56 protein-coding genes (1 of these 56 running past the window's edge) are annotated in these 54,972 nt (G+C 73.3%); 15 read left to right on the forward strand and 41 right to left on the reverse strand.

Annotation, left to right across the window (positions count from 1 at the left end; all coding sequences use genetic code 11):
- Positions 1–128: 128 nt before the first annotated feature.
- The 7 genes from pheT to infC all read right to left on the reverse strand — a co-directional run bounded on the left by pheT (position 129) and on the right by infC (position 7,783).
- Complete coding sequence (gene pheT / locus ACZ4W5_RS20000; protein WP_465655897.1) at positions 129–2,630, reverse strand: phenylalanine--tRNA ligase subunit beta; 2,502 nt, start codon at positions 2,628–2,630, stop codon at positions 129–131.
- The gene (gene pheS / locus ACZ4W5_RS20005) at positions 2,630–3,751 is read right to left on the reverse strand and encodes a phenylalanine--tRNA ligase subunit alpha (protein ID WP_360230217.1); all 1,122 of its coding nucleotides are present in this window, start codon (positions 3,749–3,751) and stop codon (positions 2,630–2,632) included. Before pheS ends, pheT begins: the two co-directional genes overlap by 1 nt.
- A 244-nt stretch (positions 3,752–3,995) precedes the next feature.
- Entirely contained in the window at positions 3,996–5,099 is a 1,104-nt protein-coding gene (locus ACZ4W5_RS20010) for a sensor histidine kinase (RefSeq protein WP_360230219.1), read from the reverse strand.
- Positions 5,100–5,215: 116 nt separating this feature from the next.
- Positions 5,216–6,082 carry a TrmH family RNA methyltransferase gene (locus tag ACZ4W5_RS20015; RefSeq protein WP_360230221.1) on the reverse strand — a complete coding sequence of 289 codons (867 nt, stop codon included), beginning with the start codon at positions 6,080–6,082 and terminating at the stop codon, positions 5,216–5,218.
- A gap of 115 nt (positions 6,083–6,197) precedes the next feature.
- Positions 6,198–6,593: a 50S ribosomal protein L20 gene (rplT, locus tag ACZ4W5_RS20020; RefSeq protein WP_030055649.1), complete on the reverse strand. Its 396-nt coding sequence runs from the start codon at positions 6,591–6,593 to the stop codon at positions 6,198–6,200.
- Between the two features lie 107 nt (positions 6,594–6,700).
- Positions 6,701–6,895, reverse strand: coding sequence for a 50S ribosomal protein L35 (gene rpmI / locus ACZ4W5_RS20025; protein WP_030055648.1), 195 nt, complete (start codon positions 6,893–6,895; stop codon positions 6,701–6,703).
- A 141-nt stretch (positions 6,896–7,036) separates the two neighbouring features.
- Positions 7,037–7,783 carry a translation initiation factor IF-3 gene (infC, locus tag ACZ4W5_RS20030; protein ID WP_360230381.1) on the reverse strand — a complete coding sequence of 249 codons (747 nt, stop codon included), beginning with the start codon at positions 7,781–7,783 and terminating at the stop codon, positions 7,037–7,039.
- A gap of 520 nt (positions 7,784–8,303) precedes the next feature.
- On the opposite strand from infC, the gene ACZ4W5_RS20035 reads away from it, so the two are divergent.
- Positions 8,304–8,681, forward strand: a complete 378-nt coding sequence (locus tag ACZ4W5_RS20035; protein ID WP_360230223.1) for a DUF1844 domain-containing protein — start codon at positions 8,304–8,306, stop codon at positions 8,679–8,681.
- 60 nt (positions 8,682–8,741) lie between these two features.
- Here the strand turns inward: ACZ4W5_RS20035 and ACZ4W5_RS20040 are convergent, their stop codons facing one another.
- Positions 8,742–9,515: an SseB family protein gene (locus ACZ4W5_RS20040; RefSeq protein ID WP_465655899.1), complete on the reverse strand. Its 774-nt coding sequence runs from the start codon at positions 9,513–9,515 to the stop codon at positions 8,742–8,744.
- A 114-nt stretch (positions 9,516–9,629) separates the two neighbouring features.
- Between ACZ4W5_RS20040 and ACZ4W5_RS20045 the strand changes: the two genes are divergently transcribed.
- The 3 genes from ACZ4W5_RS20045 to ACZ4W5_RS20055 all read left to right on the forward strand — a co-directional run bounded on the left by ACZ4W5_RS20045 (position 9,630) and on the right by ACZ4W5_RS20055 (position 12,466).
- Positions 9,630–10,841 carry an alanine racemase gene (locus tag ACZ4W5_RS20045; protein WP_465655901.1) on the forward strand — a complete coding sequence of 404 codons (1,212 nt, stop codon included), beginning with the start codon at positions 9,630–9,632 and terminating at the stop codon, positions 10,839–10,841.
- 58 nt (positions 10,842–10,899) lie between these two features.
- Positions 10,900–11,301, forward strand: a complete 402-nt coding sequence (locus ACZ4W5_RS20050; protein ID WP_360230228.1) for a hypothetical protein — start codon at positions 10,900–10,902, stop codon at positions 11,299–11,301.
- A gap of 241 nt (positions 11,302–11,542) precedes the next feature.
- Complete coding sequence (locus ACZ4W5_RS20055; RefSeq protein WP_465655903.1) at positions 11,543–12,466, forward strand: lytic polysaccharide monooxygenase auxiliary activity family 9 protein; 924 nt, start codon at positions 11,543–11,545, stop codon at positions 12,464–12,466.
- 148 nt (positions 12,467–12,614) lie between these two features.
- Here ACZ4W5_RS20055 and ACZ4W5_RS20060 read toward each other — a convergent pair whose 3' ends face one another.
- The 3 genes from ACZ4W5_RS20060 to ACZ4W5_RS20070 all read right to left on the reverse strand — a co-directional run bounded on the left by ACZ4W5_RS20060 (position 12,615) and on the right by ACZ4W5_RS20070 (position 16,275).
- On the reverse strand, positions 12,615–13,793 hold the full coding sequence (locus ACZ4W5_RS20060; RefSeq protein ID WP_465655904.1) for a DUF2510 domain-containing protein: 1,179 nt from the start codon (positions 13,791–13,793) through the stop codon (positions 12,615–12,617).
- A gap of 110 nt (positions 13,794–13,903) precedes the next feature.
- On the reverse strand, positions 13,904–14,692 hold the full coding sequence (locus ACZ4W5_RS20065) for a 3-oxoacyl-ACP reductase (RefSeq protein WP_465655906.1): 789 nt from the start codon (positions 14,690–14,692) through the stop codon (positions 13,904–13,906).
- A 182-nt stretch (positions 14,693–14,874) separates the two neighbouring features.
- Positions 14,875–16,275 carry a glutamine synthetase family protein gene (locus tag ACZ4W5_RS20070; RefSeq protein WP_360230238.1) on the reverse strand — a complete coding sequence of 467 codons (1,401 nt, stop codon included), beginning with the start codon at positions 16,273–16,275 and terminating at the stop codon, positions 14,875–14,877.
- 158 nt (positions 16,276–16,433) lie between these two features.
- Between ACZ4W5_RS20070 and ACZ4W5_RS20075 the strand changes: the two genes are divergently transcribed.
- From ACZ4W5_RS20075 to ACZ4W5_RS20090, 4 genes are all read left to right on the forward strand, one after another.
- Complete coding sequence (locus ACZ4W5_RS20075) at positions 16,434–17,162, forward strand: gamma-glutamyl-gamma-aminobutyrate hydrolase family protein (RefSeq protein ID WP_360230240.1); 729 nt, start codon at positions 16,434–16,436, stop codon at positions 17,160–17,162.
- Positions 17,163–17,419: 257 nt separating this feature from the next.
- Complete coding sequence (locus ACZ4W5_RS20080) at positions 17,420–18,514, forward strand: cation diffusion facilitator family transporter (RefSeq protein WP_465655909.1); 1,095 nt, start codon at positions 17,420–17,422, stop codon at positions 18,512–18,514.
- A gap of 57 nt (positions 18,515–18,571) precedes the next feature.
- Entirely contained in the window at positions 18,572–19,474 is a 903-nt protein-coding gene (locus ACZ4W5_RS20085; protein ID WP_465655944.1) for a 5'-3' exonuclease, read from the forward strand.
- Between the two features lie 53 nt (positions 19,475–19,527).
- Positions 19,528–19,902 carry a peptidoglycan-binding domain-containing protein gene (locus ACZ4W5_RS20090; RefSeq protein WP_360230244.1) on the forward strand — a complete coding sequence of 125 codons (375 nt, stop codon included), beginning with the start codon at positions 19,528–19,530 and terminating at the stop codon, positions 19,900–19,902.
- Between the two features lie 102 nt (positions 19,903–20,004).
- On the opposite strand, the gene ACZ4W5_RS20095 is transcribed toward ACZ4W5_RS20090, so the two are convergent.
- Complete coding sequence (locus ACZ4W5_RS20095) at positions 20,005–22,860, reverse strand: DEAD/DEAH box helicase (protein WP_360230385.1); 2,856 nt, start codon at positions 22,858–22,860, stop codon at positions 20,005–20,007.
- A 256-nt stretch (positions 22,861–23,116) separates the two neighbouring features.
- Between ACZ4W5_RS20095 and ACZ4W5_RS20100 the strand changes: the two genes are divergently transcribed.
- Both ACZ4W5_RS20100 and ACZ4W5_RS20105 read left to right on the forward strand, forming a co-directional pair.
- Positions 23,117–23,491 (forward strand): hypothetical protein, encoded by a 375-nt coding sequence (locus ACZ4W5_RS20100; protein ID WP_360230245.1) that lies wholly within the window; start codon positions 23,117–23,119, stop codon positions 23,489–23,491.
- Between the two features lie 35 nt (positions 23,492–23,526).
- Entirely contained in the window at positions 23,527–23,910 is a 384-nt protein-coding gene (locus ACZ4W5_RS20105) for an ArsR/SmtB family transcription factor (protein WP_465655946.1), read from the forward strand.
- A 24-nt stretch (positions 23,911–23,934) separates the two neighbouring features.
- Here the strand turns inward: ACZ4W5_RS20105 and ACZ4W5_RS20110 are convergent, their stop codons facing one another.
- The gene (locus tag ACZ4W5_RS20110) at positions 23,935–25,107 is read right to left on the reverse strand and encodes an aminotransferase class V-fold PLP-dependent enzyme (RefSeq protein ID WP_465655911.1); all 1,173 of its coding nucleotides are present in this window, start codon (positions 25,105–25,107) and stop codon (positions 23,935–23,937) included.
- Between the two features lie 187 nt (positions 25,108–25,294).
- Between ACZ4W5_RS20110 and ACZ4W5_RS20115 the strand changes: the two genes are divergently transcribed.
- Positions 25,295–25,672, forward strand: coding sequence for a YrdB family protein (locus ACZ4W5_RS20115; protein ID WP_465655913.1), 378 nt, complete (start codon positions 25,295–25,297; stop codon positions 25,670–25,672).
- A 162-nt stretch (positions 25,673–25,834) separates the two neighbouring features.
- Positions 25,835–26,296: a redox-sensitive transcriptional activator SoxR gene (gene soxR, locus ACZ4W5_RS20120; protein WP_360230251.1), complete on the forward strand. Its 462-nt coding sequence runs from the start codon at positions 25,835–25,837 to the stop codon at positions 26,294–26,296.
- A gap of 93 nt (positions 26,297–26,389) precedes the next feature.
- Here soxR and ACZ4W5_RS20125 read toward each other — a convergent pair whose 3' ends face one another.
- The 5 genes from ACZ4W5_RS20125 to ACZ4W5_RS20145 are packed head-to-tail and all read right to left on the reverse strand — an operon-like array spanning position 26,390 to position 32,159.
- Positions 26,390–27,415, reverse strand: coding sequence for an ABC transporter ATP-binding protein (locus ACZ4W5_RS20125; protein WP_465655915.1), 1,026 nt, complete (start codon positions 27,413–27,415; stop codon positions 26,390–26,392).
- A complete protein-coding gene (locus ACZ4W5_RS20130) occupies positions 27,415–28,422 on the reverse strand; it encodes an ABC transporter ATP-binding protein (RefSeq protein ID WP_465655917.1) in 1,008 nt (335 codons plus the stop codon). Before ACZ4W5_RS20130 ends, ACZ4W5_RS20125 begins: the two co-directional genes overlap by 1 nt.
- The gene (locus ACZ4W5_RS20135; protein WP_360230257.1) at positions 28,422–29,408 is read right to left on the reverse strand and encodes an ABC transporter permease; all 987 of its coding nucleotides are present in this window, start codon (positions 29,406–29,408) and stop codon (positions 28,422–28,424) included. The genes ACZ4W5_RS20130 and ACZ4W5_RS20135 overlap by 1 nt, the downstream gene beginning before the upstream one ends.
- Before the next feature lie 31 nt (positions 29,409–29,439).
- On the reverse strand, positions 29,440–30,402 hold the full coding sequence (locus ACZ4W5_RS20140) for an ABC transporter permease (RefSeq protein WP_465655919.1): 963 nt from the start codon (positions 30,400–30,402) through the stop codon (positions 29,440–29,442).
- 8 nt (positions 30,403–30,410) lie between these two features.
- Positions 30,411–32,159 (reverse strand): ABC transporter substrate-binding protein, encoded by a 1,749-nt coding sequence (locus ACZ4W5_RS20145; protein WP_360230261.1) that lies wholly within the window; start codon positions 32,157–32,159, stop codon positions 30,411–30,413.
- A gap of 246 nt (positions 32,160–32,405) precedes the next feature.
- Here ACZ4W5_RS20145 and ACZ4W5_RS20150 point away from each other — a divergent pair, with 246 nt between their 5' ends.
- Positions 32,406–33,794 (forward strand): aminopeptidase P family protein, encoded by a 1,389-nt coding sequence (locus ACZ4W5_RS20150; RefSeq protein ID WP_465655947.1) that lies wholly within the window; start codon positions 32,406–32,408, stop codon positions 33,792–33,794.
- 21 nt (positions 33,795–33,815) lie between these two features.
- Here ACZ4W5_RS20150 and ACZ4W5_RS20155 read toward each other — a convergent pair whose 3' ends face one another.
- The 5 genes from ACZ4W5_RS20155 to ACZ4W5_RS20175 form a co-directional block, all read right to left on the reverse strand.
- Entirely contained in the window at positions 33,816–34,145 is a 330-nt protein-coding gene (locus ACZ4W5_RS20155) for a helix-turn-helix domain-containing protein (RefSeq protein WP_465655920.1), read from the reverse strand.
- The gene (locus ACZ4W5_RS20160; protein ID WP_465655922.1) at positions 34,142–34,513 is read right to left on the reverse strand and encodes a type II toxin-antitoxin system RelE/ParE family toxin; all 372 of its coding nucleotides are present in this window, start codon (positions 34,511–34,513) and stop codon (positions 34,142–34,144) included. Before ACZ4W5_RS20160 ends, ACZ4W5_RS20155 begins: the two co-directional genes overlap by 4 nt.
- Positions 34,514–34,613: 100 nt before the next feature.
- The gene (locus ACZ4W5_RS20165) at positions 34,614–35,636 is read right to left on the reverse strand and encodes a nitronate monooxygenase (protein WP_360230269.1); all 1,023 of its coding nucleotides are present in this window, start codon (positions 35,634–35,636) and stop codon (positions 34,614–34,616) included.
- Positions 35,637–35,695: 59 nt separating this feature from the next.
- Positions 35,696–36,322: a response regulator transcription factor gene (locus ACZ4W5_RS20170; protein WP_375890835.1), complete on the reverse strand. Its 627-nt coding sequence runs from the start codon at positions 36,320–36,322 to the stop codon at positions 35,696–35,698.
- Positions 36,319–37,530, reverse strand: a complete 1,212-nt coding sequence (locus ACZ4W5_RS20175; RefSeq protein WP_465655924.1) for a sensor histidine kinase — start codon at positions 37,528–37,530, stop codon at positions 36,319–36,321. The genes ACZ4W5_RS20170 and ACZ4W5_RS20175 overlap by 4 nt, the downstream gene beginning before the upstream one ends.
- A 162-nt stretch (positions 37,531–37,692) precedes the next feature.
- On the opposite strand from ACZ4W5_RS20175, the gene ACZ4W5_RS20180 reads away from it, so the two are divergent.
- Positions 37,693–38,769: an ABC transporter permease gene (locus ACZ4W5_RS20180; RefSeq protein WP_360230275.1), complete on the forward strand. Its 1,077-nt coding sequence runs from the start codon at positions 37,693–37,695 to the stop codon at positions 38,767–38,769.
- Positions 38,766–39,446, forward strand: coding sequence for an ABC transporter ATP-binding protein (locus tag ACZ4W5_RS20185; protein WP_402485584.1), 681 nt, complete (start codon positions 38,766–38,768; stop codon positions 39,444–39,446). The genes ACZ4W5_RS20180 and ACZ4W5_RS20185 overlap by 4 nt, the downstream gene beginning before the upstream one ends.
- Position 39,447: 1 nt before the next feature.
- Here ACZ4W5_RS20185 and ACZ4W5_RS20190 read toward each other — a convergent pair whose 3' ends face one another.
- The 18 genes from ACZ4W5_RS20190 to ACZ4W5_RS20275 all read right to left on the reverse strand — a co-directional run.
- On the reverse strand, positions 39,448–40,044 hold the full coding sequence (locus ACZ4W5_RS20190; RefSeq protein WP_402485587.1) for a Uma2 family endonuclease: 597 nt from the start codon (positions 40,042–40,044) through the stop codon (positions 39,448–39,450).
- 100 nt (positions 40,045–40,144) lie between these two features.
- Positions 40,145–40,855, reverse strand: a complete 711-nt coding sequence (locus ACZ4W5_RS20195; protein WP_465655926.1) for a GntR family transcriptional regulator — start codon at positions 40,853–40,855, stop codon at positions 40,145–40,147.
- Between the two features lie 174 nt (positions 40,856–41,029).
- The gene (locus ACZ4W5_RS20200; RefSeq protein WP_465655949.1) at positions 41,030–41,938 is read right to left on the reverse strand and encodes an ornithine cyclodeaminase family protein; all 909 of its coding nucleotides are present in this window, start codon (positions 41,936–41,938) and stop codon (positions 41,030–41,032) included.
- Between the two features lie 47 nt (positions 41,939–41,985).
- Complete coding sequence (locus ACZ4W5_RS20205) at positions 41,986–43,017, reverse strand: proline racemase family protein (protein WP_465655928.1); 1,032 nt, start codon at positions 43,015–43,017, stop codon at positions 41,986–41,988.
- Between the two features lie 83 nt (positions 43,018–43,100).
- Positions 43,101–44,462 carry an aldehyde dehydrogenase family protein gene (locus ACZ4W5_RS20210; protein WP_465655929.1) on the reverse strand — a complete coding sequence of 454 codons (1,362 nt, stop codon included), beginning with the start codon at positions 44,460–44,462 and terminating at the stop codon, positions 43,101–43,103.
- Positions 44,463–44,499: 37 nt separating this feature from the next.
- Entirely contained in the window at positions 44,500–45,504 is a 1,005-nt protein-coding gene (locus ACZ4W5_RS20215) for a proline racemase family protein (protein ID WP_375890815.1), read from the reverse strand.
- Positions 45,505–45,598: 94 nt separating this feature from the next.
- Positions 45,599–46,462 carry a dihydrodipicolinate synthase family protein gene (locus ACZ4W5_RS20220; protein ID WP_465655951.1) on the reverse strand — a complete coding sequence of 288 codons (864 nt, stop codon included), beginning with the start codon at positions 46,460–46,462 and terminating at the stop codon, positions 45,599–45,601.
- 169 nt (positions 46,463–46,631) lie between these two features.
- The gene (locus ACZ4W5_RS20225; protein ID WP_465655930.1) at positions 46,632–48,065 is read right to left on the reverse strand and encodes an FAD-dependent oxidoreductase; all 1,434 of its coding nucleotides are present in this window, start codon (positions 48,063–48,065) and stop codon (positions 46,632–46,634) included.
- Positions 48,046–48,366, reverse strand: coding sequence for a (2Fe-2S)-binding protein (locus ACZ4W5_RS20230; RefSeq protein ID WP_465655932.1), 321 nt, complete (start codon positions 48,364–48,366; stop codon positions 48,046–48,048). Before ACZ4W5_RS20230 ends, ACZ4W5_RS20225 begins: the two co-directional genes overlap by 20 nt.
- A 70-nt stretch (positions 48,367–48,436) precedes the next feature.
- Positions 48,437–49,597: an NAD(P)/FAD-dependent oxidoreductase gene (locus ACZ4W5_RS20235; protein ID WP_465655933.1), complete on the reverse strand. Its 1,161-nt coding sequence runs from the start codon at positions 49,595–49,597 to the stop codon at positions 48,437–48,439.
- Between the two features lie 135 nt (positions 49,598–49,732).
- Complete coding sequence (tatC, locus tag ACZ4W5_RS20240) at positions 49,733–50,629, reverse strand: twin-arginine translocase subunit TatC (RefSeq protein WP_465655953.1); 897 nt, start codon at positions 50,627–50,629, stop codon at positions 49,733–49,735.
- 157 nt (positions 50,630–50,786) lie between these two features.
- Positions 50,787–51,065 (reverse strand): Sec-independent protein translocase subunit TatA, encoded by a 279-nt coding sequence (tatA, locus tag ACZ4W5_RS20245; RefSeq protein WP_465655935.1) that lies wholly within the window; start codon positions 51,063–51,065, stop codon positions 50,787–50,789.
- A 191-nt stretch (positions 51,066–51,256) separates the two neighbouring features.
- Entirely contained in the window at positions 51,257–51,433 is a 177-nt protein-coding gene (locus ACZ4W5_RS20250; protein WP_360230298.1) for a hypothetical protein, read from the reverse strand.
- A 21-nt stretch (positions 51,434–51,454) separates the two neighbouring features.
- Positions 51,455–51,685, reverse strand: coding sequence for a hypothetical protein (locus ACZ4W5_RS20255; protein ID WP_360230300.1), 231 nt, complete (start codon positions 51,683–51,685; stop codon positions 51,455–51,457).
- Between the two features lie 3 nt (positions 51,686–51,688).
- Positions 51,689–52,645, reverse strand: coding sequence for a helix-turn-helix transcriptional regulator (locus tag ACZ4W5_RS20260; protein WP_360230302.1), 957 nt, complete (start codon positions 52,643–52,645; stop codon positions 51,689–51,691).
- Positions 52,642–53,622, reverse strand: a complete 981-nt coding sequence (locus tag ACZ4W5_RS20265) for a helix-turn-helix transcriptional regulator (protein ID WP_360230304.1) — start codon at positions 53,620–53,622, stop codon at positions 52,642–52,644. Before ACZ4W5_RS20265 ends, ACZ4W5_RS20260 begins: the two co-directional genes overlap by 4 nt.
- A 199-nt stretch (positions 53,623–53,821) precedes the next feature.
- Complete coding sequence (locus ACZ4W5_RS20270; protein WP_360230306.1) at positions 53,822–54,205, reverse strand: FKBP-type peptidyl-prolyl cis-trans isomerase; 384 nt, start codon at positions 54,203–54,205, stop codon at positions 53,822–53,824.
- 161 nt (positions 54,206–54,366) lie between these two features.
- On the reverse strand, positions 54,367–54,972 hold the end of the coding sequence (locus ACZ4W5_RS20275) for an FKBP-type peptidyl-prolyl cis-trans isomerase (protein WP_360230308.1). 717 nt of this gene lie beyond the right edge of the window; only the last 606 of its 1,323 coding nucleotides appear in the window; its start codon lies off the right edge, out of view; the stop codon is at positions 54,367–54,369.

A 54,972-nucleotide genomic window follows, 5' to 3' on the forward strand; every position in this document is an offset into this window, starting at 1 on the left:
CTCTTTCTGTGGTCGAGGGGAAAAAAGAAAAAAGGAAGAAAAAAAAACACACCAAAAAAAAAAAACCCCCCCCCCCCCCCCCACCCCCCCCCCCCCCCCCCGGGGCCCTTCGACAGGCCCTGACGGGATCAGGCGCCGCGCAGCACCGCACCGGTGCGGCTGACGGCCTCGGCGACGGCCGCCTCGCGGGCGGCGGTGGCCTCGTCGGCGGTCAGGGTGCGGTCGGCCGCACGGAAGCGCAGCGCGTAGGCCAGCGACTTCTTGCCCTCGCCGACCTGCTCGCCGGTGAACACGTCGAACAGCCGGATGGCCTCCAGCAGTTCGCCCGCGCCCGAGCGCAGCGCGGCCTCGACCTCGGCGGCCGGGACGGCGGTGTCGACGATCAGCGCGACGTCCTGGGTGGCCACCGGGAAGCCGGAGACCGCCGGGCCGTCGACCTTCACCGGGCCGTCGGCCGTCAGCAGGTCGATGTCGAGCTCCATCGCCGCCGTCCGGGCCGGCAGGCCGAGCGCCTTGACCACGCGCGGGTGCAGCTCACCGGCGTGGCCGACCAGCCGGTCGGTCCCGGCGACGACCAGTGCCGCGCAGCGACCGGGGTGCCAGGGCGCGTGCTGGTCCTGGACGACGTTCAGCTCGACGCCGGCCGCGCGGGCCACCGTACGGGCCGCCTCGATCGCGTCCGCCCAGGAGGCCTGCTCGCCCTTGCCCCACCAGCCGGACGGCAGCCGCTCGCCCGCGAGGGCGACGGCGACCCGGCGCGGCTGGTCCGGCAGCGCGGCGTCCAGCGCGGCCAGCTCCTCGTCGCTCGGCCGGTGGTCGACGGCCGGGCGCGGGGCCACGCTCAGCTCGTCCTTGGGCCGGAACACCGTGCCGGTCTCGAAGATCGCCAGGTCGGTGTTGCCCCGGCCGATGTTGCGGCGCAGCGCGCCGAGCAGGCCCGGCAGCAGCGTGGTGCGCAGCGCCGGCTCCTCGTCGTTGAGCGGGTTGACCAGCTTGACCGTACGGCGGCGGCGGTCGTCCGGCTCCAGGCCGAGCGCCTCGAAGGCGGCCTCGCCGAGGAACGGGTAGTTGTTGACCTCGACGTAGCCGGCCCCGGCCAGCGCCACGCCGATCCGGCGGTGGACGCGCTGCGCCTCGGTCAGGCCCTTGCCCGGCGGGACGTTCGGCATCCGGGCGGGGACGTTGTCGTAGCCCTCCAGCCGGATGACCTCCTCCGCGAGGTCGTACGGGTCGGTGAGGTCGGGCCGCCAGGTCGGCGGGGTGACCTCCAGGACGTCGGCGCCCGCGACCGAGCAGCCGATCTCCTGGAGGCGCCGGGTGACGGTCTCGCGGCCGTACACCGTCCCGGCGACCCGGTCCGGCAGGTCGGCGGCGATGGTGATGGTGCGCACCGGGTGCGGGGCCGCGATGTCGGTGACCCCGGCCTCGGCGGTGCCGCCGGCGATCAGCACCAGCAGGTCGACGGCGCGCTGCGCGGCGGCGCGGGCGGCTTCCGGGTCGACGCCGCGCTCGAAGCGCTTGGACGCCTCGGAGGGCAGCTTGTGCCGCTTGGCGGTGCGGGCGATGGAGACCGGGTCGAAGTGCGCGGCCTCGATGATCACCTCGGTGGTGCCCGGGCCGGCGGCCGGGTCGAGGATCTCGGTGGAGGCGCCGCCCATGACCCCGGCCAGGCCGATCGGGCCGCTGGTGTCGCAGATCAGCAGGTCCTCGGCGGCGAGCTTGCGCTCGACCCCGTCGAGGGTGGTGAGGGTCTCGCCCTCCTCCGCCCGGCGGACCGTGATCGGGCCGCTCACCCGCTGCTTGTCGTAGGCGTGCAGCGGCTGGCCGACCTCCAGCATCACGTAGTTGGTGATGTCGACGGTCAGCGAGATCGGGCGGATGCCCGCCTTCTGGAGGCGGCGCTGCAGCCAGATCGGGGACTTGGCGGTCGGGTCGACGCCGACGACCGTACGGGCCACGAAGCGGTCGCAGCCGGCCGGGTCGCTGACCTTGACCAGGTAGCCGAAGGAGTTGGCCGGCGGCACGTCGAGCAGCGCCGGGTCGGCCAGCGGCAGCCCGTACGCGGCGGCGGCCTCCCGGGCCACGCCGCGCATCGACAGGCAGTAGCCGCGGTCCGGGGTGACGGCGATGTCCAGCACCTCGTCGACCAGCTGGAGCAGCTCGATGGCGTCCGTGCCGGGCTCGTACTCCGGCGGGAGCACGATGATGCCGTTGTGGTCGTCGCCCATGCCCAGCTCGCGGGCGGAGCAGATCATTCCGGCCGAGGTGTGGCCGTAGGTCTTGCGGGCCGCGATCGGGAACGGGCCGGGCAGCACGGCGCCCGGGAGCACCACGACGACCTTGTCGCCGACGGCGAAGTTGGTCGCGCCGCAGACGATCTCCTGCGGCGCTCCGGTGCCGTTGGCGTCGCCGACGTTGACGAAGCAGTGCCGGATCGGCTTCTTGAAGCCGGACAGCTCCTCGATGGAGAGCACCTCGCCGACCACCAGCGGGCCCTTGAGGTCGGCGCCGAGCTGCTCGACGGTCTCGACCTCCAGGCCGGCCCGGACCAGGCGCTCGGCCACGTCACGGCCGGTCTCGCCGGCCGGAAGGTCGACGTACTCGCGCAGCCAGGAAAGCGGGACGCGCATCAGATCTCCATCCCGAACGGGAGGGTGAAGCGCACGTCACCCTCGACCATGTCGCGCATGTCGGCGACGTTGTGACGATTCATCAGGATCCGCTCCAGGCCCAGGCCGAAGGCGAACCCGCTGTAGCGGTTCGGGTCCACGCCGCAGGCGACCAGCACCCGCGGGTTGACCACGCCGCAGCCGCCGAGCTCGATCCAGCCCTCGGAGGAGCAGGTGCGGCACGGGCGGTCCGGGTTGCCGACGCTCGCGCCGCGGCACACGAAGCACTGCAGGTCGATCTCGGCGCTCGGCTCGGTGAACGGGAAGTACGAGGGGCGCCAGCGCAGCTCCAGGCCGCCGCCGATCAGCTTCTCGACCAGCACCTCGATGGTGCCCTTGAGGTCGGCGAAGGTGATGCCCTCGTCGACGGCGAGGCCCTCGACCTGGCGGAACACCGGGGTGTGGGTGGCGTCCAGCTCGTCCGTCCGGTAGACCCGGCCGGGGCAGACCACGTAGACCGGGGGCTCGCGGTGGAGCAGGGTGCGGGCCTGGACCGGGGAGGTCTGGGTGCGCAGCACCACGCCGGAGTCGGCGGAGCCGTCCGGGGCCTGCACGAAGAAGGTGTCCTGCATCGAGCGGGCCGGGTGGTCCGGGCCCAGGTTGAGGGCGTCGAAGTTCAGCCACTCGGCCTCGACCTCGGGGCCCTCGGCGACCTGGTAGCCCATCGCGACGAAGGTGTCCTCGATGCGCTCGGCCAGCGTGGTCAGCGGGTGCCGGGCGCCGCGCGGTGCGCGGTCGTAGGGCAGCGTGACGTCCACCGCCTCCTCGACCAGCACGCGGGCGTCCCGCTCCGCCTCCAGCTCGGCCTGGCGCTTGGCCAGGGCCTGGTTGACGGCGCCGCGGGCCTGGCCGATCAGCTTGCCTGCGGCGGCCTTGGCGTGCGGCGGGAGGGCGCCGATCTCGCGGTTGGCGAGCGAGAGCGCGGAACGGTCGCCGGTGTGGGCGACCTTCGCCTGCTTCAGCTCGTCCAGGGAGCCGGCGGCGGCGAAGGCGGCGATCGCCTCGTCCCGCGCCTGCTCCACCACCTCGGGCTTGAGGGCCTCGACCTCGACCGGGTCGTACGACTTGTTGGGTGCCGACATCTCTATCTTCCCGTGCTCCTGCTCGTCCGTGCTCAGGTGTGTGGGCTCGCCTTCGCGTCACGCCCGGCGGGGCCGGGGCGCGGGCGTCCGTTCTCCGTGCTCACGGGGAGTGGCGTCCGCGGCACAGCCGCACAGGGCGTTGCGCAACGCCAAAGGTCGAGTGTAGTCGCAGCGCGTAGCGCGGCTGCCGTCAAGCCCGCCCGGCCACCGATCACAGCTTGCTGTGTCTGTCGTCCACGCTCTCTCAGAGCATGAAGTCGGGTACGCCGGCGGGCAGGATGAATCGGAACCTGGCCCCGCCGCCGGGGGCGCGGTCGACCCGGATCGAGCCGCCGTGGGCCTCCACGATGCCCTTGACGATGTAGAGCCCCAGGCCGGTGCCGCCGCGCTTGGAGCCCCGCCAGAAACGGGTGAAGACGCGCGGCATCGACTCCTCGGGGATGCCGCTTCCTTCGTCGCTCACGGTGACCGCGGTGCCTTCCACGATGCGGGGAGGGGTGCCGGGGCGCTCCCAGACGGGCGCCTCGACGACCTCCTTGGCCGGTGCCACCTCGATGGTGACAGTTCCCTCGCCGTGCCGCACCGCGTTTTCCAGCAGGTTCGCCAGCACCTGGTCGACCTTGTCCGGGTCCGCCCACAGCACAGTCAGCGGCTCGCCGATCCGGATGTCGAAGCGCTCCTCCGGGATCCCGGTGGCGACCTTGCGCTCGACGTGCCGACGCACCGCGGCCGCCAGGTCGACCACCTGCTTGCGCAGCTCCAGCCGCCCGGCGTCGATCCGGGAGATGTCCAGCAGCTCGGCGATCAGCCGGGTGACCCGGTCGGCGTCGGCGTCCACCGTCTCCAGCATCAGCCGCTTCTGCCCGTCGGTGAACCGCTCCCACTTGGCCAGCAGCGTCGCCGTGAAGCCCTTGACGCTGGTCAGCGGGGAGCGCAGCTCGTGCGCGACGGTGGCGATCAGCTCGGCGTGGCTGCGCTCGGTGCGGCGCCGGGCCTCCGTCCCGCGCAGGGCGATCACCAGGCGCTCCAGCGGCCCCTGGGGCACCGCCCGGACGTACCGGGCGGAGACCAGCACCTCGCGGCCGCCGGGCAGCAGCAGGTTGCGCTCGGGCTGGCGGGTGCGGATCGCCAGGCCGCCGTACGGGTCGGTCAGCTGCCACCAGCGGCGGCCGTCCAGGTCCTCCAGCGGCAGGACGTCCTCCAGCGCGCTGCCCAGCGCGGCCTCCGGGAGCACGCCGGTGAGCCGGGCCGCGGCCCGGTTGAATCGGACCACCCGGCCCAGCGCGTCGGCGACCACCAGGCCGTCCGGAAGGTCGTCCGGGTCGAGCTCGGGTCCGCTGCCGACCATGGGTTGCCTCCCCGATTACCCACCGTGCCGTTCCCCCCACCGAGGCAGACCCTAGCGCCTCCCAGGCCCCCGCAGTAGGGCTTGCAACGTGAGAACGCCGCGCGCCCGGGCGTGTGTCAGCCGTTGGAGCGGCAGCCGCCGGGCGACCGCTGGGCCCGGGCCGAGGCGTACAGGCAGACGGCCGCGGCGGTGGCCAGGTTGAGGCTCTCGGCGTGCCCGTGGATCGGGACGCGCACGACCTCGTCGGCGAGCGCGCGGGTCTCCTCCGGGAGCCCCCACGCCTCGTTGCCGAACACCCACGCGCCGGGCGCGCCCAGGGTGCCCTCGTCCAGCTCCCGGTCCAGGTCGCGCTCCCCCGCGCCGTCCGCGGCGAGCACCCGCACCCCGGCCGCGCGCAGCTGCCCGACCGCCTCCTCGACCGGCACGCCGACCGCCACCGGCAGGTGGAACAGGCTGCCGACGGAGGCCCGGACGGCCTTGGGGTTGTACAGGTCCACCGAGGCGTCGGTGAGCACCACGGCGTCCGCACCGGCCGCGTCGGCGGTGCGCAGCACCGTCCCGGCGTTCCCGGGGTCGCGCACATGGGCGAGGATCGCCACCAGCTTCGGCCGGGCCGCCAGGACCTCGGCGAACGGGGTGTCGATGAAGCGGCAGAGCGCCACGATCCCCTGCGGGGTCACCGTGTCGCAGATGTCGGCGATCACCTCGTCGGTGGCGGTCAGCACCGGCACCCCCTCGGCCAGCGCCGCCTCGACGATGTCCGCGTGCCGCTCGGCGGCCTCCAGGCCCACGTACACCTCGACCACGGCGCGCTCGTCCGTCCCCGGCAGCCGGCCGAACGCGACGGCCTCCCGGACGGCCTGCGGGCCCTCGGCCAGGAAGCGGCGCTCCTTGGTGCGCTGGTTCCGCTTGGCGAGCCGGCGGGCGGCGACGACCCGCGGCGAGCGCAGGGAGGTGAGCAGGGGGGTCTCGGTGCTCGACATGGTCTCGTTCTCTGGAGGCGCTGGCGGCTGACGGAGGCTTGTTGAGGGGGGAACGCAGAACCGGACCCGCAGGAGAGCCTGCGGGTCCGGTCAGAGCTCAACCGATCTCGGAAGATCAGGCGGCGTCGGCGGCGGCCTTCGGGGCGTTCACGTCGGCCGGCAGCGCCTTCTGGGCGACCTCGACCAGGGAGGCGAACGCACCCGGGTCGTTGACGGCCAGGTCGGCCAGCATCTTGCGGTCGATCTCGACGCTGGCGGCCTTCAGGCCCTGCACGAAGCGGTTGTAGGTGATGCCGTTGGCACGGGCCGCAGCGTTGATGCGCTGGATCCACAGCTGACGGAAGTCGCCCTTGCGCTTCTTGCGGTCGTTGAAGTTGTAGACCAGCGAGTGGGTGACCTGCTCCTTGGCCTTGCGGTACAGGCGCGAGCGCTGGCCACGGTAGCCGCTGGCGCGCTCCAGGATGACCCGGCGCTTCTTGTGGGCGTTGACTGCCCGCTTGACGCGTGCCACTTGATTACTCCTTGGGTTGGACCACGGACTACTTCACGTGGTCCGTCATTCGAATGGGTCGGGAAGGATCAGCTGCCCCGCACGGCTCGCACCGGGCGGGAGGGCGATCACTTGCCGAGAAGCTTCTTGATCTTCTTGGCGTCAGCGGGGGCCAGCTCGACGGTCCCGGCCAGCTTGCGGGTCAGCGTCGAGGGCTTGTGCTCCAGGAGGTGGCGGCGGCCGGCGCGCTCGCGCAGCACCTTGCCAGAGCCACTGATCTTGAAGCGCTTGCTGGCGCCACTGTGCGTCTTCTGCTTCGGCATTTCGCCGTATCTCCTCGTCAGTCCCGTCCACGCCCGCGCGACCTGCGCCGCGCGGGCGTGAACTGGATGGATCTGTGGTGACCGGGCGGGACGCCCTGTCACCCTGGGGGCCGACCCCCGGACCTCCGTGAGCCTTGCGGCTCAGGCGCCCTGGGAAGCGGCCGGCTGCTCGACCGGGGCCTCGGCCTCGGCGGCCGGCGCCTCGGCCGGGGCGTCCTGCGCCTCGGTCACGGCGTCGTCGGCCACCTGGTCCTCGGCGGCCAGGTCCTCGGCCACCGCGTCGTCGTCCGCGGCGGCGTCGGAGCCGGGGGTCCGGCCCAGTCGCTCGGCCTTGCGGGCGTCCGCGAGGGCGCGGGCCTCGGCCATCGCCTCGGTCTTCTTCTTGTGCGGGCCAAGAACCATGATCATGTTCCGGCCGTCCTGCTTCGGCGAGGACTCGACGAAGCCCAGGTCCTGGACGTCGTCGGCGAGCCGCTGCAGCAGACGGAAGCCCAGCTCGGGGCGGGACTGCTCACGACCACGGAACATGATCGTGATCTTGACCTTGTCGCCCTGCTTGAGGAACCGGACGACGTGACCCTTCTTGGTGTCATAGTCGTGCGGGTCGATCTTCGGCCGGAGCTTCATCTCCTTGATGACCGTGTGCGCCTGGTTCTTGCGCGCCTCACGGGCCTTCATGGCCGACTCGTACTTGAACTTGCCGTAGTCCATGAGCTTGCACACCGGCGGCCGGGCGGTCGCCGCGACCTCGACCAGGTCGAGGTCGTACTCCTGCGCAAGCTCCAGCGCCTTGGCAAGCGGCACGATGCCGACCTGCTCGCCGCTGGGACCGACGAGTCGCACCTCCGGAACGCGAATCCGGTCGTTGATGCGGGGCTCGGTGCTGATGGGGCCTCCTCGGTTGCACCTTCTGCGATGCGGCCGTCGGACGGCGGTCGCACGTAGTGGACTCGACCACTGGGCGGGGCTTCATTCGTGCTGCGCTGCCCGATGCCTCTCGGCACCGCGTGCACCGCGACACGAAAAAAGCCCCGCTCGGTACAAGCGGGGCTCCACACAACCGGGGGCTGCGTCCGGTGAGGGACGCTGCGGGCGACTCGGCGCCTCGGCGCCCGTCGCGGACCGGGACCCGTCGACCGCGAGGTCGACCAGGTGGGAGACTTTCGCGGTTGCCCTCTCGGGCCTCCTGAGTGGAGCCTCCACTTGCTGGCCAGGCGCCCATGCGGGATCCCGGCCGGTCAGTCTCGAAGCTTACAGCGTCGCGCTGTCGAACGCTATTCCGCCCCGGTTCCGCCGGACTCCGGCGCGGCGCACTGCCCACCCGGGGCCTCCCGGGCCCTCCCCGCGCGTTCCGGCCCCCCTTGTACGCTCCACCTGTACCCACACCGCACGACGGAACGAGCCCCCCTTGAGCAGCGAGCCCACCCAGACCCCCGGCACGGACGACGACGCGATCGGCTTCGACGACCTCACCCGCGACATCGCCGAGGTCCCGGCGGTCGAGGTGATCACCACCGTCGCGGTGCACCTGATGAGCGCGGCCGCGGTCAAGTGCGGTCTGGCCGAGGGCGGCGAGAAGGACAAGGACCTGGACGAGGCCCGCAAGCTGATCACCGCGCTCGCCGGGCTGGTCACCGCCGGCGCCCCGGAGATCAGCAACTTCCACGCGGCCCCGCTGCGCGACGGGCTGCGCTCGCTCCAGCTGGCCTTCCGCGAGGCCTCGCTGGTGCCGGACGCGCCGGGCACCGGGCCGGGCGAGAAGTTCACCGGGCCGGTCTACAGCTGAGACGGATCCGGCCGGGGCCGTCACGTACGAAATTTCGTACGTGGCGGCCCTTCGTCGTGTCTACCGCCGGTACAGCGGCTCCCCCGGCAGCTGGGCACTCGCCGGCAGCACCGCGAGGTCCAGCCCCCGGTCCAGCCGCACCCGCAGGACCGGGTCCCCGGCCACCGCCCGGCCGACCCGCTGCGCGGCCTCCTGCAGCCCCGCCTGGTCCAGCGCCGGGTCGAACACCACCGCGAGCACCCCGTCCGAGTCCTCCGAAGGCGCCAGCAGCCCGCTGACCACCTGCGGCTCGGCCGCCAGCAGCGCCCGGACCGCCTCCCGCACGTCCGGGTCCCGGACCGGCGGCAGGTACGGCCGGTTCTCCGCCAGCGCCCGCAGCCGGGCGCCGGACAGCAGGAACGGCACCGGCCCGGCCGGGTCGACCAGCAGGGTGTCGGCGCGCTCGGAGAAGGCGACCATCGCCGCCTGCGGGGCCGCGGTCGGCGCCGGGCGGGCGTCGGCCCGCCAGCGGGTGAGCGCCTCCAGCGAGGTGAAGGCGGGCAGCGCGCGGCGCCCGTCCGGGGCCTCCAGCACCGGGACGGCCATGTCGCTGGACTTGTCGTGCTTGTGCCCGTGCTCGTCCACCTCGACCTCACCCAGGACGGCCACGATCGGGACCATCAGCCGGGTCGGGGTCAGCGCCGCCAGCACCTCGGGCTCGGCCGTACGGTCCTGCGACCAGCGGGCCAGGGCCGCGGTCAGGGCCGCGTCCGCCGTGCCGTCGTCGTCGGAGAAGCCGGGATTCGGGATGCTCTTGCCGACGAACGCCGGGTTGGAGAAGTCTTTGCGGTCCACCCGGCCGACCCTATGCCACCGGCCCGCACCGCCCGCATTTCCGTGCCCAGGCCCTCTACATTTCCGTGCACACAGCCTCTACCCACCGGTAGCGCACTGTGGCACCCTGCGCCCATGCCCATCCTCGTTGCGCGTACCCCTGTCACGGACCGGCACCGCTACGACCGGGCCACCGCCCATCTGGACGGGCCGGTGGCCGTCGTGGACCTCGCCGCCTTCGACGCCAACGCCGCCGACCTGGTGCGCCGGGCGGGCGGCAAGCCGATCCGGCTCGCCAGCAAGTCCCTGCGCTGCCGGGCCCTGCTGGACCGGGCCTTGGCCGTGGACGGCTTCGCCGGGGTGATGACCTTCACCCTGGACGAGTCGCTCTGGCTGGCCCGCACCGGCGTGCGCGACGTCCTGCTCGCCTACCCCTCCACCGACCGCGCCGGCTACGCCGAACTGACCGGCGACCAGGACCTGGCCGAACGGGTCACCGTCGTCCTGGACGACCCGGCCCAGCTGGACCTCGTCGACAAGGCCCGCACCGGCGACGCCGAGGTCCGGGTCTGCCTGGAACTGGACACCGCGCTGCACCTGTTCGGCGGCCGGGTCCGGGTCGGCGCCCGGCGCTCACCGCTGCGCACCCCGGAGGAGCTCGGCACCTTCGCCGAACTCGTCCAGCGCCGGCCCGGGTTCCGGGTGGTCGGCCTGATGGCGTACGAGGGGCACGTGGCCGGGGTGGGGGACCGGGTGCCCGGGCGGCCGGTGCGCTCGCAGGTGGTCCGGCTGATGCAGAGCCGGGCCCGGACCGAACTGGCCGAGCGGCGCGCGGCCGTGGTGCGGCGGCTGCGACAGGTCACCGAGCTGGAGTTCGTCAACGGCGGCGGCACCGGCAGCGTGGAGTCCACCGCCGCCGAACGGGCTGTCACCGAGGTCGCCGCCGGCTCGGGGCTCTACCAGCCGCAGCTGTTCGACAACTACCGCGCCTTCCGGGGCCGCCCGGCCGCCCTGTTCGGCCAGCCCGTGGTGCGCCGCCCCGGCGTCGGGGTGGTCACGGTGCTCGGGGGCGGCTACCCGGCCTCCGGCCCGATCGGACCGGACCGCGCCCCCGTGCCGTACCTGCCGTTGGGCCTGCAGTACGACCCGATGGAGGGCGCCGGCGAGGTGCAGACCCCGCTGATCGGCCCGGCCGCCGACGACCTGCTGATCGGCGACCGGGTCTGGTTCCGGCACGCCAAGGCGGGCGAGCTGTGCGAGCGCTTCGCCGAACTGCACCTGATCGAGGGGGACCGGATCGTCCGCACCGTCCCCACCTACCGGGGCGAGGGGAAGACGTTCCTCTGACGGTTCGTCCGGCCCTGCCCTACCGTGGTGCCGACACGAAGAACGACGAGGGAGCAGCATGGAAGCCGAGATCGTCCAGCAGATGGTGACGTCGGGCGCCTCTTCACTGGCCGGGCTGATGGCCACCGCGGCCTGGCAGCAGGTCAGTTCGCGGGTCTCCCGGATGTTCGGGCGCGGCGAGGAGGACGAGGCGACGAGCGCCGAGCTGGAAGTGATCCGGGCCGAGGTGGTGGAGGCCGGCGACGACGAGGACGCCCTGGCGGACCAGACGGCCGTACTGCGCACCCGGCTGCGCCGGCTGTTCCGCGAGCACCCGGAGGCGGCGGAGGAACTCCGGGAGATCCTGGCGGAGTTCACCCCCCGGCAGGAGCCCGGATCGACGTACATCTACAACACAGTCAGCGGCGGCAGCAACGGAAACGTGATCCAGGCCGGCAAGATCAACAAGGTGCAGAACTGACCTTTCCCCAGCCTTAAGCGGGCCCGATGGAACACCTAACCCCGGTGTCCCATCGGGCCTTTGCGCTGCTCGGGAGCCTACGGTCAGTCAACAACCGCATCACGCCTGGCTATTGCCTTATGGTCCAGACCAATCCTACGCTCTGGCCGAGGGCCGCGATCCGGGCCGGCGGCCCCCGGACGGGCAGGCGTGTCCGCTCCCCCACACCCGCCCGGAACGACGGCCAAGGAGTCCCCACCCCATGTCCATCAAGCGAAGTGCCCTGTCCGTCGGCGTGGTCGGCGCCGCGGTCCTCGCGGTGGCCGCGACCACCGCCGGCACCGCCGGTGCCCACGGCACCATGACCGGGCCGGTCAGCCGGATCGCCGCCTGCTACGCCGAGGGGCCCGAGCACCCGGTGTCCCAGGTCTGCAAGGACCTCGTCGCCGCGAGCGGCACCCAGCCGCTGTACGACTGGAACGAGGTCAACATCGCCAACGCCAACGGCAACCACCAGGCGCTGATCCCGGACGGCAAGCTCTGCTCGGCCAACCGCGACAAGTACGCGGCCCTGGACTGGCCCCGCACCGACTGGCCGGCCACCCCGGTCAGCGCCGGCAGCTTCACCTTCCAGTTCCGCACCACCGCGCCGCACCTCGGCACCCAGACCGTCTACATCACCAAGCCGGGCTACGACCCGACCAAGCCGCTCAAGTGGTCGGACCTCGACCCGACCCCGGTGGCCCAGGTGCAGGTCGACCGGACCGCCACCAACGGGTACTACACCTACCCGGGCACCCTGCCGCAGCGCACCGGCCGCCAGCTGCTCTACATGATCTGGCAGCGCAGCGACAGCCCGGAGGCGTTTTACAGCTGCTCGGACGTCGACTTCGGCAAGTCCGGCACCGCCGCCGGGGCCCCGGCCGTCTCCTCGTTCGCCGCCCCGGCCGCGCCCAGCGACGCCCAGATCGCGGCCGACGCCCCCAAGTCCACGGTCGCCCACCACGGGCACGGCGGGGACCCGAACGCCCCGGCCGGCCAGCCCCTCCCGACCACCTCGGCGGCCGTGGGCGGCACTTCCGCCACCGGTCCGCTGCTGCTCGCCGGTGCCGCCGCGCTCGGGGTCGGCTGGGCGGGCATGGTACTCCGGCGCCGTCGCGTCGAGGCTGTTCGACGCGACTCCTGACGCCGGACGACGCGGGGCCGGGCCGGCCCACCCCCGTCCGGTCCGGTTCCGTGGCTCCCCCTGCGCCTGCACCCCGAGGTGCACGGCGACGGCCCGCCGGGGAGGACTTCCTCCCGGGCGGGCCGTCGCGGTGTGAGGAGCGGGGGACTCAGGTGGTGGCCGTACCGGAGCCGTCGGGGCTGCCGTCCGGGCTGCTGCCGGAGCCGCTGCCGGAACCGCCGCCCGTGCCGGAACCGCCGCCCGGCAGGCCGGGCAGACCGGGGACACCCGGGATCTTGCCCTTGAAGTCGGTGATGCCCTTCACGATGGTGTCCATCACGCCGACGTCCGGTGCCTTGTCGGCGATGTCGAAGCCGAAGTGCACCGAGACCAGCGCCTTGCCGTCCGCGGTCGGGAAGACCACCGTCTGGACGTAGCCGCTGTTGCCCTTGGCCGCGTCCACCTTCCAGCGGACCAGGTAGCCGTCCTTCCCGTTGACCTTCACGGCCTCGGACTTGAGCTCCTGGTGGCCGGTGACGTCGCCGTAGGACTCCTTGACGGCCTTGTCGATGTCGGCCTTCGCCGCCGCCTGGGCGTCGGTGCCGCCGCCACTGATCCGGCCGGTGTTCACCCCGCCGAGGGTGCAGTTGTCGGTGCCGTCCGGGCACTTGTAGGCACCGACGGTGAGCGCGGCGTAGCCGTCGTTGGTGGTGCCCGCCTGCCAGCCGGAGGGGGTGGGCAGGGTGAGTCCGTTCACCAGGTCGATCGCCTTGTTGGCGCCCGGCTTGGACTTCCCGCTGCCGTTGCCGCCGCCGGGGTTGCCCTTCCCGCCGTTGCCCCCGCTCCCGCCGCTCCCGCCACTCCCGCCGCCGAAGCCGGGGAAGCCGGGGAAGCCGAACGACCCGTCGCCGTTCGGGGCCGGCTGGTTGCGGGCGGCGCTGCGCTGCGGCCGGCCGTTGTCGTGGCCGTCCATCGCCAGGTAGGTGATCCCCGAGCCGGCGCCCAGGCCGAGCACGGCGGCCACGACGGTGGCCACCACCAGCTTGGACGGCTTGCGGCGCGGCTTGCGCGGCACCTCACCGGGCACCCCGTAGCCGGTGCCGAAGGGCGGCGGCTCCGGGTAGCGGACCGCCGGGCCGCTGTCCAGGACCTCGCCCTCCAGCACCCTGGGCTGTTCGGCCGTCTCCGGCCCCGGGGCCGCGGCGGCCGGGGACTCCGGCTGCGGGGCGTCCGAGGGTGCGGGCCGGGTGTCGGCCGTCCAGCCCTTGCCGTCCCACCAGCGCTGCGGTCTCGGGTCGCCGGTGTTCTTCGGGTCCGGGTACCACCCGGCGGGAATCTGCTCGCTCACAGCAAAGAATCTAAAGGTAGCCGGATAAACGCGAAATCAGCGCAACCGGGAATTCCGGAGGTTTTCGATGAGATTACGGTGAGAAGCCCCGGCGGGCCGGGGGCGCGGGCCTACAGCGGGGTGACGTACGCCCCGGAGATGCCGCCGTCCACCAGGAACTCGCTCGCGGTGATGAACGAGGAGTCGTCGCTGGCCAGGAAGGCCACCGCGGCAGCGATCTCCTCGGCCCGGGCGAACCGGCCGAGCGGGATGTGCACCAGTCGGCGGGCCGCCCGCTCCGGGTCCGCGGCGAACAGCTCGCGCAGCAGCGGGGTGTCCACCGGCCCGGGCGACAGCGCGTTCACCCGGATGCCCTCCCGGGCGAACTGCACGCCTAGCTCCCGGGACATCGCCAGCACCCCGCCCTTGGAGGCGGTGTACGAGATCTGCGAGGTGGCCGCGCCCATCCGGGCCACGAAGCTGGCGGTGTTGATGATCGAGCCGCGCCCGTGCCGCCGCATGTACGGCAGCGCGGCCTTGCAGCACAGGTAGACCGAGGTCAGGTTGACCTCCTGGACCTTGCGCCAGGCGTCCAGCCCGGTGGTCAGGATCGAGTCGTCCTCCGGCGGGGAGATGCCCGCGTTGTTGAACGCGACGTCCACGCTGCCGTAGGTCTCGTACGCCTCGTCGAACAGCGCCTCCACCATGTACGGGTCGGTGACGTCGGTGTGCACGAACAGCCCGCCGACCGCCTTGGCGGCGGCCCGTCCGCTCTCCTCGTCCAGGTCCGCGCAGACCACCTTGGCGCCCTCCGAGGCGAGCCGGCGGGCCGCGGCCAGGCCGATCCCGCTGCCCGCGCCGGTGACCACGGCGGTGCGGCCGACCAGGCGGCGGCAGACGATGTCGTCCTGCTCGGTCATGGACCGTCACTCCTCGGTGTGGATGAAGACGTTCTCGGTCTCGGTGAAGTGGCGCAGCGCGTCCGGGCCTTCACCGGGCGCTGGACCGCCGCGTCCAGCTGCTCGGCGGTGGTGTCCGCAACGGTGGCGAGCAGCTCGCCGGTGGCGGGGTTGCGGACGTCACTCGTCGAATCGGTCACGGCTCACATCCGTTCGAAGGAGCGGTAGCGCTCCCAGTCGGTGACGGTCCCGTCGTAGGCGGCCTGCTCGACCCGGGCCATGTTCAGGTAGTGCTCGACCACGTCGCCGCCGAAGGCCGTCCGGGCCAGTTCGCTGCCCGCCCACAAGTCGGCGGCCTCGCGCAGCGATCCGGGCACCCGGGCGTACTCCTCCACCCCGTAGGCGTTGCCCAGGCAGGGCGCGGGCAGGTCGAGCTTGCGCTGCAGGCCGTCCAGTCCGGCCGCGATCATCCCGGCCACCGCGAGGTACGGGTTGACGTCGCCGCCGGGCACCCGGTTCTCCATCCGCAGGGCCGGGCCGTGGCCGACCACCCGGTAGGCGCAGGTGCGGTTGTCCCGGCCCCAGGCGACGGCGGTCGGGGCGAAGGAGCCCGGGCGGTAGCGCTTGTAGGAGTTGATGTTCGGCGCGTACAGCAGGCTGAACTCGCGCAGCGCGGCGAGCTGCCCGGCCAGGAAGTGCCGCATGGTGTCGGTCATCCGGCCGTCCCGGTCGGCGAAGGCGGGGGCGCCGACGGCGTCGCGCAGCGACAGGTGGATGTGGCAGCTGTTGCCCTCGCGCTCGTCGTACTTGGCCATGAAGGTGAGCGCGCAGCCCTGTTGGGCGGCGATCTCCTTGGCGCCGGTCTTGTAGACGCTGTGCTGGTCGCAGGTGGTGAGGGCGTCGGAGTAGCGGAACGCGATCTCGTGCTGGCCGAGGTTGCACTCGCCCTTGGCGGACTCGACGGTCAGCCCGGCGCCCGCCATCTCGTTGCGGATCCGGGCGAGCAGCGGCTCGACCCGGGCGGTGCCCAGCATCGAGTAGTCCACGTTGTAGAGGTTCGCCGGGGTGAGGCCGCGGTAACCGCCCAGCCAGGCCTGCTCGTAGGTGTCGCGGAAGACCAGGAACTCCAGCTCGGTGCCGATGTCGGCGGTCAGCCCGTACTCGGCGAGCCGGGCGAGCTGGCGGCGCAGCAGCTGGCGCGGGGCGGCGTCCACCGGGTGGCCGCCGTGCCGGGCCAGGTCGGCGGTGACCTGGGCTGTGCCGGGCTGCCAGGGCGTCAGCCGCAGGGTGCCGAGGTCGGGGCGCATCGCGAAGTCGCCGTAGCCGGTGGCCCAGGAGGAGAAGGCGTAGCCGTCCACCGTGTTCAGGTCGACGTCCACGGCGAGCAGGTAGTCGCAGGCCTCGGCGCCGTGCTCCGCGACCTCGTCGAGGAAGAATCGGGCGGCGAACCGTTTTCCCTGCAGCCGGCCCTGCATGTCGGTGAAGGCAAGCGCGACGGTGTGCACCTCGCCCGCGTCCACCAGGACGCGCAGCTCGTCCAGGGTCAGTGGCGGCCGGGGCCGCGAACCCCCGGGGGCGTTCTCGGGCATGGCGTTCTCGGGCATGCCGAAACCCTCCTCCTCCACGATCACTCTTCGAGATCAAGCGGTCACAGCGAACCGTACGGCCTGCGGCTCACGGGGCGGAAGAGGGCGGACGGGTGTGGCGCGCCGACGTGCGTGATTGACGAAGTACCGGACGGTACGGGGGGAGAATGCGCGCCATGGATCGCAGGCCTTTCATCGGTGTCAGCACCTACCTGGTGGACGCGAGTTGGAGCGACTGGCGCGGCCGTCGCGTCGCCCTGGTGCCGGAGCGGTACACCGCCTACGTGCAGGACTCCGGCGGGATCGCCGTCCTGCTCCCGCCCGACGCCCCCGAGCGCGCCCCCGAGGCGCTGGCCCGGCTCGACGCCCTCGTCATCGCCGGCGGACCGGACATCGACCCGGCGTACTACGGGGAACCCGCCCACCCGTTGACGGACGTCGACTCGCCGGAACGCGACGTCTGGGAGGTCGCCCTGCTGCGCGGCGCCCTGGCGGCGGGCATGCCGGTGCTGGGGATCTGCCGGGGCATGCAGGTGCTGAACGTGGTCTGCGGCGGGACGCTGGTGCAGCACCTGCCGGACGTCCTCGACGTGGACGTCCACGCGGGCACGCCGGGGTGCTACGGCGCCCACCTGGTACGGCCGGTGCCGGGCACGCTGGTCGGCGGACTGCTGCCGGAGACCGAGCTGGAGGTGCCCACCTTCCACCACCAGGCCGTCGACCGCCTCGGCACCGGCCTGCGGGTCAGCGCCCTCGCCCCGGACGGCACGGTGGAGGCCGTCGAGGGCCCCGGCTTCACCGTCGGCGTCCAGTGGCACCCCGAACAGGGCACCGACCTCCGCCTCATGCAGGCCCTCGTCCGCGCCGCCACGGCCGCCTCGCTGGACGCGATCACCCTCGCCTGAAAGTGCGATGAACGCCCTTGCGCCAAGGGGCAGTAGGGCGCGGGCCGGCCCCGTCTCGTAGGCGCCCCCGACCAGGGCCGGTGCCACCGGCGACCCGGGCTCGGGGCGGGCGGCGCAGCGGCGATCGGGTGCCGTCCGAGCGGCAACGACAACGGTCACCAGTACAACCTTTGGATCTTTGTCGATTCTGCGGTTCACTTCGAGTGCGGGGCGATCGCGCCCCGTCGCCTCCACCCGTGCGTCCAGAGAGGACTTCGATGGCCGGGCACGAGCATTCCCACGATGATCATGCACATGACCACCAGAACCCGCAGGACCACGGCAACGGAAACACGGGTCACGGCAGCCACGCGCGCGGCCACGGGGGCCACGGGGGCCACGGGGGCCACACGCACGGCGTCGCCGCCGACGCCGACCGCCGCTGGCTGGTCAGCGCCCTCACCCTGATCCTCGTCTTCATGGCCGGCGAGGTCGTGGTCGGCTTCGCCGCCCAGTCCCTGGCCCTGATCTCCGACGCGGCGCACATGCTCACCGACGCCGCCTCGATCGTGCTCGCCCTGGTCGCCATGCGGCTCTCCGCCCGCCCGGCCCGCGGCGGCTACACCTACGGGCTCAAGCGCGCCGAGATCCTCTCCGCCCAGGCCAACGGCGTCACCCTGCTGATCCTCTCCGCCTGGCTCGGCTACGAGGCGATCACCCGGCTGATCAGCCCGCCCGAGGTCACCGGTTCGCTGGTGCTGGTCACCGCGCTGATCGGGATCGTGGTCAACCTGGCCGCCACCTGGTGCATGTCCAAGGCCAACCGCAGTTCGCTGAACGTCGAGGGCGCCTTCCAGCACGTGCTCACCGACCTGTACGCCTTCATCGCCACCGCCGTGGCCGGTGCGGTCGTGCTGACCACCGGCTTCGCCCGGGCCGACGCGATCGCCTCGCTGATCGTGGTGGCGCTGATGCTCAAGGCGGGCATCGGGCTGGTCCGGGACTCCGGGCGGATCTTCCTGGAGGCCGCCCCGGCCGGGATCGACCCGGACGCGGTGGCCGACCGGCTGGTCACCGAGCCGCTGGTCGAGGAGATCCACGACCTGCACATCTGGGAGATCACCTCCAACCAGCCGGCCCTGTCGGCGCACATCCTGGTGACCCCCGGCGGCGACTGCCACGCCGTGCGGCGCGAACTGCAGCGCCGACTGGCGAAGGAGTACGGCATCACCCACAGCACCCTCCAGGTCGACCACGTCGGCGAGGACGAGGCGGGCGCGCTGCTGCAGATCGCCGGCCCGGGCAACCCGGCCGCCGAGCACTGCGCCGACGCCCACGGCCCGGTGCACCGCGCCGGCCCGCACGAGCACTGAGACCACCGTCCGTCGGCGCGGTGCGGCATGATCTGACTCGTGACCGCACCGCGACTGATGCTGCTCGACTCCGCCAGCCTGTACTTCCGGGCTTACTACGGCGTACCGGACTCCCTGCGCTCACCGCAGGGGGAACCGGTCAACGCCGTCCGCGGCCTGCTGGACTTCATCGCCCGGCTGGTCCACGACCACCGGCCGGACGAACTCGTCGCCTGCATGGACGCCGACTGGCGCCCCCAGTGGCGGGTGGACCTCGTCCCCTCGTACAAGACCCACCGGGTCGCCGAGGCCGCCGTGGACGGCGAGGAGGAGGTCCCGGACACCCTCGCCCCGCAGGTGCCGGTGATCGAGCAGGTGCTGGACGCCCTCGGCATCGCCCGGGTCGGCTCCCCCGGCTACGAGGCGGACGACGTGATCGGCACCCTCACCGCCCGCGCCACGGGCCCGGTGCAGATCGTCACCGGGGACCGCGACCTGTTCCAACTCGTCGACGACGCCCGGCAGATCACCGTGCTGTACCCGGTCAAGGGCATGGGCAACCTCCAGGTCACCGACGACGCGGTGCTGCTGGAGAAGTACGGCGTGCGCGGCGACCGGTACGCCGACATGGCCGCCCTGCGCGGCGACCCGTCCGACGGCCTGCCCGGCGTCAAGGGCATCGGCGAGAAGACCGCCGCCCAGCTGATCAACGAGTACGGCGACCTGGCCGCGATCCGCGCCGCCGCCCTGGACGTCGGCTCCCGCCTCACCCCGGCCCGCCGCCGCAACCTCGTCGAGGGCGCCGCCTACCTGGACGTCGCCCCCACCGTCGTCCGCGTCGCCACCGACGCCCCCCTCCCGGACTTCGACCCCACCCTCCCCCGCGAGCCCGCCGACCCGATGACCCTGGAACACCTCTCCGCCCGCTGGGGCCTCGGCACCTCCCTCACCCGCCTGCTGGAGTCCCTCGCCACCCGCTGAGGTACGGTTCGGGGAAACTGATGATCAGTTGTGTTCCGAATTCGGGGGTCCCTTTGAACACCAGCTCCATCAAGCGGCGCGGCGCGTTCCTGCTCGCGGCCGCCGCCCTGGCCACCGTCGGCGTCGCCGGCACCGCCCAGGCCGTGCCCAACTCCGGCTCGCTGTGGGTCGGTTACGGCAAGAGCAACACCTACGCCAGCGTGAAGTGCGTGCAGCAGATTTCCAACAGCCTGCACTACCAGACCGGTTACCACACCATCACGGTGGACGGCTCGTTCGGCCAGGACACCTACGGGGCGGTCGTCGCGATCCAGAAGTGGGCGGGTCTGGACCCGGACGGCGTCGTCGGCCCGCGGACCGGCGACGTCATGGTCGAGACGACCAAGGACTACTACGGCTGCTACTCCGCCCTGCCCACCCTCAAGTAGCACCGGGCAAGTAGGGCCGGCGCACGTAGCGCCGGGACGCGGCACGACAGGGGCCCGCGCGTTCGGTGGCGAACGTGCGGGCCCCTTCGCGTCGCCGGGGGCTCAGCCCACGGAGGAGTAGGCGATGATGCCGCGGCGCAGGCCGTCGACGGCCTTGCGGGCGGTCCTGCGGAGTTCGGCGTCCTCGCCGGCCGCGTCCTGGATCTGGCCGAGGACGTCGATCAGCTGCTTGGTCCAGCGGACGAAGTCGCCGGCCGGCATGTCGGCGTCGCGCAGGACCTGGTCCAGGCTGTGGCCGAGCGCCCAGCGGTAGGCGGCCCAGGCGAAGCCGAGGTCGGGTTCGCGCTGGCCGACGCCTTCGGCGGTGTTGATCCGGTGCTGCTCCTCCAGGGCGTCCAGGTGGCCCCAGATCCGGACCATCTGGCCGAGGGCCTCCTTGGCCGCGCCCTCCGGCACCCGGGGGGCGCCGGCGTCGTCGGCCTGGCGCGCCTCGAAGACCAGTGCCGAGGCGCAGGCGGCGAGTTCGGCGGCGGCGAGGCCGCTCCAGACGCCCTCGCGGATGCACTCGGAGGCGAGCAGGTCGAGCTCGCCGTAGAGCCGGCCGAGCCGCTTGCCGTCGTCGGTGACGGTGTCGCCGCTCAGGTAGCCGAGGTCGGTGAGCAGGCCGCAGACCCGGTCGAAGGTGCGGGCGATGGTGTGGGTGCGGGAGCGCATCCGGCGTTCCAGCAGTTCGGTGTCGCGGTGCAGCCGGTGGTAGCGCTCGGCCCAGCGGGCGTGGTCCTCGCGGTCGGTGCAGCCGTGGCAGGGGTGCTGGCGCAGTTCGGTGCGCAGCCGGGTGATCTCCGGGTCGTCGGCGGCGGCCGCGCGGCCGCGCCGGAACCGCTCGGGCTCCAGGTGGCCGGCCTTGGTGCGCAGCGCGGAGGCGAGGTCGCGCCGGGACTGCGGGCTGCGCGGGTTGAAGGACTTGGGGATGCGGACCCGTTCGAGGGCGACCACCGGGTGCGGGAAGTCGATCATCGCGAGCCGCTTGACCTGCCGCTCGGCGGTGAGCACCACCGGGCGCGGGCCGTCCTGGTAGTCGGGGTGGCGCGGGCCGCCGCGGCCGGAGCGGCTGACCGGCGGCAGGCCCGGGTCGAGGACCAGGGCGAGGCCGGCGAACTTGCCGGTGGGGACGTGGATGACGTCACCCGGCTTGAGCTGCTCGATCGATTCGATGGCGGCGGCGCGGCGCTGGCTGCTGCCCTCGCGGGCCAGCTCGTTCTCGCGGTCCTTGAGCCGGCGGCGCAGCTCCATGTACTCGTCGAAGTCGCCGAGGTGGCAGGTCATCGACTCGCGGTAGCCGTCCAGCCCCTCCTCGTTGCGCTGCACCTGGCGGGCGATGCCGACGACCGAGCGGTCCGCCTGGAACTGGGCGAAGGAGGTCTCCAGCAGTTCGCGGGAGCGGTGCCGGCCGAACTGGGAGACCAGGTTGACGGCCATGTTGTAGGAGGGCCGGAACGAGGACTTGAGCGGGTAGGTGCGGGTGCCGGCCAGGCCGGCCAGCGCCTCCGGGTCGAGGCCGCGCTGCCAGAGCACCACGGCGTGGCCCTCGACGTCGATGCCGCGCCGCCCGGCCCGGCCGGTGAGCTGGGTGTACTCACCGGGGGTGATGTCGGCGTGGGTCTCGCCGTTCCACTTGACCAGCTTCTCCATGACCACCGAGCGGGCGGGCATGTTGATGCCGAGCGCCAGGGTCTCGGTCGCGAAGACGGCCTTGACCAGGCCCTTCACGAAGAGCTCCTCGACCACTTCCTTGAACCGCGGCAGCATCCCGGCGTGGTGGGCGGCGATGCCGCGCTCCAGCCCGTCCAGCCACTCGAAGTAGCCGAGGACGTGCAGGTCCTCGTCGGGGATGTCGGCGCAGCGCTCCTCGACGATCGACCGGACCAGGGCGCGGTCGGAGTCCTTGTTGAGCCGCAGGCCGGAGCTGAGGCACTGCTGCACGGCGGCCTCGCAGCCGGCCCGGCTGAAGATGAACGTGATCGCGGGCAGCAGGCCCTCGGCGTCGAGCCGGTCGATGACGTCGACCCGGCCCGGCGTCCAGACCTTGCCGGGACGGCCGTTGGGCATGGAGCGGCCCCGGCCGCGGCCGAAGCGGTCGCGCGGGTTGCGGTCGAGCTCGGAGCGGGCGAGCCGGACCAGCTCGGGGTTGACGGCCTTGCCGGGGTTCTTGAGGCTGTGCTTGGGGCGGCCGTCCCGGTCGGGGTCGGCGAACAGGTCGTACATCCGGTTGCCGGCCATCACGTGCTGCCACAGCGGGACGGGGCGGGTCTCGGAGACGATCACCTTGGTGCCGCCGCGGACGGTGTCCAGCCAGTCGCCGAACTCCTCGGCGTTGGAGACGGTCGCGGAGAGCGAGACGAGGGTGACCGACTCGGGGAGGTGGATGATGACCTCCTCCCAGACGGCGCCGCGGAAGCGGTCGGCGAGGTAGTGCACCTCGTCCATCACGACGTAGCCGAGGCCGTCGAGGGTGCTGGAGCCCGCGTAGAGCATGTTGCGGAGCACCTCGGTGGTCATCACCACCACGGGGGCGTCGCCGTTGACGGTGTTGTCACCGGTGAGCAGGCCGACCTTGGCGGCGCCGTAGCGCTTGACCAGGTCCCCGTACTTCTGGTTGGAGAGCGCCTTGATCGGCGTGGTGTAGAAGCACTTGCGGCCGGCCTGGAGGGCCAGGTGCACGGCGAACTCGCCGACGATGGTCTTCCCGGAGCCGGTGGGGGCGGCCACCAGGACGCCGGAGCCGGCCTCCAGCGTCTCGCAGGCCTCCACCTGGAAGTCGTCCAGCGGGAAGTCGTACAGCTGCTGGAAGCCGTACAGGGCGGTGGCCTGCTCCTTGGCCCGTCGACGGCTGGCCGCGTACGCCTCGGCGGGGCTGAGCTCCTGGACTTCCTGGGGCTCTGGATCGGGGGTGTTCATCGCCGTCCGGGTGTGGTTGGTGTGATCTCGCATCTCAGCGAGAGGTTACCCGGGAGGAGTGACATCGATAGCACCGTTTTCCGAGCCAGGAGATCACTCCTCTCTCAGATCCATAGTTGCAAATGTCTTCAAGTGATCAGGGTCGGGCCAGATCCGAGCGACTCCGGTCATTCCCGGTGGAGTCCGGGATCCGCTCCCTACCTTCGTGAGCCAGGGCCGTGAGCCACGGCCACCGACTCACGGGAGGACCGCCACGATGGCGAACCTGGAGACGTCCCTCAAGGAAGCCATGTCGATCGACGGCGCGATCGGCGTCGCCCTGGTCGACTACGGCAGCGGCATGGCCCTCGGCACCCTCGGGGACGGCGGCGAACTGGACCTCAACGTCGCCGCGGCCGGCAACACCGACGTGGTCCGCGCCAAGATGCGGGCGATGGAGGCGCTCAACCTGCTCGACAACGAGATCGAGGACATCCTGATCACGCTGACGCACCAGTACCACATGGTCCGGCCGATCACGACGCCCACCGGGCGCGGGCTGTTCCTCTTCCTGGTGCTCCACCGCAACCGTTCCAACCTCGCGATGGCCCGCCACCGGCTCAAGCAGATCGAGCTCTCGCTGGAGATCTGAGCCCGCCGAGACCAGGAGAGGGGGGCCTCGTGACGATGGGGGCACCTCCCGGCCGAAGGCTGGGGGAGCTGTATCAGGCCAAGGCCGAGTTCTTCCGGATGCTCGGCCATCCCGTCCGGATCCGGGTGCTGGAGCTGCTGCAGGCCGGCCCGACACCCGTCCGCGGCCTGCTCGCCGAACTGCAGGTGGAGCCCTCCAGCCTGTCCCAGCAGCTCGCGGTGCTGCGCCGGTCCGGCATCGTCACCGCCACCCGGGACGGCAGCACCGTGGTCTACGCGCTGGTCGGCGGCGACGTCGCCGACCTGCTGCGAGCAGCCCGGCGGATCCTCACCGGGCTGCTCGTCGACCGCGACCCGCTGCTCGCGGAACTGCGGGCGGCGGGCGACCAGGGGCCGGCCGGCCCCCCGCCCACTCCTTGAACAACCGCTTGAGCAGCCCCGCGCCTACTCCTTGAACAGTTCCACCAGCGCGTCCGCGAGCCGCTCGTAGTCCGCCGCCCGGTTGTACAGCTGGGCACTCACCCGCAGCACCGCGCCCTCGGGCCCGGGCCGGACGGCGACCCGGATCCGGTGCCGCCGCCACAGCTCGGCCAGCAGCGCCAGGTACTGCGGCTCGGTGTCGCCGTACCCCGCCGGCAGCCGTACGGTGCGCATCCACACCCCGGGCGTCGCGGGCAGCGCCCGCAGGCCCGCCCGCTCGACCAGCACCCGCTGGCCGTACGCGGCGAGCGCGGCGTTGTGGGCGGCGACCGCCTCGACGCCCAGCTCGCGCAGCAGCCCGAAGCCGGCCGGGGCGGCCAGCCACGGGGTGTAGTCGCAGGTGCCGCGCCACTCGACGTTGGCCGGGAAGCCCCGGTGGTGCTCCCAGGACAGCGCGAGCGGGCGCACCCGGGCGGTCCACTCGGGGCGGACGGACAGCACCCCGCTGGCGCGCGGGGCGAAGGCCCACTTGTGCAGGTTGCCGAACCAGAAGTCGGCGTTCGGGTCGACCGGCTCGGGCAGCATCCCGGGGGCGTGGGCGCCGTCCACCACCGTGGTCACCCCGCGTCCGCGCAGCTCGGCGACCAGGGCCGGGGAGGCCACCGTACGGGCGGTGAGCGAGGTGATCCGGTCCAGGACGGCGACGGTGGTGCGGTCGTCCACGGCGGCGAGCACCGCGGCCCGGACGGCGGCCTCGTCCGGGGCGTCCAGCGGCACCCGGGCGACCACCAGCTCGGCGCCGGTCTCGGCGGCCCTGCGGGCGGCGGCCTGGGTGACGGCGCCGTAGCCGTGGTCGGTGACCAGGATCCGGTCCCCGGGGGCGAACGGGATGCTGTCCAGGGCGATCGCGGCCGCCTCGGTGACATTGGCGACCAGGGCCAGCCGGTCCGGGTCGGTGGCCAGTTCGGCGGCGATCCGCACCCGGGCACCGGCGATCCGGGCCGGCAGGTCGGCGAAGAAGCCGTCCGGGTCCAGCTCGTGCTCGGTGCGCAGCTCCTGCTGCACCCGCTGCACCGGGACCGGCACGGCGCCGAAGGAGCCGTGGTTGAGGTGCGCGGCCTGCGGCGAGACGCTGAACAGGCCCTCGGCGGCGGGCAGCGGGGCCGGGGGCTCGGCGGTGCTCAGGTCGTCGACCACGACGGGTACTCCCTCTGGTGATGTGTGACATTGCATGCGCCAGGCTACGGCCCGACCCCTGTTCCGTACACGTCTTCGCGGCGATCCATTGAGTTCACGCCGGGCGGACTGGGAAACTCCGCCTGACCACCGCCCGGCCGGGCCGCCCGGCGAACGGGCAGAGCGGAACGAACGGGGAGGGCACGGGATGAGGATCGAAAGACCGGGACCGGTCGGGCAGCGGCAGTGGACCCCGCTGACCATGGCCAACGCGGGACTCGCCTTCGGGCTGGAGCTCGCCCTGCTGGCCTCGCTCTGCTACTGGGGGTTCCGGACCGGCTCCGGCCTGGCCACCCGGCTGTTGCTGGGCCTCGGCGCACCGGCCCTGGCGGCCGTCTTCTGGGGGCTGTTCCTGGCCGCGGGCGGGCCGAGGTTCCGCCAGCCGCTGGGCGTGGAGATCGTGCTCAAGCTGCTGGCCCTGCTCACCGGGGCACTCGCGCTGCACGCCGCCGGGCGGACCACGCCGGCGGTGGTCTACGCGGTGCTGGTGGTCGTCAGCGTGACCGTGGAGTACACCGTGCACTGACCCCGGACGCGGCGACCGGCCGCGACCGGCGGCGACCGGCGGCGACCGTTGCCGGGCAACTCGGCCGCCCGGCAACGGTCGTGGCGCTCCGGAAAACCGGGTGCCCGGTCACGTCCGATAGGCTGGGACTTCAAGAGAACTTGAAGTCGAGGAGCGGTGGCCATGACCGGAACGGCACCCGTCGACCTGCTCAGCGTGGGCGAGGTGGCCCGCCGGGCCGGGATCGCCACCTCCGCCGTGCGCTTCTACGAGGAGCAGGGGCTGATCTCCTCCGAGCGCTCGGCCGGCAACCAGCGCCGCTACCGGCGGCATGTACTGCGCCGGATCTCGCTGATCCTGGTCGCCAAGCGGCTCGGCATCCCGCTCGCCGAGGTCGCCGAGGTGTTCACCGGGCTGCCCGAGGACCGGATGCCGGGCAAGCACGACTGGGAGCGGATCTCCCGCCGCTGGGCCGAGCAACTGCGCGCCCGCCGCACCGAGTTGGAGCGGCTGGAGGACGAGCTGACCGGCTGCATCGGCTGCGGCTGCGTGTCGCTGCGCCGCTGCCGGGTGCTCAACCCCGGTGACGAACTCGCCACCGAGGGGCCCGGGCCCCGGCTGCTACTACCCTCCGAGGAGCAGTAGCAGCCGTAAGAGAACCATCAGGGCGGGTTGGTACCCGGTCGGACGCGGCCCTCGTGAGGTTCCCCGCCACGCCCGACCGGGGGCTCTTCTGCGTTACGGCTGCTCCGGGAAGTGGCAGGCCGCCTGGCGCCCGCCGGTCCCGACCACCTCCAGCAGCGGCCGCTCCGTCCGGCAGCGCGCCTGCGCCTTGGGGCAGCGCGGGTGGAAGCCGCACCCGGTGGGCGGGTCCGCCGGGCTCGGCGGGTCGCCGAGCAGCACGATCCGCTCCCGCGCCCGCTCCGCCGCCGGGTCCGGCAGCGGGACGGCGGACAGCAGCGCCCGGGTGTACGGGTGCGCCGGGCTGCCGTACACCTCGGCCTTGTCGCCGATCTCCACGATCCGGCCCAGGTACATCACCGCGACCCGGTCGCAGACCCGCTTGACCACCGAGAGGTCGTGCGCGATGAACACGTAGGCCAGGCCCAGCTCCCGCTGCAACTGCTCCATCAGGTTGACCACTTGGGCCTGGACGGAGACGTCCAGCGCGGAGACCGGCTCGTCCGCGATCACCAGCTTCGGCGAGGTGGCGAGCGAGCGGGCGATGCCGATCCGCTGCGCCTGGCCGCCGGAGAACTCGTGCGGGTAACGGTCGAGGTGCTCGGGGATCAGCCCGACCAGCTCCATCAGTTCGGCCGCCCGGCCGCGCGCCTCCACGGCACTCGCGCCCTGGACCAGCAGCGGCTCGGAGATGATCCGGGCCACCGTCTGCCGGGGGTTGAGCGAGGAGTACGGGTCCTGGAAGACCATCTGCAGGTGCCGCCGGTGCGGCCGCAGCCTGGCCTGGGACAGCCCGCCGATCTCGGTGCCGTCGAAGGTGACGGTGCCCGAGGTGGGGTCGAGCAGCCGGACGATCATCCGGCCGGTGGTGGACTTGCCGCAGCCGGACTCGCCGACCAGGCCCAGGGTCTCGCCCGCGGCGAGGTCGAAGCTCACCCCGTCCACGGCCCGGACCGGCGCACCGGCCCGGCCGGTGCGGCTGCGCCGTCCGGCGAAGGTCTTCACCAAGTCCCGTACGGACAGCAGCGGTTCGGACAGTGGCGGCTGGGACAGTCGCGGCTCGGACAGTCGTGGTTCAGCCATCAGAGGACCCCTTCCGGCACCAGTGGCAGATGGCAGGCGGCCCGATGGCCGGCCCCGGGCGGGCCGAACGGGTCGAGCGGCGGGCGCTCGCCCAGGCAGCGGGCGTGCTCCTCGGCGGTCGCCGCGGTGGTGCGGGCGCAGCGCGGGGCGAAGGAGCAGCCGGGGGCGGGGGTGAGCAGCGAGGGCGGGCTGCCGGGGATGGCCCGCAGCGGGGCGTCGTCGGAGTCGTCCAGACGCGGCAGCGAGTCCAGCAGGCCGCGGGTGTACGGGTGCGCGGGTGCGGCGAACAGCCGTTCCGCCGGGGCCTGTTCGGCCGCCCGGCCGCCGTACATGACCAGCACCTCGTGGGCGACCCGGGCGACCACCCCCAGGTCGTGGGTGATCATCACGACGCCGAGCCCGCGGTCCTGCTGGATCCGGGCGATCAGGTCGAGGATCTGCGCCTGGACGGTGACGTCCAGCGCGGTGGTGGGCTCGTCGGCGATCAGCAGGTCCGGTTCGCAGGCCAGCGCCATGGCGATCATGACCCGCTGGCGCATCCCGCCGGAGAACTGGTGCGGGTACTCGTCGACCCGGCGGGCCGGTTCCGGGATGCCGACCTCGGCGAGCATCTCGACGGCCCGGGCCCGGCCGGCCTTGCGGCCCGCCCGGAAGTGCACCCGGTAGTGCTCGGCGATCTGTTCGCCGACCGTGTAGAAGGGGTGCAGGCTGGACAGCGGGTCCTGGAAGACCATGGCGATCCGCCGGCCCCGGACGGCGCCCAGCTCCCGCTCGCCCAGGCCGGTCAGCTCCCGTCCGTCGAGCCGGATCGAGCCGGAGACGGCGGCGCCGCGGTGCAGGCCCATCAGGGCCAGCGAGGTGACGGACTTGCCGCTGCCGGACTCGCCGACCAGGCCGAGGGTGCGCCCGGCCTCGACGGCGAAGGAGATGCCGTCCACGGCCCGGACGGTGCCGCGCGGGGTGTCGAAGGCGACCTTGAGGTCCTCGACCTCCAACAGGCTGGCCATCAGTACCTCACTCTCGGGTCGACGTACGCGTAGAGCAGGTCGACCAGCAGGTTCGCCACGACGATGAAGAAGGCCGCGAGCAGGGTGACGCCGAGGATCACGGGCTGGTCGGAGCGGGCCAGACCGTCGTAGAACAGCCGGCCGACGCCGGGCAGGCCGAAGATCGACTCGGTGATGACGGCCCCGGCCAGCAGCCCGCCGAGGTCCATCCCGAAGATGGTCAGGATCGGTGTCGTCGCGGAGCGCAGCCCGTGCTTGACGGTCACCGTGCGCGGCGGCAGCCCCTTCGCCCGGGCGGTGCGGATGTACGGCTCGGCCATCGCCTCGATCATCGAGGTGCGGCTCTGCCGGGCGTACATGGCCGCGTACAGCAGGGCGAGGGCGGTCCAGGGCAGCAGCAGGTTGGTGGCCCAGTCGAGCGGGCCGTCGGTGAACGCGTGGTACGAGGGGTAGGGCAGCAGCCCGGCCGTGCGGACCACGCCCCAGATCAGCATGATCGAGGTGAAGTAGACCGGCAGGGAGGCCGCCCCGACGGAGAGCACCATCAGGGCCCGGTCGGTGAGGCCGCCCTTGCGCAGCGCCGAGGTGACGCCCGCGCCGAGGCCGAGGAGCAGCCAGAGCACGGCGGCACCGAGGGCCAGCGAGACCGAGACCGGCAGGCGGTCGGCGAGCAGGTCCCGGACCGGCAGCCCGTACTCGTAGGAGTAGCCGAGGCAGGGGAAGCCGCAGTGCACCGCGCTCGGGCCGGTGCCGTAGTCGCGGCCCGCGAAGATGCCGGTCAGGTAGGTGCCGAACTGCTCCCAGACCGGCTTGTCCAGGCCCATCGCCGCCTTGACGTCGGCGAGCCGCTCCGGGCTGCAGGTCTTGCCGCAGGCGGCCGCGGCCGGGTCGTTGGGCAGCAGGTAGAAGATGGTGAAGGTGATGGCGCAGATGGCGAGCAGGATGCCGGCCACGCCGAGCAGGCGGCGGCCGAGATAGAGGATCACGACCGGCCTCCGCGGGGGTCGGGGTAGCGGATCACGAGCGGGCTCCCCGGGGGTCGAGGATGTCGCGCAGCGCGTCCCCGAGCAGGGTGAAGGCGAGCACGGCGAGGAACAGGAAGGCGGTCGGGATGAGGAAGTAGGTGGGGTCGGTCTCGTACTGGGAGATGCTCTCGGCGATCATCTGCCCCCAGGAGGGGGTGGGCGGGCGGACGCCCACCCCGAGGTAGCTGAGCGCGGCCTCGGTGGCGATCATGCCGGGGATCAGCAGCGTGGTGTACGCGATGACCGGGCCGGAGACGTTCGGCAGGATCTCCCGGGTGAGGATCCGCCAGGAGCGGGCGCCGCCGACCCGGGCGGCCTCGACGTACTCGCGGTGCTTGAGCGAGAGGGTCTGGCCGCGCACCACCCGGGCGATGCCGGGCCAGGTGAACAGGCCGATCACGAGGGTGATCAGCAGGATCCGGTTGACGTCCTTGGCCACCGACATCATCGCGATCATGAAGATCAGCGAGGGGAAGGACATCGTGAGGTCCATCAGCCGGGACAGCACGGCGTCCGTCCGGCCGCCGAAGTAGCCCGCCGTGACGCCGGCCAGGGTGCCGGCGACCACGACCACCGCGGTCGCGGTGAACGCGATCAGCAGCGACACCTGGCCGCCGTGCAGCACCCGGGCGAACAGGTCGCGCCCGGTGATCGGCTCCACGCCCAGCCAGTGCCGGGTGCTGATGCCGCCGAAGTCGCCCCTGGGCATGCCGCCCAGGTAGGCGTCCACGGCGCGCTTGTCGAACTCCTCGGGGGACCAGCCGCCGAGCGCGCTCAGCGGGCCGGCCAGGGCGGCCGCCAGGACCAGCACGCCGACCGTGATCAGCCCGAACCGGGCCGAGCCGCGGGCCCACAGCTGGTCCAGGACCAGCCGCCACGGCCCGCGCCCGGCCGCCTTCGCGGGGGCCGTCAGCGCGCCTTCCGCTGCCGAAGGGGGTTCAGTGGTGGTGCTCATCGGGCCGCTCACTTGCCCTTCGCCGGGTCCTTGAGGCCCACCACGGCCAGGTCGATCATCCCGGCGTAGCCCGAACTGCCGAACGCCCCGGCCACGTTGGTGCCGACCATGAGCGGACGGCGCTGCCACATCAGCGGGACGGCCGGGGCCTTGCGCATCAGGTCCTCGTCCAGCTGCTGCCAGGCCTTGTTGGCCTCGTTGACGTCCGGCATGGCCGCGATCGCGTCCATCCGGTCCATCGTGGCCTGGTCCCGGAACTGGCTGAGGTTGCCCTGGTTGCCCTTCTCCTTGATGGTGCGTCCGTCGAACTGGAACGGGAGGAAGGTCGCGGCGGACGGGTAGTCCGGGCACCAGCCACTGATGGCCAGTTCGGGAGCGTTCTTGGTGTCGCCGAGGGTGTCGGTGAAGGCGGACGGGTCCACGGTGTTGACGGTCACCTGGACGCCGGCCTTGGCCAGCGACTGCTGGACCGCCTCGGCGCGGGTCTTGTCGCCGAGCGAGACGGTGAGCCCGACCTTGAGGTCGGTCTTGCCGGCGTCCTTGAGCAGGGCCTTGGCCTTCTCCTGGTCCCCGGTGGCCGGGATCTTCAGCGGGTCGGCCTTGAGCCCGCCGGTCAGCGACGGCGGGAGGAAGGAGGTCGCCACGTCGGCCATCGCCGGGCCGCCGAACGCGGTCACCTGGGCCTCGCGGTCGACGGCCCACATCATCGCCTCGCGCGCCTTCGGGTCGTCGAAGGGCGCCTTGGCGGTGTTCAGGTACAGCATGTCCGTACAGCCGGTCCGCTCGGCGGCCATCCGGGACTTGACGTCCGCCTTGGGCAGCACCTTGGCGACCGACTCGTGCTGCATCCAGGGCATGTTGATGGCGTTGCCGTCGGCGCCCTCACTGGCGATGATCCGGTCGTCCGCCTGGCCGCCCTTGATGCCCTCCGTGACCACGATCCGGTCCGGGTAGGCCTTGCGGACGGTGTCGGTGCCCTGGTCCCAGTTGGTGTTGCGGACCAGCACCAGCTGCTTGCCCCGGTCGTAGCTCTCGATCTTGTACGGGCCGGAGGAGAACGGCCGGGAGTCGTACTGGGTGCCCTTCTCCTGGGACTGCGGCACCGGGGCGAAGGTCGGCAGGGTGACGGTGTCCGAGAACTCGGCGACCGGGCGCTTGAGGTGGAAGACGATGGTCTTCTCGTCGGGGGTCTCGATGCTCGCCAGGTGCTGGCCGGTGAGCGGGCCCTTGTAGTTCTCGCCGCCGGCCAGGTACTGGATCGCGTAGTCCGGTCCGCCGGTGAGGTCCGGGGAGAAGGAGCGCTCGACGTTGTACTTGATGTCGGCGGACCTGATCGGGCTGCCGTCCTCGTACTTGAGGCCGTCCTTGAGGGTGAAGGTCCAGGTCTTGCCGCCGTCCGAGGACTTGCCCAGGTCGGTGGCGAGGTCCGGGACGATCTCGCTGCCGGCGGCCCCCGGCTCGGCCTTGAAGGTGGTCAGGGTGCGGTAGAGCAGCCGGGTGCCGAAGTCCATGTGCGGGACGGTCCAGTTGCGGGCCGGGTCGAGGTGGGCGAAGTCCTGGTTGGTCAGGACGGTGAGGGTGCCGCCCTTGGCCGGGGTGCCGCCGATGACCGAACCGCTCTCCGCGCCCGGGCCCTTGGTGCTGCCGGGGGCCGCGTCGCCGCCGCTGTCGCTCTTGTCGTTCTTGCAGGCCCCGAGGCCGAGGGTGAGGGTCGCCGCGAGGGCGGCGGCGAGGAGGGCATGGCTGCGCCTGGTCATGTGGCAACTCCGCTGTGGGGGGCCTGCATCGGTCAGCGGGGCCGGCTCTGGCCGCGCCGCTGTGTGACCCGTAACATAGTAATGTGAAATTGCACTGCACAAGAGGTGACGCCCGCCGTTACCCAGCTGTGTCCCACCAGCCCCAGCTCCCCACCCCCGCCTAGGAGTTCACCGGTGACCCGACCCCAGCCCCAGCTCGCCACCGGCAGCCACGACCTCCCGGTCTCCCCCGCCCTCGACGCCTTCATGGGCACCGCCTGGGCCGCCACCCCGCTCCCCGCCGACCAACGCGTCCCCGGCTACCCCGAGTTCGCCCGCCGCCGCGCCCGGCTCTCCGCCGCCTTCCCCGGCGAACGGCTGGTCGTCCCCGCCGGACGCCTCAAGGTCCGCTGCAACGACCTCGACCACCGCTTCCGCCCGCACAGCGCCTACGCCTGGCTCACCGGCCTCACCAGCGAGGACCAGGCCGACCACGTCCTCGTCCTCGAACCGGCCGGCCCCGAGGGCCACGAACCCGTCCTCCACGTACGGCCCCGATCCCCGCGCAGCGGCGGCGAGTTCTACCGCGACCGGCGCTACGGCGAGTTCTGGGTCGGCCGCCGCCCCGACCTCGACGAGACCGCCCGGCTCACCGGGCTGCGCACCGAACACCTCGACGACCTCGGCAAGCTGCTCGGCGGACCGCAGCCCCCCACCCGGGTACTGGCCGGCACCGACGCCCTCGTCGACCAGGCCACCGGGCGGCCCCGCGACGACCGGGGCGCCCGGGGCGACGACGAACTCGCCGCCGTGCTCTCCGAGTTGCGCCTGGTCAAGGACACCTGGGAGGTCCAGCAGCTGCAACTCGCCGTCGACCACACCGTCAGCGGCTTCGAGGACGTCGTCCGCGCCCTCCCCGCCGCCCTGCGCCACCACCGCGGCGAGCGCTGGATCGAGGGCGTCTTCGACCTGCGCGCCCGCGCCGAGGGCAACGGCCCCAGCTACACCACCATCGCCGCCTCCGGCGCCCACGCCTGCGTCCTGCACTGGATCCGCAACGACGGCGCCCTCGACCCGGACGCCCTCCTGCTGCTCGACGCCGGCGTCGAGACCGACACCCTCTACGCCGCCGACATCACCCGCACCCTCCCGCTCAGCGGCACCTTCACCCCGGTCCAGCGCCAGGCCTACGAACTCGTCCTCGCCGCCCAGAGCGCCGGCATCGCCGCCCTGCGCCCCGGCGCCCGCTTCCGCGACTTCCACCGCGCCGCCATGCGGGTCATCGCCGAAGGCCTCGCCGACTGGGGCGTCCTGCGCATCCCCGCCGACCAGGCCCTCGCCGAGGACAACGGCCTGTACCGCCGCTACACCCTCTGCGGCAGCGGCCACATGCTCGGCCTCGACTACCACGACTGCGCCAAGGCCCGCGCCGACCGCTACGTCGACGGCACCCTGGAGGCGGGCATGGTCCTCACCGTCGAACCCGGGCTCTACCTCCAGCCCGACGACGAGACCCTCCCCCTCGAACTCCGCGGCCTCGGCATCCGCATCGAGGACGACCTCGTCATCACCGAGGACGGCGCCCACCTGATGTCCAGCGCCCTCCCCCGCACCGTCCCGGCCATCGAATCCTGGATGGCCACCCTGCTCAGCTGAGGCCCCGGTCGAGCCGGACGATCAGGCCACCTTGACCGTCCGCTCCCCCTGCCGTACCGCCACCTCAACCTCGCCACCAATCGCAGCGGCGTATGCCCGCAGGTTGTCCAGGCTGTCCACCTGCCCGTGCTCGATCTGCGACACCCTGGCCTGGCTGACCCCCATCAGCCCCGCAACCTCCTTCTGCGTCAGCCCGGCCGCCTTCCGCAGTTCAGCAAGCTCATGCCCGCGAATCCGCGCCAGCGTCTCCTGTCGCATCCGCGCCCGCTCGGCCTCCGCCTCCGTCGAGGCCAGCCATGGGTTGATTCGCTGCGCTTCTGCCCACACCTCGGTCCAACTACGGCCTTTCATGCGCGTGCTCCCTTGTCCTTCTCGCTGGTGTACTGCTCATAGCGAGCCTCCGCCAACGGAATATTGATGTCGTACCACCGGGACCAGTCACCGTTCTTGTCACCGGCGACCAGGAAAATGGCCTCTCGCTCGGCGTCGAAAACGAACAACATCCGAATCTCCGAGCGCCCAGCCGAGCCCGGCCGGAGCTCCTTCAAGTTGTGCAGTTTGCTCCCGTGGATCCGGTCCACGACCGGGCGCCCGAGCAGCGGGCCCCTCCTCTCAAGCAACACGATCGCGTCCGCGATCTGGTTAGCGGTCCCCGGGTCTTTGACACAAATGTCCAGGAACCAGTCGTTCACTGGACCAACGAGCGTGATCTCCCACATGGAGCCAACTTAAGTCGCCCCTTATACGTTACCGCGCGCTTTCCCGCCCAATCCACCCCTGCGGGCGACAACACGCCGTGCCCGGCGCGTGCCCGGCGCACTACCCCCGCGCGCTCCGCCACAACCGCGCCACGAGCTGGTCCGCCGGGCCGGTGGCGGCCAGGTGGTGGGCGGTGCCGGCCCAGAGGTGCATGGCGGCGGTGTCGGCGCGGCGGGTGGCGGCGGCGCGCAGCGGGGCGGTGAGGTGGTGCACCTCGGGGTAGGCGGGCGGGGCGTACGGGCCGTGGCGGTCGATGAAGGCGTTGCGCAGGCCGCGGGCGGGGCGCCCGGTGAAGGCCCGGGTGACCACGGTCTCCGGGAGTTCGGTGAGCGCGGCCCGGTGGGCCGCCGAGGCGCCGGACTCGTCGGAGCGCAGCAGCGCCGTCCCCAGCTGCACCGCCGCCGCCCCGGCCCGTAGCGCCGCCGCGATCGCCGGGCCGTCGCCCAGCCCGCCCGCGGCGATCAGCGGCAGCGGCGTCACCGCCCGTACGGCGGGCAGCAGTTCCAGCAACGGCAGCTCCCCGGGCCGGTCCGTCACCCGGTGGGTGGCGCGGTGTCCGCCGGCCTCCGGGCCCTGCACGCACAGGGCGTCCATACCGACCGCCTGCGCCGCCCGCGCCTCCTCCGGGGTGGTGACGGTGCCGACCTGCAGCGTCCCCGCCGCGCGCAGCGCCGCCGCCTCCTCGGCCGTGGGCAGCCCGAAGGTGTACGAGACGACCGGCACCGGGTCGGCCACCAGCGCGGCCAGCTTGGCCTCCCAGTCGTCCCGGTCCGGCCCGATCTCCTCCGGCAGCGCGACCCCCCAGCGCTCGGCCTCGGGCCGCAGCCGCTCCCGGTAGGCGGCGACGGCCGCCGGATCCCCGGGCGGGGCCGGCACGAACAGGTTCACCCCGTACGGCCGGTCGCTCGCCTTCCGCACCTCGGCGATCTGCTCGACCATCGCGGCTGCCGACTTGTACCCCGCCGCGAGGAACCCCAGCCCGCCGGCCCGGTTCACCGCGGCCACCAGCTCGGGGGTGGAGGCCCCGCCCGCCATCGGGGCGCCGATCACCGGCACGGCGAGGTCATCGAGGCGGACGGTCATCGGGGCGGCTCCTCACGCGGCTGCGGGCACGGATCGCCCCCACCCTACGCCCGGCCGGCTCAGCGGATCAGCCCCCGCCCGCGCGCCTCCCGCACCGCCGCGGTGCGCGAGTCCACGCCCAACTTCGTGTAGATGTGCACCAGATGGGACTTCACGGTGGCCTGGCTCAGGTGCAGCCGCTGGCTGACCTGCTGGTTCGTCAGGCCGTCCGCGACCAGCCCGAGCACCTCGGTCTCCCGCGCGCTGAGCGCCGCCGCGGGCGTGCGCATCCGTTCCAGCAGCCGGTCCGCCACGCTGGGCGCCAGTGCGCTGCGGCCCGCCGCCGCGGCCCGGACCGCCTGGGCGAGTTCCTCCGGCGGCGCGTCCTTCAACAGGTAGCCGGTGGCGCCGGCCTCCAGGGCCGGCAGGGTGTCGGCGTCGCTGTCGTAGGTGGTGACCACCAGGACCTTCGGCGCGCCCGCCCGGGCGGTGATCGCGGCGGTGGCCTGGGCCCCGTTCATCGCCGAGCCGGGCCCGAACTGGAGGTCCATCAGCACCACGTCCACGCCGGGTCCGGCCGCCAGCTCGACGGCCCGCTCGGCGGTGGCGGCCTCGGCGACGATGGCGAAGTCCGGTTCGCTCTCCAGCACCGCCCGCAGCCCGGCCCGCACCACCGGGTGGTCGTCGGCGATCAGCAGCCGGATCACGGGCCGGCCTCCGGCGCCGGGGCGACGGGCAGCTGCACGGCCAGCGCCGTTCCCTCCCCGGGCGCCGACTCCACGGTGAAGCTGCCGCCGAGCGCCCGGGCCCGGGCCCGCATGGAGGGCAGGCCGAAGCCGCCGTCCCCGCCGGTGCGGCCGGCTACCGCCGCCGGGTCGAACCCGGCCCCGTCGTCGAACACGTCCAACGCCACCTCGCCCTCCATGTAGCTGAGTGTCACCTCGGCCCGCGAGGCCTTCGCGTGCCGCACGGTGTTGCCGAGCGCCGACTGCGCGATCCGCAGCAGCGCCACCTCCTGCGCGGCGGGCAGCCGCACCTGCTCCCCGGAGACGTGCAGGTGGACGGGCAGACCGCTGTGCGCCGTGGTGGTCGCGCACAGCCGCTCCAGCGCGACGGACAGCGGGTCGCCGTCCAGCGCGGGCGGGGTGAGCGCGCGGACGAAGCGCCGGGCCTCGTCCAGGTTGTCCTGGGCGGCCTGCCGCGCCTGCTCGACGTACCCGGCGGCGGCCTCGGTGCGCTCTGGCAGCGCCCGCTGGGCCGCGCGCAGCAGCAGTTGGATAGAGCTGAGGCTCTGCGCGAGGGTGTCGTGGATCTCCCGGGCGAGCCGCTCGCGCTCGGCGAGCACGCCGGCCGCGTGGTGGGCGGCGGCGAGGTCGGCGCGGGCGGCGGTCAGTTCGTCGATCAGCCGGCGCCGTTCCTCGCTCTCCCGGTACAGCGCCTGGTAGCCGAGCACGGTGGCGGTGGCGACGGCCGCGCCGAGCAGCGGCCCGATGGCGGCGGCCGGGTTGAAGCCGTGCTGGTGGAGGGACCAGCCGGCGATCGCCGCCGCGGCCGTCAGCCCGACCGCGACCGGCCCGCTGCGCCGGCCGAGCAGGTGCAGTTCCAGGAAGTACAGCGGGAACGCCAGCCACACCCCGTCCTGGGTGGCGACCAGCACGCCCGCCCAGGTGACGCCGAGCAGGGCCAGCCAGAGCGCCGCGCCCCGGCGGGAGCGGTGCACGGCGGCCAGCCTCGGCCCGACCGCGTACACGGCGGCCATCGCGGAGGCCGCGGCGCCGACGGCGGCCGGGTCCCCGCCCCGGTCGGCGAAGGCGGCCCGGGCGACGGCCAGCGCCAGCAGGCCCGCCACGAGCAGGTGCAGGCAGAGCCGGAGGACGAGGGCGACGGGAGTGGTTCTGGATCGTTCGGTCGCCATCCCTCCAGCCTAGGTTCCGGCCCGGCGCCCGGCATCAATCAAAAGGTTGAACTCCGCTTCTGCCCTTCGATGCCCAGGATGCAATCCCCGGCGCGATGCCCGCGGGCCCCCTGCTCGGCGACCGTGGGGGCATCGCTCGTTCCGTCCGCAGAAAGGCCCACCGTGTTCGTCGCCTGGAGGGATCTGGGGTTCGCCAAGGGGCGGTTCGCCCTGATGGGAACCGTCATCGTACTGATCACCGTACTGGTCGGCATGCTGTCCGGGCTGACCGCCGGACTCGGCCGGCAGAACATCTCCGCGATCAGCGGCCTGCCCGCCGACCACCTGGCCTTCGGCAAGCCCGCCGACGGGCAGGAGCTCAACTTCACCGACTCCCAGGTCACCCCCGACCAGTGGCAGGCCTGGGCGCGCGAGCCCGGCGTGACCTCCGCCCAGCCGCTCGGCATCACCACCACCAAGGCCGCCGCCGGGCAGCGCACCGCCGCGCTCTCCGCCTTCGGCGTCCCCGACGGCTCCGACCTGGCCCCGCAGGGCGGCCTGATCGCCCCGGGCAGGGCGGTGCTCTCCCGGACCGCCGCCGAGAAGCTGGGCGACCTCACCCCCGGTGCCGGCTTCACCCTCGCCGGGCACCCCCTCCAGGTGGCCGCCGTCGACGGCGACGCCGCCTACAGCCACACCCCGGTGATCTGGACCAGCCTCACCGACTGGCAGCAGTTCGCCCCCGGCGGCGCCGGCCACGCCACCGTCATCGCCCTCCACACCGCCGCGGGCGCCGACCCGGCCGCCGCCGACGCCCGCCACGACACCGTGACCCGCACCCGGGACGACGCCCTCGCCGCGATCGGCTCGTACACCTCCGAGAACGGCTCCCTCCAGCTGATGCGCGGCTTCCTGTTCGCCATCTCCGCGCTGGTCATCGGCGCCTTCTTCACCGTCTGGACGATCCAGCGCAGCGGCGACATCGCCGTGCTCAAGGCCCTCGGCGCCTCCACCCGCTACCTGCTGCGCGACGCCCTCGGCCAGGCGGTGCTGCTGCTGGTGCTCGGTACGGCTGTCGGCACCGCGATCGCCCTCGGCGCCGGCTCGCTGATCGGCTCCGCCGTGCCCTTCGTCCTGGACGCCCCGACCCTGCTGCTGCCCGCCGTCGTCATGATCGCCCTCGGCGCGGTCGGCGCGGCCCTGTCCATCCGGCGGATCACCTCCGTCGACCCGCTGACCGCCCTGGGGAGCGCCCGATGAGTCTGGACCTCGACCGCATCACCTTGACCTACCCGGACGGCGACGGCCGGCTCACCGCCCTGGACGACGTCTCGCTGACCGTCCCCAAGGGCACCCTCACGGCCGTCGTCGGCCCGTCCGGCTCCGGCAAGTCCAGCCTGCTGGCCGTGGCCGCCACCCTGATCGCCCCGGACTCCGGCCGGGTCGTGGTGGACGGCACGGACACGGCGGGCCTCGGCCGGGCCGAACTCACCGCCCTGCGCCGTACCCGGATCGGCATCGTCTTCCAACAGGCCAACCTGCTGCCCTCGTTGACGGCCGCCGAACAGCTCCAGGTGATGGCCCACCTCGACGGCCGCTCCCCGCGCAGCGCCCTCCCCCGCGCGCTGGAGCTCCTGGACGCCGTCGGCCTGCGCGACCAGGCCGCCCGCCGCCCGCACCAGCTCTCCGGCGGCCAGCGCCAGCGGGTCAACATCGCCCGCGCCCTGATGAACGACCCCACCGTGCTGCTGGTCGACGAGCCCACCAGCGCCCTCGACCACGAACGCGGCGCCGCCGTCCTGGAGTTGATCACCGAACTCACCCACCGCCGGGCGACCGCCACCGTCCTGGTCACCCACGACCGCACCCACCTGACCGCCGTCGACCAGATCGCCGAGGTCCACGACGGCCGCCTGACGGTCCCGGTCGTCGGCTGAGCTACTTCTTGGCGCCGAGTACGTCGTCCACCGAGAGCGTCACCGACGCCCCGATCGACTCCGGCAGGGTGAACGACTGCCCGGGGTGGTGGACGGCGTGCACCCGGTACTCGCCGTCCTTGGGGTCGGTCAACACCATCACCCGCTGGTTCGTCCGGTCCACGATGACGTAGACCGGCACCCCGGCCTCGGCGTACAGCGGCGGCTTGACCTTCAGATCAGTCGTGAAGTTCGACGACGTCACTTCCAGGACGAGACGGAAGACTGCTGGGTCATAGCAATTGCGTTCGATCAGGTGTTCTTGGTAGTCGGCATCAACGACGCACAGATCCGGAATCGCGTAGTCGGACGGTCCGCCCGGCAACCACAGGCCCATCCCTTGAACGACTCGGGATGTATCACCATGGAGCCCCGCCGCCCACAACGGGATCATCAGGTCCGTGAGCGTCTCTCCATGTGGCCCATCCGGAGGCGGCGTCACCGTGATCTGACCTCCAAGAATCTCGACCCGATGCCCCACGAGTCGATCAGAGATCAGCTCGGCGGCTTCGAGCAGCGTCATCTGCTCGAAGGGCTCTTCCACTGCTGCGGCGGACATGGAGTTCCTCCTGACTGCCGATGTCGAGAGCATCATCGTAGGACGCGAGCGTCTCCCGGCACCCGCTTCCCATCTTTCACCCGAACGGGTGGTTTGGCCCCTATCGAGCCTGGAGCCGCAGGCCCGGGCGCTCCGTCTCGGCCTCCTCGCCCTGGCCCGCCCAGAGCGAGCGGACGTGGCTGAGGTGGCGCGTCATGCAGGCCTCGGCCGCCTCCGCGTCGCCGCTCAGCATCAGGTCCAGCAGCTCGACGTGCTCCTCCGCCGAGGAGACCAGCTGCCCCTGCTCGTCCAGCCGGGTCAGCCCGTACAGCCGGGAGCGCTTGCGCAGGTCACCGACCACCTCGACCAGCCGGGCGTTGCCGGCCAGTCCGAGCAGGTCGAGGTGGAACTGCCGGTCCGCCTCCAGGTAGCCGATCAGGTCGTGCTTGCGCGCCGCCGCGACGATCGCCTCGGCCTCGGGGCGCAGCCGCTCCAGCTGCTCCTTGGTGGCGGTGCGGGTGACCAGGCCGACGGTGGGGACCTCGATCAGGGCGCGGATGCCGGTGTAGTCGTCGAGGTCGCGCTCGGTGAGTTCGGTGACCCGGAAGCCCTTGTTACGGACGGCCTCGACCAGGCCCTCCCGGGCGAGGTCGAGCATGGCCTCGCGGACGGGGGTCGCGGAGACGCCGAAGTCGGCGGCGAGGGCGGGGGCGGAGTAGACGACGCCGGGGCGCAGTTCACCGGAGATCAGGGCCGCCCGGAGCGCGTGGGCGACCTGGTCGCGGAGCCGCTCCTGCACGGAGATCAGGGTGCGGGACTTGAGCTCGGCCATGGTGTTCCTCCGGTGGGTGCAGAACACCAGCGTACAATGTCACGTTACGTTGAGCGTGCAACAAACCGGGAATCCGAACAGCCTGTCACGGTCAACGCCGCCGATGTTCATGGTGGCAGCGACCACCGGGCCAGCACAACGGTCGACGACACACCGGCAAGGAGGCCGCAGCCTCTACGGGGACTGAGACAGCGACGACGCCCCGGCCCGGTACACCTCCGCCGCCACCGCCAGGTCCTCCCAGGCCATCCCGACGCTCTTGAAGAACCGCGGCCGCCCCTCCGGCAGCAGTGCGTCGCCGCGCACCAGCTCGGCCAGGTTCCACACCTGCCGCCGCCCGAGCGCGCCCGCCAGCAGCAGGTCCCCGGCCTCCCGGGCCGCGACGGCCCGCGCCTCCACGTACAGTTCGGCCCGCCCGACCAGCACCTCGTCCACCTCCCGGGCGTCCGGCTCGTGCGAGCCGACCGCCGCGACGGCCGCGTGGGCGGGCACCAGCGCACCGTCGAACAGCGGTGTGCGCGCGGTCGTGCAGCAGACCACCACGTCCGCCCGACCGACCGCCTCCGGCCCACCCACCGCGGCGGTCAGGCCGAGCGCCCGCCCGTACTCGGCCAGCGCGGCCGCCCGCCCGGCGTGCCGCGCCACCACGGTGAGCCGCCGCAACGGCCGCACGGTCAGCAGCGCGTCCAGGTGCCCGTAGGCCTGCGGCCCGGAGCCGAACAGCACCACGTGTTCGGCCTCCGGGACCGCGAGCCGCGCCAGCGCCGCCGCCGTCACGCCGGGCGTGCGCAGGGCGGTGAGGGCCGCGCCGTCCAGCAGCGCCAGCGGCTGGAGCGTCGGCCCGTCCAGCAGCAGGTAGCTGCCGGTGATCCGGGGCAGGCCGCGCGCGGGGTTGGCCGGCGCCACCCCGGCGATCTTCACCCCGGCGTACGGCCCGGCGGCGGCGGGCATCAGCAGCAGCTCGCCGGCCGGCACCGGTACGGCCGACCGGGCGGGCGCCGCCTCCGGGTCCAGCCCGTCCAGCAGCGCCCGCTCGATCGCCCGCACCGCCCCGGCGGGCCCGACTCCGCCGGTGCCCGGCACGGCGTACTGGAGCGGCTCAGCCCCCGCGCCGGGCAGTACCTCGGGGGTCACAGCGTGAACCCCGTTCCGAGCGTGTCCCCGGGCTCCAGCACGAACAGGTGCTCCCCGGTGCGGTACGCCGTGCCGCCGACCTCGGTGACCACGCCCGCCCCCAACGGGTCCCCGCCGTCCAGCACCCGCCCGGTGAACACCGTGCCGATGACGGACTCGTGCCGCAGTTCCTCGCCCGGTGCGATCCGCCCTTCGGCGGCGAGCACCGCGAGGCGCGCGGAGGTGCCGGAGCCGCACGGCGAGCGGTCGATCTGCCCGTCCGCGAACACCACCACGTTCCGCTGACTCAACACCCCGTCGTCCGAGGGAAGTTCGTCGTACAGCACGACCCCGTACACCCCGGACAGCCGCGGGTCACTCGGGTGCGCGACCGCTTCCGAGCCGGCCAGCAGTGCCCTGATCTCCCGCCCCACGGCGACGAGTTCGGGCAGCAGCCCGGGCTCGACGGCGAGCCCGAGCGCGGCCGCCGGCACCGAGGCGTAGCACGCCCCGGAGTGCGCCACCGCGACCTCGACCGTTCCCCGCGAGGTCTCGACCGGCAGTTTCAGGGCGCTGACCCGGCTCGGCACGTTGCGGAAGGTGACCCCGGTGGTGCGCCCGCCGCTGCGCCGCACCAGGGCGGTGACCCGCCCGGAGGGGACGTCGATCCGCACCTGGGCCACGCCGTCCGCGGGGGCCGGGACCAGCCCGGAGTCCACGGCCCAGGCGCCGAGCGCGATGGTGCCGTGCCCGCAGGCGGTCGAGTAGCCGTCCTTGTGCCAGAACAGCACGCCCAGGTGGGCCTCGTCGTCGTCCGGCGGCACCAGGAACCCGCCGTACATCCCGGCGTGCCCGCGCGGCTCGCGGACCAGCAGCTGCCGGACCTCCTCCAGCGCGCCCGGCCGGGGCGCGGTCGCGCTGCCGCCCGCGCCGATCGCGATGGCCCGCCGCTCGGCGACGCTGTCGCCGGGGATCGGGGGCACGCCGTCCAGCACGATCCGGAACGGCTCACCGGCCGTGTGGTAGTCGACCGTACGGACGCACTGCACCGGCCCCGCACCGGACCCAGCACCCGGCCCCGCAACGGACCCCGCGCCCGCAGCAGCCCCCGAGCCCCGTGCCACCCCCGGCATCACAGCCCCCCGCCCGGCAGCACACTGATCGTCCGACCGACGGTGTAGAACTCCAGCGCCGCCCGGCCCTGTTCGCGCTCCCCGTGGGCCGCGCCCTTGGTCCCCCCGAACGGCAGATGGAAGTCGACACCGCTGGACGGGGCGTTGACCCGGATCATGCCCGCGTCCAGCCGGTCGGCGACGGCCAGCGCCACGTCCAGGCCCCGGGTGTGCACCGAGGTGGCCAGGCTGTGCGGGGTGTCGTTGGCGAGCGCGACGGCCGCGTCCAGGTCGGCGGCCGCGTGCAGCACCGCGACCGGTCCGAAGAACTCCTCGCGCGCCAGCGGGTGTTGCGGGGGGACGTCGGCGAGCAGGGTCGGCTCGACGTACCAGCCGGCCCGGTCGGACGCCCGCCCGCCGACCAGCACGCTCGCCCCGGCCGCCACGGCCGACTCGACCGCCGCCACCAGCCGCTCCCGCGCGTCGGCGCCGATCACCGGCCCGCAGACCGCGTCGTCCACCGCCGCCAGCGCCTTGACCAGGGCCTCGCGCAGCGGCTCGTACGCCGCCCCGACCGCGATCACCCGGCTGGTGGCCGTGCACTTCTGCCCGGCGTACCCGGCGATCGCGGCCGCGATGTGCCCGGCGGCCAGCTCCACGTCCGCGTCCGGCAGCACCAACGCCGCGTTCAGGCCGCCGAGTTCGGCCTGCACCGGCACCCCGCGCCCGGTAGCGGCCTGGACCACGGCCCGGCCGACCCCGGTGGAGCCGGTGAAGGAGACCACGTCCGCCGCCCCGACCAGCGCCGCCCCCTCCTCCGCGCCGCCGGGCAGCACCGCGAGCACGTCCGGGGGCAGCACGGCCGCGGCCAGCTCGGCCAGCCGCAGCGCGCACGCCGTCGCCTCCGGCGCGGGCTTGAGCACCGCGGTGTTGCCCACCGCCAGCGCCGGTGCGGCCTTCCAACTCGGGATCGCCAGCGGGAAGTTCCACGGCGTGATCAGCCCGGCCACCCCGTGCGGACGGCGCCGGGTGAGCAGCAGCCCCGGCCCGGCGGCGGTCTCGTGCACCGCGCCGGACGGCTCGTACGGCGCCTGGGCGTAGTAGCGCCAGATCGCCGCCGTCCGGGCGACCTCCCCCCGCGCCTCGGCGAGCGGCTTGCCGACCTCGCGCACGATCAGCGCGGCGAGTTCCTCGGCGTGTGCCTCGACCGCCTCGGCGATCCGGCCCAGCGCGGCCGAGCGGGCGCCGGCGCCGGCCGCCAGCCAGCCGGCCTGTGCGGCCCGGGCCCGCCCCACGGCGGCCCGCACGGCCTCGGCGCCGGGTGCCTCGACGGCGACCACCAGATCGGTCGGGTCGGCGGGGTTGTACGAGGTGATGGTCACAACTAGCAGCCCTTCGGAGCGCGTTCGGGAGAGAGCGTCAGAGCAGGAAGCCCGCCGGGAACGGGTCGTCCGGGTCGAGGAAGTACTGGGCGGTGCCGGTGATCCAGGCCCGCCCGGTCACGGTGGGCACCACGGCCGGCCGCCCGGCCACCTCGGTCTCCTCGACCAGCCGCCCGGTGAAGGTGGTCCCGATGAAGGAGTCGTTGCGGAAGTCCCGCCCCAGCGGGAGTTCGCCGCGCGCGTGCAGCTGCGCCATCCGGGCCGAGGTGCCGGTGCCGCAGGGCGAACGGTCGAACCAGCCGGGGTGGATGGCCATCGCGTGCCGGGAGTGCTCGGCGGTGGAGCCGGGGGCGAGCAGCTGGACGTGGTGGCAGCTGTGGATGGAGGGGTCCTCCGGGTGCACCGGCCGGTCGGGGCTCGCGTTGATCGCGTCCATCAGGGCCAGGCCGGCGTCCAGGATGTCCTGCTTGCGCTCGCGCTCGAACGGCAGCCCGAACTCGGCGAGCGGCAGGATGGCGTAGAAGTTGCCCCCGTAGGCGAGGTCGTAGCCGATGGTGCCGTGGCCGGGCACCTCGATCTTGCGGTCCAGCGCGACGGAGTACGAGGCGACGTTGCGGATGGTGACGGCCTTGGCGGCGCCGCCCTCCACCCGCACCTCGGCGACCACCAGCCCGGCGGGGGTGTCCAGCCGGACCGTGGTGACCGGCTCGACCACCGGTACCATCCCGGTCTCGACCAGCACGGTGGCGACCCCGATGGTGCCGTGCCCGCACATCGGCAGCAGCCCGGAGACCTCGATGTAGAGCACCCCGAAGTCGGCGTCCGGCCGGGTCGGCGGCTGGAGGATCGCGCCGCTCATCGCGGCGTGCCCGCGCGGCTCGTACATCAGCAGGGTGCGGAAGTGGTCCAGGTGCTGCTGGAAGTGCACCCGGCGTTCGGCCATGGTGGCGCCGGGGATGACGCCGAAGCCCCCGGTGATCACCCGGGTCGGCATGCCCTCGGTGTGCGAGTCGACGGCGTGGAACACGTGACGGCTGCGCATTCCGCACAACTCCTCTGACGAAGCGGTTGGTTGAGGCCGGCTGCCCGCACAGCCGGCCGAACGACGGGTGCTGCCGGGGGTTTGAGGACGGGCCCTACCCGAGGCCCTCCGCGAGGGCCTTCTCGGTGGCCGCGCGCACGGCCGTCTCGATCTCCGGCTCCAGCGGCCGGCGCGGCGCCCGGACCGGCCCGCCGGGGCGTCCGGCGATGTCCATGGACAGCTTGATGGCCTGGACGAACTCGGTCTTGGAGTCCCAACGCAGCAGCGAGTGCAGCGACTTGTAGAGCGGCAGCGCGGTCTCCAGGTCGTGCCCGACGGCCGCGCGGTACAGCGCCACGGACGCCTCGGGCAGCGCGTTCGGGTAGCCGGCGATCCAGCCGACGGCCCCGGCCAGGGCCAGTTCCAGCAGCACGTCGTCGGCACCGATCAGCAGGTCCAGCCCGGGCGCCAGCTCGGCGATCTCGTAGGCCCGGCGGACGTCCCCGCTGAACTCCTTGACCGCCACGATCGAGCCCTCGCCGTGCAGTTGGGCGAGCAGCGCGGGCACCAGGTCGACCTTGGTGTCGATCGGGTTGTTGTACGCGACGACGGGCAGCCCGGCCCGGGCGACCTCCGCGTAGTGGGCCCGCACCGAGGCGTGGTCGGCCCGGTAGGCGTTGGGCGGCAGCAGCAGTACGGACCCGGCGCCGGCCTCGGCGGCCTGCTCGGCCCAGCGGCGGGACTCGGCACTGCCGTAGGCGGCGACCCCGGGCATGACCCGGGCGCCGTCGCCGGCCGCCTCGACCGCGATCTCGACGATCCGGGTGCGCTCCTCGGCGGTGAGCGTCTGGTACTCGCCCAGCGAGCCGTTGGGGACGACGCCGTCGCAGCCGGATTCGATCAGCCAGCGGACGTGCTCGGCGTAGGCGTCGTAGTCGACGGAGAGGTCCGGGCGCAGCGGGATCGTGGTGGCGACCATGATGCCGCGCCAGGGGCGGGTGGTGTCGTGCGGGGTGATGGACACGTTGGGCTCCTTGGTGAGGTGTGACATTTTATAAACAGCGACAGGCCGGAGACAAGGGTCCCCGCCCGAGACGTTCCGACGGATCGGGCCCGGCCGGGAGGCGCCCCAGGCCGTGAGACACGGCCTACTCCCCCGGGCCGGCCGCCAGCTCCCCCGGGCCGGCTGCCAGCTGCGAGAGCGGCACCGGGCAGGCCAACGGCCGCCGGTCCGCCCCCGGCTCCGCCGCGCCGGACAGGCAGGCCACGGCCGGCCCGCACATCCGCCCCTGGCACCAGCCCATCCCCGCCCGGGTGAGCAGCTTGACGGTCCGGGGATCGCCCGCGCCCAGCTCCTCCACCGCTTCCTCGATCCGCGCGACCGGCACCTCCTCGCACCGGCACACGTCGGTGTCCGGCCGCAGCCACCCGGTCCAGCCGGGCCCGGGCCGGTGGGCCGCCGCCATCAGCGCGGCGAACTCCCGCAACCGGGCCCGGCGGCCCAGCAGCGCCCGCCCGGGCCGCACCCCGGCGACCGCGTGCGCGGCCAGCTCCCCCTCGGCGAGCGCGAGGTCCGCGCCGCCGACGCCGTTGGTCTCCCCCGCGGACCAGAGACCCGGGACGGAGGTGCGCAGCCGGGCGTCGACCCGCAGCGCGACCGCGCCGTCCGGCCCGGTGGCGGTGTCCGCGCCGAGTTCGGTGGCCAGGTCGATCTGCGGCAGCAGCCCGTGCCCGACGGCGAGCGCGTCGCAGGCGATCCGCCGCTCGGTGCCGGGCAGCGGCCGCCAGTCGGCGTCCAGCCGGGCCACGGTGACGGCGGTGACCCGGTCCGTCCCGTGCGCCTCCACCACCGCGCTGCGCGGCCGCAGCCGTACCCGGTGCCGCAGCAGCGCGCCGCCGTGCCCGGCGCCCTCGACGAGCTTGGCGGGGACGGCCGCCAGCACGCCGGGGCGCCGGGCGTACCCGAGGTAGTCGCTCGCCTCGACCACCGCCGGGACCTCCGCCCCGGCGGCGACCAGTGAGGAGGCCGCGGCGAGCAGCAGCGGTCCGCTGCCGGCCACCACGATCCGCCGGCCGGGCAGCACCAGCCCGGCCTTGAGCATGGCCTGGGCGCCGCCCGCGGTGACCACCCCGGGCAGCGTCCAGCCGGGGAAGGGCAGTTGGCGCTCGTACGCGCCGGTGGCGAGCAGCACCGCCCCGGCCCTGAGGGTGGTCCGGTCGGCGGCCTGCGGGCCGCGGGTGATGTGCAGGGCGAAGCCGTCGGCGGTCCGCTCCAGCGCCCACACCTGGTGCCCGCCGCGGAACTCGGCCCGCGGGTGGGCTTCGAGCCGCGCGGCCAGCCCGGCGTACACCGACCAGTGGTGGTGCAGGCGGTCCGGGCGGCGCGCGCCCAGCCCGGGCGCCGGGTGCCGGTAGTACTGCCCGCCGGGCCGGTCCGCGCCGTCCAGCAGGACGCAGCGCAGCCCGAGGTCGGCGGCGGTGACGGCGGCGGCCAGCCCGGCCGGCCCGGCCCCCACCACGGCGAGGTCGAAGGTTCCGACGGCCTCCGGGGGCCGGGTCGGCTCAGACGGCGAGATCGGCACGGCCGTGGCCCTCCTGGCTGGTGACGACGGTGCCGGGCTCGGCGGGCAGCAGGCAGAGCCGCTGGTTGGCCCGGCCGTCCACGGTGGCCAGGCAGTCGAAGCAGGCGCCGATCCCGCAGAACGCCCCGCGCGGGCGGCCGCCGTTCCGGGTGGTGCGCCAGGCGAGCACGCCGTCGGCCCAGAGCGCGGCGGCGATCGACTGCCCGGGCAGGGCGCGGACGGCCCGCCCGTCGAACTCGATCTCGTACCCGGGCCCGGGGTCGGCCCCGACCAGCCCGGCAGGGGTTCGGCGACGCGTCACCGGCTTCTCCATTCCGTCGTCCAGCTCATCCGATCCGTTCCCGCCACCGCCCCGCCCGCACCCACGCCCGTCACCGCGCCGGGAACCGGTCGGCCCGGAACGGCCCGAGGTCCAGTTCCGGCCGCTTGCCGGTCAGCTGCTCGGCGATCAGCAGCCCGGTGGCGGGCGCCAGCCCGATCCCGGCCCCCTCGTGCCCGCAGGCGTGGTAGAGCCCCGGCACCCGGGGGTCCTCGCCGATCGCCGGCAGGTGGTCCGGCAGGTACGGGCGGAAGCCCCGGTAGGTGCGCATCACGCTGACGTCCGCGAGCACCGGGAACAGCTCCGCGGCCTGGACGGCGAGCCGGCGCAGCACCTCCTGGGAGAGGGTCCGGTCGAAGCCGACCCGCTCCCGGCTGGCGCCGATCAGCACCGGTCCGCCCGGGGTCCCCTCGACCACGGCGGAGGTCTGCAGCCCGGCCGAGCCGCTGGCCACGTCCGCGACGTAGTCGGCGGCGTAGACCTTGTGCCGGACGATCCTCGGCAGCGGCTCGGTGACCAGGACGAACCCGCGCCGGGGCAGTACCGGCAGGTGCACCCCCGCCAGCGCGGCCAGTTCGCCGCCCCAGGTGCCGGCCGCGTTGACCACCGCGGGGGCGGCCAGTCGGCGCCGGGCGGTCCGTACGCCGCGCACCGCGCCGTCCGGCCCGCGCTCCACGGCCGTCACGTCCTCCCCGGTGATCAGTTCGGCGCCCGCCCGCCGGGCCTCGCGCAGCAGGTGGGCGGCGGCGAGCGCGGGCTGGACCTGGGCGTCCTGGGGGTAGTGGTAGCCGCCCGCGAGCCCGGGGGCGAGGTGCGGCTCCAGCTCGTGCAGCCGCTCGGCCGGGACCTCCTCGGCGCTCACCCCGGCCGCGGCCTGCCCGGCGGCGAAGGCCCGCAGCGCCTGCTGTCCGGCCTCGGTCGAGGCGACCACGACGCCACCCTTGGGCTCGTACTCCACGGCCGGGCCGAGCTGTTCGGCGAGTTCGCACCAGAGCCGGGTGCTGAGCAGGGCGAGGTCGAGTTCGGGCCCGGGTTCCTTGTCGGAGACCAGCAGGTTGCCCTCGCCCGCCCCGGTGGTGCCGCCGGCGACCGGCCCGCGGTCGACGACGGCGACGGCGAGCCCGGCCCGGGCGGCGTAGTAGGCACAGGCGGCGCCGACGACTCCGGCGCCGACCACGACGACGTCCAGTGGAGGTCTCCAGGTCTTCAACACGTCAGTAATATGTCACATGCCATCTGCTCTGCCAAGAGTCCCTTTACCTTCCCGAGCGAGTCCCCCGGAACAGCAGACGGCCCCGGCCCCCGCACGAAGCGGGAACCGGGGCCGCCGGCCCGATCACTCACCGGCTCAGGTGATGTCGTCCATCTGCTCCCGCCGCGCGCTCGGCACCGGAGCGACACCCGCCGCCGGCGTCGCCGAGGCCTCGACGGTCTCCGCGCCCGCCACCGGCTGCACCGAGAGGTCCACCTGCGAGGCCTCCTCGTCGTCCAGCTCGGCGTCCGGGTTGTTCCGGCGCCTGCGCCGGTCGTTCATCAGCGCGATGCCCACCGCGAGGAAGTACAGCGCCCAGATCGGCGCGGCCAGCGCCAGCATGCTCAGCGGGTCGGCACTCGGCGTCGCGAAGGCCGCGAACACGGTGATCGCCATGATCATCCCGCGCCACCAGCCCAGCAGCCGCTTGCCGGTGACCATGCCGATCATGTTCAGCATCACGAGCAGCAGCGGGAACTCGAAGGCCAGGCCGAAGACCAGAACCATCCGCGTCGCGATGTCGAAGTAGTCGTTCGGCGGCAGGATCGGCGTGGTCTTGTCCGGGGTGAAGCTGACCAGGACCTCGATGGTCGTCGGCAGCACCAGGAAGGCCACGGCCACACCCGCCAGGAACAGCGGCGCCCCGAAGGCCATGAAGATGACGGTGTACTTCTTCTCGTGCTTGTGCAGACCGGGCGCCACGAACGCCCACACCTGCCACAGCCACACCGGCACCGCACCCACCACGCCGGCCGTCAGCGCCACCTGGAGCATCCAGGTGAAACCGGAGGTCAGACCGATGTTCGAGACCTGCGCGCACTTGCCGTGGTAGTGCAGTTGCTCCTCGGGCGTGTTGCACTGCGGCAGCGGCTTGAGCAGGAACGTCTCGATCTGCTTGTGGTAGATCAGGGCGACGATCGTGATCAGCACGATCGCCAGGACCGACTTGACCACGCGGTTGCGCAGTTCCCGCAGGTGATCGGCGAGGGCCATCCGCCCCTCAGGATCCTTGGGCGCCTTCTGCGGCGCCTTGGAGAGCTTGCTCAACCCCGGTCCTCAACTCGTGCGTCGAGGCCCGCCGGTCGACGGGCCTCCGTGGTCGCTCGCGGCACCCGTGCCGCGTCCCTCGCGTACGTCACGCGCGCCGCGCTCAGTGCGGGCGCTCGCCGCCGGGCGCACCCGGCCCGTCGCCGGGCGCCGACTCGACGCTCCGGGCCTCCGGCCGCGCCGAGACCTGCGGCGGGGCGGACGGCCGGACGGCCGGTGCGCTCCCCGCCGGCTCGTCCTCCGAGCGCATCGCCCTGGCCTCGCTCCTGAGGATCCGCAGCGACTGCCCCAGCGAGCGCGCCAGGTCGGGCAGCCGCTTGGCCCCGAACAGCACGACGGCAACCACCACGACCAGCACGATCGCGGTCATCGAGAAGCGCATGCGCCGACCACCTTCAGCATCCGCGGCCCGACAGACCGCCCGCCGCGGATGGTAACCGCTGCGGATGACGCCCCGACGACGGCCGCCCGAACAGGACAGCGGCCCCGACCGGCAGGACTGGAGCCACTGGAGAGCGTAACCCGCCCTCACCTCCGGACAGCAGCCCCCGTACCGCCGATGCCCCGACCGCGCTAGCGGGCCGGAACGGCCTCGGCCAGCTCCCCCGCCGCCTCGGCCAGCGCCCGGGACGCCGCGTCCACACCCTTGGCCAGCGCCCGCACGTCCAGCCAGAGCCGGATCGCGAGGACCCCGAGGACCAGCAGGCCCGCGGTGGCGAGCAGGACGGCGGCGACGAGCATCCAGGACATGCGCCCCACCCTATACGGGGGTCACCCCTCCACCGGGACGAGCCGCATGGTGCGCACCCCCGCCGCGGTGAGCGCCTCGACGATCTTCTCCCCGGCAGGCTTGCGCACCGCCGCCCCGCAGAGCGGGCAGCCGAAGCTGTAGTGCGCCTGCGCGGGAGTCCGGCCGAGGGTCAGCCGGAACTCCTCGGCCGGGAGCTCGACCTTCTCCCGGCACTGCGAGCAGTACACCTTGAATCTCGTCCCGGGCTCCACCGCTCAGTTCCGCCCCTCCCCGTAGGCGGCCAGCGCCTCCCGCGCGGCCGAGCGCGCCTGCTCGGCCAGTTCGGGCGGCGAGACGATCCGGCCGTCCCGGCCCAGCCGCAGCGCCAGCGGGCGCAGCTGGGAGGGGTCGGCGCTGCGCAGGGTGATCCGCAGCCCGCCGTCGGGCAGTTCCTCGGCCCGGTCGTGGGTGTAGTACTCGGCGACCCAGCGGCCGCCGGAGGAGACCTCGACCACCACCTCCGGGTCGTCGGCGGCCGGGTTGACCAGCCCGCCGCTGAGGTCACGCGGCTCGCGCCGGGGCGGGTCGGCCGGGACGTCCAGGACGCGGATCTCGGCGACCCGGTCCAGCCGGAACATCCGGTGGTCCTCCGAGGTGCGGCACCAGGCTTCCAGGTAGGTGTGGCCCTCGGTGAGCAGCCGGATCGGGTCGACCTCGCGCTCGGTCATCCCGCCGCGCCCGTGCGAGTAGTAGCGCAGCCAGAGCCGGCGGCCCTCGCTGAGCGCGCGGTCGATGTCGGCGAAGACGTGGCTCTCGGCCTCGAAGGTCACACCGACCCGGGCACTGCCCTCGGCGCTCTCCCCCGCGGCGTTCTCGATCTTGGCGACGGCCCGGGTGAGGGCCTCCCGGTCCCCGGCCCGCAGACCGGGCAGCCCGGCCACCGCCCGGGCGGCCACCAGCAGCGCGGTGGCCTCGTCGGCGGCCAGCCGCAGCGGCTGGGCCACGTCGTCGACGTTGTGCCACCAGATCCGCTCGCCGTCGGTGTCGATGTCGAGCAGGTCGCCGCCGCGGAAGCTGGTGCCGCACATCGGCAGCACGTTGAGGTCCGCGATCAGCTCGCGCTCGCTGATCCCGAACGCGCGCGCCACCTCGGCGACCTCGGCCCCGGGCCGCTCGCGCAGGTAGGTGACCAGCGACAGCATCCGTCGCGTCTGGTCGATCGCATTGCTCATGCCCGAACGTCCTCCGTGTCCAGCCCCGCGACCGCCCGCAGCCGGTCGATGACATCCGCCCGCAGCTCCTCCGGGCCGAGCACCAGCACGTCGGGCCCGAACTCCGCGAGGTCGGCGCCCAGCCCGTTGCCGTACGGGATCTCCAGCTCGTCCCAGACCTCGTCGACCCGGGTGCTGCCGAGCGCCTTGGTGCGCAGCGGGAAGCCCGCGCCCCGGCGGACCCGGACGGTCGCGGTGGCGGTGGCCCCCTCGCCGGCGAACTTGGCCACGGTGGCCCGGACGTCCACGTGCTCGGGCACGGTGCCCAGGAAGGCCCCGCTCTTGGCCTTCACCCTGCCGGTGATCCGGCTGAGCCGGAACACCCGGGCATCGCCGCGGTCCCGGTCGTACCCGGCCAGGTACCAGTGCCCGCGCCAGCACTCCAGCGCCCAGGGCTCGACGCTGCGCTGCTCGACGGCCGCGGCACCGGCCTTGCGGTACTCGAAGGTGACCGGACGGCGGTCCCGGGCGGCGGTGAGCAGCGGCTCGAACGCGGCCTCCCGGGCGGGGATGCGCGGCTCCAGGGCGGTCCGGCCCTCGGCCTCGGTGAACGGCACCCCGGCCGCGCGCAGCTTCTGCAACGCGCCGCTGGCCGCGCCGGACATCTTGGCCTGCTGCCAGACCCGGGCGGCCAGGGTCAGCGCGGCGGCCTCCTCGGCGTCCAGCGCGATCTCCGGCAGCCGGTTGCGGTCGGCGCGGGCGAGGTAGCCCAGCTCGCCGTCCAGCGCGCTCTCGTCGACGTCGATCACCAGGCCGAGCTCGCGCAGGTCGTCCTTGTCCCGCTCGAACATCCGGTTGAAGGCGTCCTCGCTGCTGTTCTGCCAGGCTTCGCGGTAGGCCTCGATGGATTCCCGCAGCTCCTTCTTGGAGAGCGGACGTCTGGTGTTCATCAGGCACAGGGCGAGATTCATCAGCCGCTCTGCCTTGGCGATCGCCATCGCTGACCCTTCCGGTGTGCCGCGCCGCGCGCGGGGTGCGCCAACCGGGCGATCCCCACCCGGCGGGACCGACCGTACCGGTAGCGGTACGCAGTGCAAAAGCCGCGTCCCGCGGCCGGTCCCCGGGAGCCGCCGTCCGGGCCCGGAAACGGCCTCGGGCCGGGCCCCCGAAGGGGTCCGGCCCGAGGTCACGGCAGGCTCAGACGGCCAGCAGGTCGACCACGAAGATCAGGGTCGAGTGCGGCGGGATGAGCGGCGACGGCGACTGGGCGCCGTACGCCAGGTGCGACGGAATGGTCAGCTCGCGACGGCCGCCGACCTTCATGCCCTTGACGCCCTGGTCCCAGCCCTTGATGACCCGGCCGCCGCCCAGCGGGAAGCGGAACTCGTTGGGGCTCCGGTTCCAGCTCGCGTCGAACTCCTCGCCGGTCTCGAAGGTCACGCCGACGTAGCGGACGGTGACATTCTGGCCCGACTTGGCCTCCTCGCCGTCACCGACGACGATGTCGCGGATCTGCAGCTCGGTCGGCGCGTCGCCGATCGGGAAGTCGATCTCGGGCTTCTCGTTCAGGTTCACAGCCATGGTCCCTCTTCTCACGTTCCCAGATTCCCTGCACGACCAAGCGGCGGACACCCGTACCGCGGCCCGTCCGGACCACGCTACGGGCGCCCGCCGCCCGCCGGGACCCGGCCACGCGGCCGGACCCGAAGGTCACACGCGCACCATTGTCCCCGAAAAGTCGATCAGCCCTGACCGGCATCCAGGATGTCCACCACGAAGACCAGGGTCGCGCCGGGCGGAATGTCGCCCTGCCCCTTGTCGCCGTAGCCCAGCGAGGCCGGGATCACCAGCTCGACCCGGCTGCCGACGGTCTGGCCCGTCAGCCCCTGGTCCCAGCCCTGGATGACCTGGCCGCCGCCGACCGCGAAGGAGAACGCCTGGCCCTTGCTGAGCGAGGAGTCGAAGACCTTGCCGTCCTTGGCCAGCGCGCCGGTGTACTGGACGACGACCTTCTCGCCCTTCTCCACCACCGGCCCGGTGCCCTTGATCAGGACGTGGGTCTTGAGCTCGGTCGGGTCCTTGGCCCCGGCGACCGGGGTGATGTCGGCCGGCTTCTTGCCGTTGTCCTTGACCTGCGGGAAGTCCGCGGGCGGCGGGGTGACGGTGCCGCTGACCACCGCGTCGGGCGCGTTGGCGTTGCGGATGTCGATCACGAAGATCAGGTTGTCCTTCGGGCCGATCGACATGTCCGGCTTGCCCTGCGAACCGAAGCCGGCCGCCGGCGGGGCCACCACCAGCAGTCGGCTGCCGGCCTTCTTCCCCATCACGGCCTGGTCCAGCGCGGGGAT

It is taken from the genome of Kitasatospora sp. NPDC029367, assembly GCF_055569135.1.

What these genes read in the sequence shown, in the direction of transcription:
- ACZ4W5_RS20265 (WP_360230304.1), bottom strand. Translation starts at nt 53,622, where the DNA reads ATGGCGATCGCCAAGGCAGAGCGGCTGATGAATCTCGCCCTGTGCCTG.
- ACZ4W5_RS20215 (WP_375890815.1), bottom strand. Translation starts at nt 45,504, where the DNA reads ATGCGCAGCCGTCACGTGTTCCACGCCGTCGACTCGCACACCGAGGGC.
- ACZ4W5_RS20155 (WP_465655920.1), bottom strand. Translation starts at nt 34,145, where the DNA reads ATGAAAGGCCGTAGTTGGACCGAGGTGTGGGCAGAAGCGCAGCGAATC.
- ACZ4W5_RS20220 (WP_465655951.1), bottom strand. Translation starts at nt 46,462, where the DNA reads ATGGTCGCCACCACGATCCCGCTGCGCCCGGACCTCTCCGTCGACTAC.
- ACZ4W5_RS20130 (WP_465655917.1), bottom strand. Translation starts at nt 28,422, where the DNA reads ATGGCCAGCCTGTTGGAGGTCGAGGACCTCAAGGTCGCCTTCGACACC.
- ACZ4W5_RS20145 (WP_360230261.1), bottom strand. Translation starts at nt 32,159, where the DNA reads ATGACCAGGCGCAGCCATGCCCTCCTCGCCGCCGCCCTCGCGGCGACC.
- pheS (WP_360230217.1), bottom strand. Translation starts at nt 3,751, where the DNA reads ATGTCGGCACCCAACAAGTCGTACGACCCGGTCGAGGTCGAGGCCCTC.
- ACZ4W5_RS20075 (WP_360230240.1), top strand. Translation starts at nt 16,434, where the DNA reads ATGGATCGCAGGCCTTTCATCGGTGTCAGCACCTACCTGGTGGACGCG.
- ACZ4W5_RS20140 (WP_465655919.1), bottom strand. Translation starts at nt 30,402, where the DNA reads ATGAGCACCACCACTGAACCCCCTTCGGCAGCGGAAGGCGCGCTGACG.
- ACZ4W5_RS20065 (WP_465655906.1), bottom strand. Translation starts at nt 14,692, where the DNA reads ATGACCGAGCAGGACGACATCGTCTGCCGCCGCCTGGTCGGCCGCACC.
- ACZ4W5_RS20015 (WP_360230221.1), bottom strand. Translation starts at nt 6,082, where the DNA reads ATGTCGAGCACCGAGACCCCCCTGCTCACCTCCCTGCGCTCGCCGCGG.
- ACZ4W5_RS20085 (WP_465655944.1), top strand. Translation starts at nt 18,572, where the DNA reads ATGCTGCTCGACTCCGCCAGCCTGTACTTCCGGGCTTACTACGGCGTA.
- ACZ4W5_RS20045 (WP_465655901.1), top strand. Translation starts at nt 9,630, where the DNA reads ATGCCCATCCTCGTTGCGCGTACCCCTGTCACGGACCGGCACCGCTAC.
- ACZ4W5_RS20105 (WP_465655946.1), top strand. Translation starts at nt 23,527, where the DNA reads ATGGGGGCACCTCCCGGCCGAAGGCTGGGGGAGCTGTATCAGGCCAAG.
- ACZ4W5_RS20165 (WP_360230269.1), bottom strand. Translation starts at nt 35,636, where the DNA reads ATGACCGTCCGCCTCGATGACCTCGCCGTGCCGGTGATCGGCGCCCCG.
- ACZ4W5_RS20175 (WP_465655924.1), bottom strand. Translation starts at nt 37,530, where the DNA reads ATGGCGACCGAACGATCCAGAACCACTCCCGTCGCCCTCGTCCTCCGG.
- ACZ4W5_RS20080 (WP_465655909.1), top strand. Translation starts at nt 17,420, where the DNA reads ATGGCCGGGCACGAGCATTCCCACGATGATCATGCACATGACCACCAG.
- ACZ4W5_RS20185 (WP_402485584.1), top strand. Translation starts at nt 38,766, where the DNA reads ATGAGTCTGGACCTCGACCGCATCACCTTGACCTACCCGGACGGCGAC.
- ACZ4W5_RS20250 (WP_360230298.1), bottom strand. Translation starts at nt 51,433, where the DNA reads ATGTCCTGGATGCTCGTCGCCGCCGTCCTGCTCGCCACCGCGGGCCTG.
- tatC (WP_465655953.1), bottom strand. Translation starts at nt 50,629, where the DNA reads ATGGCCCTCGCCGATCACCTGCGGGAACTGCGCAACCGCGTGGTCAAG.
- ACZ4W5_RS20270 (WP_360230306.1), bottom strand. Translation starts at nt 54,205, where the DNA reads ATGGCTGTGAACCTGAACGAGAAGCCCGAGATCGACTTCCCGATCGGC.
- ACZ4W5_RS20055 (WP_465655903.1), top strand. Translation starts at nt 11,543, where the DNA reads ATGTCCATCAAGCGAAGTGCCCTGTCCGTCGGCGTGGTCGGCGCCGCG.
- ACZ4W5_RS20195 (WP_465655926.1), bottom strand. Translation starts at nt 40,855, where the DNA reads ATGGCCGAGCTCAAGTCCCGCACCCTGATCTCCGTGCAGGAGCGGCTC.
- ACZ4W5_RS20010 (WP_360230219.1), bottom strand. Translation starts at nt 5,099, where the DNA reads ATGGTCGGCAGCGGACCCGAGCTCGACCCGGACGACCTTCCGGACGGC.
- soxR (WP_360230251.1), top strand. Translation starts at nt 25,835, where the DNA reads ATGACCGGAACGGCACCCGTCGACCTGCTCAGCGTGGGCGAGGTGGCC.
- pheT (WP_465655897.1), bottom strand. Translation starts at nt 2,630, where the DNA reads ATGCGCGTCCCGCTTTCCTGGCTGCGCGAGTACGTCGACCTTCCGGCC.
- ACZ4W5_RS20115 (WP_465655913.1), top strand. Translation starts at nt 25,295, where the DNA reads ATGAGGATCGAAAGACCGGGACCGGTCGGGCAGCGGCAGTGGACCCCG.
- ACZ4W5_RS20050 (WP_360230228.1), top strand. Translation starts at nt 10,900, where the DNA reads ATGGAAGCCGAGATCGTCCAGCAGATGGTGACGTCGGGCGCCTCTTCA.
- tatA (WP_465655935.1), bottom strand. Translation starts at nt 51,065, where the DNA reads ATGCGCTTCTCGATGACCGCGATCGTGCTGGTCGTGGTGGTTGCCGTC.
- ACZ4W5_RS20160 (WP_465655922.1), bottom strand. Translation starts at nt 34,513, where the DNA reads ATGTGGGAGATCACGCTCGTTGGTCCAGTGAACGACTGGTTCCTGGAC.
- rpmI (WP_030055648.1), bottom strand. Translation starts at nt 6,895, where the DNA reads ATGCCGAAGCAGAAGACGCACAGTGGCGCCAGCAAGCGCTTCAAGATC.
- ACZ4W5_RS20260 (WP_360230302.1), bottom strand. Translation starts at nt 52,645, where the DNA reads ATGAGCAATGCGATCGACCAGACGCGACGGATGCTGTCGCTGGTCACC.
- ACZ4W5_RS20100 (WP_360230245.1), top strand. Translation starts at nt 23,117, where the DNA reads ATGGCGAACCTGGAGACGTCCCTCAAGGAAGCCATGTCGATCGACGGC.
- ACZ4W5_RS20150 (WP_465655947.1), top strand. Translation starts at nt 32,406, where the DNA reads ATGGGCACCGCCTGGGCCGCCACCCCGCTCCCCGCCGACCAACGCGTC.
- ACZ4W5_RS20095 (WP_360230385.1), bottom strand. Translation starts at nt 22,860, where the DNA reads ATGAACACCCCCGATCCAGAGCCCCAGGAAGTCCAGGAGCTCAGCCCC.
- ACZ4W5_RS20070 (WP_360230238.1), bottom strand. Translation starts at nt 16,275, where the DNA reads ATGCCCGAGAACGCCATGCCCGAGAACGCCCCCGGGGGTTCGCGGCCC.
- ACZ4W5_RS20125 (WP_465655915.1), bottom strand. Translation starts at nt 27,415, where the DNA reads ATGGCTGAACCACGACTGTCCGAGCCGCGACTGTCCCAGCCGCCACTG.
- ACZ4W5_RS20190 (WP_402485587.1), bottom strand. Translation starts at nt 40,044, where the DNA reads ATGTCCGCCGCAGCAGTGGAAGAGCCCTTCGAGCAGATGACGCTGCTC.